The sequence below is a fragment of the Sorangium sp. So ce834 genome, from assembly GCF_051521425.1.
Classification (GTDB): Bacteria; Myxococcota_A; Polyangia; order Polyangiales; family Polyangiaceae; genus Sorangium; species Sorangium cellulosum_D.
The window spans coordinates 11450343-11508013 of sequence record NZ_CP150351.1 but is presented as its reverse complement, the minus strand read 5'-3'; the positions used below and the strand labels follow the sequence as shown (position 1 = coordinate 11508013).

38 protein-coding genes and 1 pseudogene (2 of these 39 cut by a window edge) are annotated in these 57671 nt (G+C 72.3%); 21 read left to right on the top strand and 18 right to left on the bottom strand.

Annotated features, from left to right (window positions below; translation table 11 throughout):
• On the top strand, window positions 1–4240 hold the 3' portion of the coding sequence (locus tag WMF20_RS42270) for a CHAT domain-containing protein (RefSeq protein ID WP_437607344.1). 230 nt of this gene lie to the left of the window's left edge; only the last 4240 of its 4470 coding nucleotides appear in the window; its start codon lies off the left edge, out of view; the stop codon is at window positions 4238–4240.
• 94 nt (window positions 4241–4334) lie between these two features.
• On the top strand, window positions 4335–6104 hold the full coding sequence (locus tag WMF20_RS42265) for a transposase (protein WP_437607342.1): 1770 nt from the start codon (window positions 4335–4337) through the stop codon (window positions 6102–6104).
• 7 nt (window positions 6105–6111) lie between these two features.
• Here the strand turns inward: WMF20_RS42265 and WMF20_RS42260 are convergent, their stop codons facing one another.
• From WMF20_RS42260 to WMF20_RS42250, 3 genes are all read right to left on the bottom strand, one after another.
• Window positions 6112–6450 (bottom strand): WD40 repeat domain-containing protein, encoded by a 339-nt coding sequence (locus WMF20_RS42260; RefSeq protein WP_437607340.1) that lies wholly within the window; start codon window positions 6448–6450, stop codon window positions 6112–6114.
• A 323-nt stretch (window positions 6451–6773) separates the two neighbouring features.
• Window positions 6774–10025 (bottom strand): protein kinase domain-containing protein, encoded by a 3252-nt coding sequence (locus WMF20_RS42255; RefSeq protein WP_437607338.1) that lies wholly within the window; start codon window positions 10023–10025, stop codon window positions 6774–6776.
• Complete coding sequence (locus WMF20_RS42250) at window positions 9997–10653, bottom strand: hypothetical protein (RefSeq protein WP_437607337.1); 657 nt, start codon at window positions 10651–10653, stop codon at window positions 9997–9999. The genes WMF20_RS42255 and WMF20_RS42250 overlap by 29 nt, the downstream gene beginning before the upstream one ends.
• Before the next feature lie 331 nt (window positions 10654–10984).
• On the opposite strand from WMF20_RS42250, the gene WMF20_RS42245 reads away from it, so the two are divergent.
• Complete coding sequence (locus WMF20_RS42245) at window positions 10985–12637, top strand: sigma 54-interacting transcriptional regulator (RefSeq protein WP_437607335.1); 1653 nt, start codon at window positions 10985–10987, stop codon at window positions 12635–12637.
• A 195-nt stretch (window positions 12638–12832) separates the two neighbouring features.
• On the opposite strand, the gene WMF20_RS42240 is transcribed toward WMF20_RS42245, so the two are convergent.
• From WMF20_RS42240 to WMF20_RS42230, 3 genes are all read right to left on the bottom strand, one after another.
• A complete protein-coding gene (locus WMF20_RS42240) occupies window positions 12833–13480 on the bottom strand; it encodes a hypothetical protein (RefSeq protein ID WP_437607333.1) in 648 nt (215 codons plus the stop codon).
• Between the two features lie 453 nt (window positions 13481–13933).
• Window positions 13934–14254: a hypothetical protein gene (locus tag WMF20_RS42235; RefSeq protein WP_437607332.1), complete on the bottom strand. Its 321-nt coding sequence runs from the start codon at window positions 14252–14254 to the stop codon at window positions 13934–13936.
• Window positions 14255–15313: 1059 nt separating this feature from the next.
• Window positions 15314–15994 (bottom strand): hypothetical protein, encoded by a 681-nt coding sequence (locus WMF20_RS42230; protein WP_437607330.1) that lies wholly within the window; start codon window positions 15992–15994, stop codon window positions 15314–15316.
• A gap of 228 nt (window positions 15995–16222) precedes the next feature.
• Between WMF20_RS42230 and WMF20_RS42225 the strand changes: the two genes are divergently transcribed.
• A complete protein-coding gene (locus tag WMF20_RS42225; protein ID WP_437607328.1) occupies window positions 16223–16645 on the top strand; it encodes a DUF488 domain-containing protein in 423 nt (140 codons plus the stop codon).
• Between the two features lie 2 nt (window positions 16646–16647).
• Here the strand turns inward: WMF20_RS42225 and WMF20_RS42220 are convergent, their stop codons facing one another.
• Window positions 16648–17493 carry a hypothetical protein gene (locus tag WMF20_RS42220; protein ID WP_437607327.1) on the bottom strand — a complete coding sequence of 282 codons (846 nt, stop codon included), beginning with the start codon at window positions 17491–17493 and terminating at the stop codon, window positions 16648–16650.
• A gap of 273 nt (window positions 17494–17766) precedes the next feature.
• Between WMF20_RS42220 and WMF20_RS42215 the strand changes: the two genes are divergently transcribed.
• Window positions 17767–18621, top strand: coding sequence for a hypothetical protein (locus WMF20_RS42215; RefSeq protein WP_437607325.1), 855 nt, complete (start codon window positions 17767–17769; stop codon window positions 18619–18621).
• 33 nt (window positions 18622–18654) lie between these two features.
• Here the strand turns inward: WMF20_RS42215 and WMF20_RS42210 are convergent.
• Window positions 18655–19587, bottom strand: a pseudogene (locus WMF20_RS42210) (IS1 family transposase); the annotation flags it as partial.
• A gap of 497 nt (window positions 19588–20084) precedes the next feature.
• Here WMF20_RS42210 and WMF20_RS42205 point away from each other — a divergent pair.
• Window positions 20085–20393, top strand: coding sequence for a helix-turn-helix domain-containing protein (locus WMF20_RS42205; RefSeq protein WP_437607324.1), 309 nt, complete (start codon window positions 20085–20087; stop codon window positions 20391–20393).
• A gap of 9 nt (window positions 20394–20402) precedes the next feature.
• On the opposite strand, the gene WMF20_RS42200 is transcribed toward WMF20_RS42205, so the two are convergent.
• On the bottom strand, window positions 20403–20660 hold the full coding sequence (locus WMF20_RS42200; RefSeq protein ID WP_437617217.1) for a helix-turn-helix domain-containing protein: 258 nt from the start codon (window positions 20658–20660) through the stop codon (window positions 20403–20405).
• A 107-nt stretch (window positions 20661–20767) separates the two neighbouring features.
• Between WMF20_RS42200 and WMF20_RS42195 the strand changes: the two genes are divergently transcribed.
• The gene (locus WMF20_RS42195) at window positions 20768–21271 is read left to right on the top strand and encodes a hypothetical protein (protein WP_437607322.1); all 504 of its coding nucleotides are present in this window, start codon (window positions 20768–20770) and stop codon (window positions 21269–21271) included.
• Between the two features lie 15 nt (window positions 21272–21286).
• On the opposite strand, the gene WMF20_RS42190 is transcribed toward WMF20_RS42195, so the two are convergent.
• From WMF20_RS42190 to WMF20_RS42180, 3 genes are all read right to left on the bottom strand, one after another.
• On the bottom strand, window positions 21287–21895 hold the full coding sequence (locus WMF20_RS42190; RefSeq protein ID WP_437607321.1) for a JAB domain-containing protein: 609 nt from the start codon (window positions 21893–21895) through the stop codon (window positions 21287–21289).
• An 893-nt stretch (window positions 21896–22788) separates the two neighbouring features.
• Window positions 22789–23505 (bottom strand): hypothetical protein, encoded by a 717-nt coding sequence (locus WMF20_RS42185; protein ID WP_437607320.1) that lies wholly within the window; start codon window positions 23503–23505, stop codon window positions 22789–22791.
• 1001 nt (window positions 23506–24506) lie between these two features.
• On the bottom strand, window positions 24507–25463 hold the full coding sequence (locus WMF20_RS42180) for a hypothetical protein (RefSeq protein WP_437607319.1): 957 nt from the start codon (window positions 25461–25463) through the stop codon (window positions 24507–24509).
• Between the two features lie 625 nt (window positions 25464–26088).
• On the opposite strand from WMF20_RS42180, the gene WMF20_RS42175 reads away from it, so the two are divergent.
• Complete coding sequence (locus tag WMF20_RS42175) at window positions 26089–26622, top strand: hypothetical protein (RefSeq protein ID WP_437607318.1); 534 nt, start codon at window positions 26089–26091, stop codon at window positions 26620–26622.
• Window positions 26623–26643: 21 nt separating this feature from the next.
• Here the strand turns inward: WMF20_RS42175 and WMF20_RS42170 are convergent, their stop codons facing one another.
• The gene (locus WMF20_RS42170; protein WP_437607317.1) at window positions 26644–29289 is read right to left on the bottom strand and encodes an SUMF1/EgtB/PvdO family nonheme iron enzyme; all 2646 of its coding nucleotides are present in this window, start codon (window positions 29287–29289) and stop codon (window positions 26644–26646) included.
• Window positions 29290–29342: 53 nt separating this feature from the next.
• On the opposite strand from WMF20_RS42170, the gene WMF20_RS42165 reads away from it, so the two are divergent.
• On the top strand, window positions 29343–30275 hold the full coding sequence (locus WMF20_RS42165) for an FHA domain-containing protein (protein WP_437607316.1): 933 nt from the start codon (window positions 29343–29345) through the stop codon (window positions 30273–30275).
• 245 nt (window positions 30276–30520) lie between these two features.
• Here WMF20_RS42165 and WMF20_RS42160 read toward each other — a convergent pair whose 3' ends face one another.
• The 3 genes from WMF20_RS42160 to WMF20_RS42150 form a co-directional block, all read right to left on the bottom strand.
• The gene (locus WMF20_RS42160) at window positions 30521–30850 is read right to left on the bottom strand and encodes a sensor histidine kinase (protein WP_437607315.1); all 330 of its coding nucleotides are present in this window, start codon (window positions 30848–30850) and stop codon (window positions 30521–30523) included.
• Window positions 30847–30969, bottom strand: coding sequence for a hypothetical protein (locus WMF20_RS42155; RefSeq protein ID WP_437607314.1), 123 nt, complete (start codon window positions 30967–30969; stop codon window positions 30847–30849). The genes WMF20_RS42160 and WMF20_RS42155 overlap by 4 nt, the downstream gene beginning before the upstream one ends.
• Before the next feature lie 183 nt (window positions 30970–31152).
• On the bottom strand, window positions 31153–33573 hold the full coding sequence (locus WMF20_RS42150; protein WP_437607313.1) for a hypothetical protein: 2421 nt from the start codon (window positions 33571–33573) through the stop codon (window positions 31153–31155).
• A gap of 501 nt (window positions 33574–34074) precedes the next feature.
• On the opposite strand from WMF20_RS42150, the gene WMF20_RS42145 reads away from it, so the two are divergent.
• From WMF20_RS42145 to WMF20_RS42115, 7 genes are all read left to right on the top strand, one after another.
• Complete coding sequence (locus WMF20_RS42145; protein ID WP_437607312.1) at window positions 34075–35850, top strand: S53 family peptidase; 1776 nt, start codon at window positions 34075–34077, stop codon at window positions 35848–35850.
• 87 nt (window positions 35851–35937) lie between these two features.
• A complete protein-coding gene (locus tag WMF20_RS42140; RefSeq protein WP_437607311.1) occupies window positions 35938–39549 on the top strand; it encodes a poly-gamma-glutamate biosynthesis protein PgsC/CapC in 3612 nt (1203 codons plus the stop codon).
• On the top strand, window positions 39546–42272 hold the full coding sequence (locus WMF20_RS42135; protein ID WP_437607310.1) for a hypothetical protein: 2727 nt from the start codon (window positions 39546–39548) through the stop codon (window positions 42270–42272). The genes WMF20_RS42140 and WMF20_RS42135 overlap by 4 nt, the downstream gene beginning before the upstream one ends.
• 80 nt (window positions 42273–42352) lie before the next feature.
• Window positions 42353–42487, top strand: a complete 135-nt coding sequence (locus WMF20_RS42130; protein ID WP_437607309.1) for a hypothetical protein — start codon at window positions 42353–42355, stop codon at window positions 42485–42487.
• Between the two features lie 99 nt (window positions 42488–42586).
• Entirely contained in the window at window positions 42587–42877 is a 291-nt protein-coding gene (locus tag WMF20_RS42125; RefSeq protein ID WP_437607308.1) for a hypothetical protein, read from the top strand.
• Between the two features lie 46 nt (window positions 42878–42923).
• Window positions 42924–44027 (top strand): PEGA domain-containing protein, encoded by a 1104-nt coding sequence (locus tag WMF20_RS42120; protein ID WP_437607307.1) that lies wholly within the window; start codon window positions 42924–42926, stop codon window positions 44025–44027.
• A 92-nt stretch (window positions 44028–44119) separates the two neighbouring features.
• Window positions 44120–44980: a formylglycine-generating enzyme family protein gene (locus tag WMF20_RS42115; protein ID WP_437607306.1), complete on the top strand. Its 861-nt coding sequence runs from the start codon at window positions 44120–44122 to the stop codon at window positions 44978–44980.
• Between the two features lie 123 nt (window positions 44981–45103).
• On the opposite strand, the gene WMF20_RS42110 is transcribed toward WMF20_RS42115, so the two are convergent.
• Window positions 45104–45760 carry an HNH endonuclease gene (locus WMF20_RS42110; RefSeq protein ID WP_437607305.1) on the bottom strand — a complete coding sequence of 219 codons (657 nt, stop codon included), beginning with the start codon at window positions 45758–45760 and terminating at the stop codon, window positions 45104–45106.
• Window positions 45757–46998 (bottom strand): AAA family ATPase, encoded by a 1242-nt coding sequence (locus WMF20_RS42105; RefSeq protein WP_437607304.1) that lies wholly within the window; start codon window positions 46996–46998, stop codon window positions 45757–45759. The genes WMF20_RS42110 and WMF20_RS42105 overlap by 4 nt, the downstream gene beginning before the upstream one ends.
• Before the next feature lie 564 nt (window positions 46999–47562).
• On the opposite strand from WMF20_RS42105, the gene WMF20_RS42100 reads away from it, so the two are divergent.
• From WMF20_RS42100 to WMF20_RS42080, 5 genes are all read left to right on the top strand, one after another.
• On the top strand, window positions 47563–48480 hold the full coding sequence (locus WMF20_RS42100) for a hypothetical protein (RefSeq protein ID WP_437607303.1): 918 nt from the start codon (window positions 47563–47565) through the stop codon (window positions 48478–48480).
• A gap of 173 nt (window positions 48481–48653) precedes the next feature.
• Window positions 48654–54308, top strand: coding sequence for a hypothetical protein (locus tag WMF20_RS42095; RefSeq protein ID WP_437607302.1), 5655 nt, complete (start codon window positions 48654–48656; stop codon window positions 54306–54308).
• Window positions 54309–54571: 263 nt separating this feature from the next.
• A complete protein-coding gene (locus WMF20_RS42090) occupies window positions 54572–55570 on the top strand; it encodes a hypothetical protein (RefSeq protein ID WP_437607301.1) in 999 nt (332 codons plus the stop codon).
• Window positions 55560–56744, top strand: a complete 1185-nt coding sequence (locus WMF20_RS42085) for an alpha/beta hydrolase family esterase (protein ID WP_437607300.1) — start codon at window positions 55560–55562, stop codon at window positions 56742–56744. Before WMF20_RS42090 ends, WMF20_RS42085 begins: the two co-directional genes overlap by 11 nt.
• Window positions 56745–57071: 327 nt before the next feature.
• Window positions 57072–57671: the start of a GDSL-type esterase/lipase family protein gene (locus WMF20_RS42080; protein ID WP_437607299.1), read on the top strand. The gene runs 612 nt beyond the window's last position; 600 of the gene's 1212 nt are visible here — the first part of the coding sequence; the start codon lies at window positions 57072–57074; its stop codon lies off the right edge, out of view.

Sequence of the window (57671 nt, the reverse complement as noted above, 5' to 3'; positions counted from 1 at the left end):
CGTGAAGCTCCGCTGGCAGATCCCCGAGGCGCTGCATCGCGTCGGCGCGACGGACGAGGACGACGGTCCAGCCCTGCTCACCGTGCGCTCCTCGGCAGCCGAGCTCTACGTCTTGCCCTGGGAGCTCACGACCGTGCCCGCGAGCGGAGAGCACCTGGCCGACCTGGGCCAGCTACAGGTGCGCTACGAGTGGCCCGGGCTGCCGCCGCTGCCGCTGTCTCTGGACGCCGGGCGCGGCGAGGCAGCGCCGGCGCGGCTGCTCTTCGCCTGGTCGACCGCCGGGGGCTGGGTGCCGGCGGCCGAGCACCGCGCGGCGCTAGAGGCCGCTATCGCCCGGTCGCGCCGGCCCAGGGTGCGGCTCGAGGTCGTGCCGGACGTGGGCGAGCGCGCCCTCGAGGACGCGCTCGCCGCGGACACGCCCACCGTGCTCCACCTCCTCTGCCACGGCACGCTGCACGACGCCGGCGGAGGCAGGAGCGGCGCGCTCGACTGGAATGACGACAGCGACTCCGGCGTCGCGCGCGGCGCGATCGACGGCTACCGGCTCGCCCGGCTGCTCGAGCCTCGCCGCGATCGCCTGCGGCTCGTCGTCCTCTGCGCCTGCCACAGCGGCGGCGGCGATCCGAACGGGCTGTTCCTCGGCAGCGTCGCGCAGGCGCTCCACCGGATGGGCATCCCGGCGGTGGTCGGGTCGCGCTACCCGCTCAGCACCGATGGCTCGCTCCGCCTGACGCGGGTGCTGTATGACGCCCTCCTCGCCGAGGGCCTCTCGCTGGAGCGCGCGCTGCTCCGTGTGCGCGCGGCGCTCCACAGCCCGAACGGCCGGGCGACGCCGGGCGACGCCGGCGACGCGCTGGGGCCCCGCTCCGAGGACGCGTACGCCCTGCAGCTCTACGCCCGGAGCACGGAGCAGGTGCGCGCCGAGGACGGCTCGCCCGCGTGGCGGCCGGTCGTGGCGAGCTACCCCTTCAGCCGCGCGGCGGTGGAGGATTCCGCGCCGGACAGGCCGCGCGGCGAGGCGCCGTTCTTCGTCCCGTTCCCGCGCAACCCGGGTTTCGTGGGCCGGAACGCCGAGCTCGCGCAGCTCCACCGGCTGCTTCAGGAGGGCGACGCCCGGAGCGCGCGGCCGGTGATGCTCACCGGCATGGGCGGCGCGGGCAAGACGCAGCTCGCCGTCGAGTACGCCCACGCCTTTCGCGAGCGCTACCCGGGCGGGATCTACTGGATCAACGCGGCGGGCGGCGACATCCGCGCGGAGATCGCGAAGCTCGCGGTCGCGATGGGGCAGAGCGCCGGCGAGGGCGCCGCGTCGGAGCAGCAGATGCGGCTCGTCGCGGCCTTCCAGGCGGCTCTGGGGAGCCGGCCGCGGGCGCTCGTGGTGTTCGACAATGTCGAGGAGCCGCGCGACCTGGACAGCGACGCGAAGGCGGGCTTCGTGCCCAGCAACCTCGGTTGCGCGGTGATGTTCACGACGCGGCGGCGCGACGACAGCTACCGCGTCGTCGAGGTCGGCGTGCTGCCCGAGGAGGCGGCGGTGGAGCTCCTGCTGAGCGCGAGGCGGCGCGCACCGGCGCCCGAGGCCGGCGGTCCTGAAGAGCGGGCGACCGCGCGCGTGATCTGCCAGGCGCTCGGCCGCCTGCCGCTGGCGCTGGCGCTGGCCGCCGCGTACCTCGGCAAGTACGACGACATCGCGCCGGCGGATTACCTCGAGCGGATCCGGACCGAAGGCGCGCTGCTCACGGTCGACGACGCGGAGGTGGAGGCCAGGCACCTCGCCACGCGCCACACGGCCGGGGTGGGGGCGACGCTGGCGCTCCAGTGGGACGCGCTCTCCGAGCCGGAGGCGCGGGCGACGCTCCAGACGGCCGCGCTGCTCGGCGAGGCAGCGGCGATCCCGCGAGCGCGGCTGTCGCTGCTGACGGGTCTCTCGGAGCGGGCGCAGCGGGGCAGGCCCGCGCCGCTCACGAGGGCGCTCAAGGCGCTGCATCACCTGTCGCTCATCGAGGAGCTCACGGCCGGCACCTTCCGCGTGCACCCGCTGGTGCGGGAGTTCGCGGCGGCGCGGACCGAGGGGCGGGAGGCGTTCGCCGCGGCGTGCGCCGAGCGGATGGAGGCGACGCTCGGTGACATGGCGCGGCTCCCCGAGCAGGCGGCGGCGCGGGGCATCGACGCGGTGCTGGACGACCTGCGGGTCGGCGCGGCACTGGGCGGGCCCGCGTCGGGGCGGCTCGCGGCGTGGATGCGGCCGCTCGATCGGGAGGCGCATTGCCTCCGCGGCTGGGTTCCCGACCAGAATCCCGGCTTTTTCCTGCAGCAGCTGCGCAACCGGTGCTTTGAGCTGGGGCTCGAGGAGGCGCGGAGGCGCGCGGAGACGGAGCTCGAAAAGCAGGGTTTCCCGTTCCTGCGTGAGCGGTTCCGCACGAGCCGCGAGTCGCCGGCGCTCGTGCGCACGCTGGAGGGGCACACCGACATCGCGAGCGCCGTCGCGGTGACGCCCGACGGGCGACTCGCCGTCTCCGCCTCGCGCGACAGGACGTTGAAGGTCTGGGATCTCGGGTCCGGACAGGCGCTCCGCACCCTCGAAGGTCACGCCGCGTGGGTTGTCCGTGTGGCGGTGACGCCCGACGGCCGGCGCGTCGTCTCGGCGTCCGAGGACGGCATCCTGAAGGTATGGGATCTCTCGACCGGGCAGATCCTCCACACCCTCGCAGGCAGCCCCCACTTCAGGACGGGCGTGGGGCTGGCGGTGACGCCTGATGGGCGACTCGCCATCTCCGGCGGGAGCGACAGACGCCTGCAGATGTGGGATCTCTCGACCGGGCAGGTGGCCCGCACGATCGAGGTCTCGCACCCCTGGATTCACGGGCTCTCGGCGACGCCCGATGGGCGCTTCGCCATCGTGGCAGCAGGGTTCCTGTACGTCTACGAGCTGGCGACAGGGCACCTCGTGCGGACGCTCGAGGCGCACGGGGCGACCTGCGTGGCGGTGACGCCCGACGGGCGATTCGCCATCTCCGGCGCGAGCGACGGCGTCGTCCGGGGGTGGGACCTGTCGACCGGGCAGGTGACGCACCTGCTCGAAGGCCACACCGGGCCGGTGATAGCGGTCGCGGTGACGCCCGACGGGCGATTCGCCCTCTCTGCATCCAAGGATGGCACCGTGCGGCGGTGGGACCTGCGTTCAGGACAGGCGGCTCGCACGTACCTGGGGCACAGCGGGCATGTGCACGGCATGGCGGTGACGCCCGACGGGCGGTTCGCCCTCTCCGCGTCGGCCGACATCACGCTCAAGGTGTGGGATCTCGCAAGCGAGGAGGTCGCCGCCGCGCCCGCAGGCCACAGCGGGGGGGCGCGCGGCGTGGCGGTGACGCCCGACGGGCGGTTCGCCCTCTCCGCCGCGCCGTTGAGCGACGCTGCGCGGTGGCGCGACGACGGGCTCAAGGTATGGGATCTCGCGACCGGGCAGGTCGCGCGAACGCTCACGCACAGGCGTCTCGGGTCCTTCTACTGCGTGACGGTGGCGCCCGATGGGCGATTCGCCCTGTCGGGCTCGGTCGACTATACCCTCGCGGTGTGGGACCTGTCGACCGGGAAGCCCTTATGCGTGATGAAGGGCCATGAGGGGCTGGTCGCCGACGTGGCGGTGACGCCTGATGGGCGATTGGCCCTCTCCGCCTCGCACGACAAGACGGTCAAGGTGTGGGACCTGTCGACCGGACAGGCCGTGCGAACGATGACGGGCCACGGCAGCAACGTGCACGGCGTGGCGGTGACGCCCGACGGGCGACTGGCCCTCTCTGCCTCGATCGACGGGAACGTCCTCGTGTGGGACCTGTCGATCGGACAGGCCGTGCGGGCGCTCCGTGGCCACACCGACTATGTGCACAAGGTGGCGGTGACGCCCGACGGGCGGTTCGCCCTCTCTGCCTCGGCCGACAAGACCGTTCGACAGTGGGACCTGTCGACCGGCGCGTGCGTCCACACGTTCGTGGGACATACCGACATCGTGATGGGGGTGGCGATATCGCCGGATGGCTGCTTCGCCGCCTCGACGTCGCTCGATTGCTCCCTGCGCGTCTGGGATCTGGCCGCGCGGCGGCTCGTGGCGGTCCTGGAGACGCATGCGCCGCTCTTCGGCTGCGCGATCACGCCGGACGGGCGGACGCTCGTCGCGGTGGACGGACTCGGCGGCGTGCACTTCGTGGACCGGGTCGATCTTCGGCCGAGCGCGCCGGGGTGAGCGGGCGTGGCGGCGCGATCCTCGGGCGAGCGGCTTGCATACCCGCGTCGATGTCCCGATCCTGCGTAGAGAACGAAGGCCCGACGAGCTGCCCATGGACCTACACCTCTTCCTCGCCCATGCCGATGACCACGCGCCCGTCCTCGGCGAAGGGTTGCCGCGGAGCGCCGCCGAGGAGGCCTCGGCGGCCGCCGTCGCGCCGCCCAGGAACAAGCACAAGCACCTCGCGCGCCCCGAGGGGCTGTCGGACTCGCTGCCCGATCAGCGGTGGGGCATCGTCGCGCCGAAGGGCCCGGCCGGGGATCGGCTGCTCCGGTGCGTCGCGCCGCTCCGGAAGAGGCGCGAGGAGGAGCAGGGCGCCGAGGCCGTCGTCTACCGCGTCGATCCCGGCATGGACCTCGGCGCCGTGACCTCGTGGCTCCAGGGCGAGTACTGGGACGCCGTCGGCCGCCGCGTCGAGGATCTCCCCGGCTTCGTGCTCGTGCTCGGTGGCCCCGAGCTCGTCTCGTGGGATCTGCAGCAGCAGCTCGGCGCCGACGCCTGCGTCGGGCGGCTCGCCTTCGAGGACGACGGCGGCTACGAGGCCTATGTCGACAAGGTGCTCCGCTGGGAGCGAGCGCCGCCCATCGAGGGCGCTCGCGCGCTGTTCCACGCGGTGCGCGACGGCTCGCGGGCGACCTCCCTCGGGTACGACCACCTGATGCGGCCCAGCATCGAGACCGCCCGGCGGCACGCGCGGCGCGGCCTGTTCCCCGCGGCCGAGATCGTCGAGATCGGCGGCGACGAGCCGCCGGGGGTGGGCGGCGACCTCATGGCGCACGCCGCGGCGGCGCTCCGCGAGGCCGAGCGGAGCCACGCCGGCGTCCTGTTCTCGCTGAGCCACGGCGCCGGCGCGCCGCGTGCGGGCTGGCGCTCGCTCGTGGACCAGCACGCCCGCCAGGGGGCAATGGTGCTCGGCGCCTCCGGCGAGCTCCTCACGGCGAGCGACGTCGCGGGCCGCCCCTTCCTGCCCGGCGGCGCCTGGCTCTTCTTCGCCTGCTTCGGCGCCGGCACGCCCGCACAGAGCGCGTATTATCCGTGGCTCGATCGGCTCCACAAGCTCGGGTGGTCGAGCTCCGCCGAGCGTGTCCTCACCGCGCTGCCCAAGGGGGGCGAGCCGCCCTTCGCCGCCGCGCTGCCCCAGGCCGCGCTCGCGAACCCCGACGGTCCGCTCGGCGTCATCGGGCACGTGGACCTCGCGTGGACGTGGAGCTTCCTCGATCACGGCCCGGGCGGCGTCCACGCCGAGGGCGGCGGCGCCAGCGCGCGCCCCGAGCGCTTCCAGGGCGTGCTGCGGGCGCTCGCGAACGGCCATCGGCTCGGCGTGGCGCACCACCAGCTCGCCCGCTTCTTCCGGACGGTCAGCACCGAGCTCTCCACGCTCTACGACGAGGGCGCGCGGCTCGGGCTCGCGGTCGACACCGACGCCGAGGACGAGCCCCGGCGGGCCCGGCGGGCGGGCCTGTGGATGCAGCGGCAGGATCTCTGCGCCTACGTGCTGCTCGGCGACCCGGCGGCGCGGCTGCCGATCGCCAGGCGCCCGCCCGGGATCGCGCCGAGCCGGGACGACGCGAGCAAGGTGCGGATCGCCGATGTGGTCGGCTTCCTGCCGGATCTGGCCCCGGGCGAGCCGCCCGCCGTTGCGCGCGATCCTGCGCGCAGGGCGGAGGCGGTGCTCGAGGTGCTGCGGCGCGACGAGGACGCGCGCGCGATCGCCGCGCGCCACGGGGTGACCGAGGCGGAGCTGCGGCGGTGGGTCGACGTGTTCGTGGAGGCCGGGCGCGCCGCGGTGGCGAAGCTCGACGGATCGACGACGGACCGCTGAGAGAAGCTCAGCGACGCTCCCCGGCGGAGCGGAGCGGCGGCTCCCGGCCCTGGGAGCGCTCGCACGCGTCGTGGCGCTGCTGGGCCTCCGCGTCCGTCTCGCCGAGGTACGTCGTGCGCAGCTCTGGAGAGAGGCAGTCGGAGGTCGCCCCGCGGAGGAGCTCCTGGAGGACGGGGGCGGAGATCCCCCGCCAGACGCGCACGGTGCCGTCGTGCGACGCGGTGACGATGCGCTGGCCATCCGGGCTCCACGCCGCCGAGGTGATGCGGTCCCTGTGTCCATCGAGCACGACGGGCTCGCCGGCGCCGCTCGCGCTCCACACCCGCGCGGTGCCATCGTCCGACACGGTGATGATGCGCTGACAGCGCGGCCGGTCTCGCGCTGAGCGACGACCGTGCCCGCGGCAGATCCGGAGCGCGATGCGCCGAGGCCGACGGCGCCGACCAGCGCAAGGCCGCCGGCGCGTCAGCAGCTCGCTGACGCGCCAGCGGCCCCGGATGACGCGTCAGCAGCTCGCTGTCGCGCCGGCGGCCGCCTGTCGCGTCAGCGCCGCCTGTCGCGCCGGTGCCTGCCTCGCGACGCGCGCCGCGCCCGTGCAGCCGAGGGCTCACGGCGAGGCGCCATGGCCCGCGGGTTGCGAATCAGCCGGCGATGTGGCGTGGACGCACCTCAGCCGGCTCCGTGCTCGACCACGTCGCGGATCGCTTCCTCGACCGACAGCACGTCCATCCGCTGCGACCAGCGCTCCCGCGGGATCCCGGCCGCGAGCCGGTCCACGCTGTCGCGCAGGGCGCGGCGGGCTTCCGGGTACGCCCGCCCGAGGAGCCCCAGCGCCTGGAGGCCGATCCCCGGCACCGGGCACCGGAGCGCCCGCTCCACGAGCGCGCTCACCTCGCCGTCGCGCGGCGCCGCCCCGCAGCCGAGCGACAGGCACCGCGCGAGCAGCGCTCCCCACGGCCGATCCAGCTCCTTCCACGCGCGCGCCGACCGCTCCGAGAGCTCCACGGCGGCGCGGGTCGACCCCGCCCAGAGCGCCACGGCGGCCTCGTTCAGGCACACGAGCGCCTCCACCTCGTCGACGCCCAGCCTGCCCACGGCCTCGACCAGCTCCAGGTCCGGCGCGCTCGCCTCGCCCCTCCGGTAGCGCGCCGCGCGGACCAGCCACTCGGCGCGCGCCTCCCACGCCGGGTGCCGGCAGCGGGACGCGAGGTCGCGCGCCGCCGCCGCCCGCCCCTCCGCCTCGCGGTGGCGGAACGCCTCGAGCAGCGCGGCGGCGGAGTTCAGCGTGGCGACGATGCGGCCCGTCAGCCACGGATCCCGCGCCGCCGCCTCGGCGTGGATCGCCGCCGCCTCGTCGAACCTGCCCTGCAGGTAGCGCAGGCGCGCCGTGCCCTCGGCGAGGCAGAGCAGCGACAGCGGCTCGCCCGTCCGCGAGGCCCACGCCTCGATGTCGTCGAGCACCTCCTCCAGCAGCGACGGCGCCGAGCGCACCGCCGCCGCGATGATCCGCACCCGCTGCCGCCAGCGCTCCAGCGCGGCCGGCTCGAGCTCCGGGATGCCGTCCGCGAGCTCGAACGCCCGGAGCGCGCTCGCGCCCCGCATCGCGATGCCGGCCCGCACGAGCGCGTCGAGGCTCGCGACGGCGGCGCGCGGCGCGCGGGCGCGCGTCAGCTCGTACAGCGCCCGATCCAGCGCGTGCGGCGTCCCTTCCGCGAACGCCACCTCCACCCACGCCTCGAGCAGCCCGATCTCCTCGTCGAGGAGCGGCTGCGGGCCGTGCTGGCGCGCGGCGCGCAGCCCCTCGGCGAGCGCCCCGGCCGCGGCCCCGAGCTGCCCCTCGGCGGCGCGGCGCCGCGCGAGCGCCGCCGCCTCGCGCGCGGCGCGCCGCCCCTCGTCCGCCGCGATCAGGTGGAAGAGCCGCCCCTCCTGCGCGGGCGCGAGCGCCTCCGCGATCGCGCGGTGGGCGAGCGCGCGGCGCGCCGGCGCCCACGGGACGTCGAGCTGCCCGCGCAGCGCCACGCGCCCGCCGGGCAGGCGCCGCGCCGCGCCGCGCGACAGGAGCGCCTCGCACTCGCCTTCGACGCGCCAGAGCGGCTGCCCCATGACCCGCGCGAGCTGCGCGAGCGTGAGGTGGTGACCCGCGAGCGCGAGCCACCCCGAGAGCGGCTCCAGGTGAGGCTCCCCGAGGTGCGCCGCGGGCGCGGCGCCCGGCAGATCCGCGTCCAGCCGGTCGAGCGCGTCGCGATCGATCGCGAGCGCGCCGCCGTCCCAGCGGGCCAGGCCGAGCCGCGTCCAGAGCGTCACCTCCGCGTCGATGCGCGCCGGCAGCCCCTCGGTCCGATCCCAGAGCGCGCGCGCCCCGTCCTCGCGCAGGTGCAGCAGCCGGTCCGGGCCCGCGAAGAGCGGCAGGAGCGCCGCTGGATCGAGCGGATCGAGGCGCACGACGTCCCCGGGCGGCGCGCTGGCGGGCGCCGCCGGGAGCGCCCGGACGACGGTCCCCGGGCCCGCGCGGCAGCGGCCGAGGATCTCGGCGGACCAGGGGTCGATCGAGGGCGCGTCGTCCGCGAGCACGACGGCGCCGGCGCCGAGCGCGGCGCGGAGCTGGCCCTCGACCCAGGCGATCATCTCCGCGAGGTGGAGCCCCGCCTGGTCCTCGCGCGTGCTCACGAGCGGCTGCAGGCTGGCGAGCGGCGCGCGCGCCGGCCTCACCCACAGCACCGTCCCCCCTTCCCGCTCGAGCGCCGCGGCCGCGTCGGCGAGGCAGCGCGAGCGCCCCGAGCCGGCCGCGCCCACCACGTCGACCGAGCGCCCTGCGCGCGCTGCCGCGATCACGGCCGCCACGGGCCCGTCGCCGCCGAGCCGCGGCAGCGACGGCGCGGCGCGACTGGCCGCGGGCTCTCCCCGGAGCGCCGAGAGCACCTCGGCCGCCGAGCGGAAGCGATCCTCGCTGCGCGTCGCGAGCAGCCGATCGATCACCTCCGCCACGACGTCGGGCAGCTCGGGGGCGAGCTCGCGTACGGGCGGCGCCGGCGTCGCGAGGCGGGCGCGCAGCAGGCCCTGGACGTCCTCCGCCTCGTGCGGCGCCTGCCCGACGATCGCCTCGTGGAGCATCACGCCGACGGCGTAGAGGTCGGTGCGCGCATCGACGGCGCGGCCGAGGATCTGCTCGGGCGCGAGGTAGAGCGGCGTGCCGAGGATCTGGCCGGCCCGGGTCAGCCGGTCGCCACCGGGGTCGCCCCAGTGCGAGACCCCGAAGTCGAGCACCGTCGGGCGCGCGCCCTCGCCCACGAGGATGTTGTCGGGCTTGAGGTCGCGGTGCACGATCCCGGCGGCGTGCACGCGCGCCAGCACCTCCAGGAGGGCGAGCGTCGCGCCGGCGATCGCCTCCCACGCGAACCGCGGCGCGGCGCCCTCCCCCTGCGCCGCGCAGCCGGGGAAGGGACGCCCCTCCACGCGCTCCATCACCAGGAAGGGCCGGCCGTCCTCGATGCCGTCGTCGAACAGCCGGACCACGCCGGGCACACGGAGCATGCGCAGCGTCGTGATCTCGCGCCGGACGCGCGCGAGGCCGGCGCCGCTCGCGCCGCGCATCCATTTCAGCGCCACGCGGGATCGGACCACGATGTCCTCGGCGGCCCAGACCTCGCCGTGCGCGCCCTCGCCGAGCCGCTCGACGAGCTGGTAGCGGTCCGCGATCAGCCGCCCTGGTTGCGCCTCCCCGCCGGCCGCCTCCGCCACCTGCTGCGGCTCCGAGGCGCGCGCCGTCCGCAGCTCGCCGAGGGATCGCCCGCCGGTCGTCTCGTCGACCGTCAAGGTGGCCCGCGCGGACGCTCCCTCGTCGACCGGCGGCGGCCCGGGGCCGCCGCCCTCGCGAGGCCCCGCGTCGCGCGGCTCAGGGCGCGGCCGGCGCGCGGTCCCCACGATAGTTGGTGCAGCCCGTGATCACGAGGGCGCTGCCAGGCCCCCACGCGCGGTTGGCGACCTCGATGAACTGCGGGAGCGACGCCGCCTTCTCGCTCCCCGGGGCGATCCCGAGGAGCGCGTTTCTTCCGGCGGGGCTGAAGTCCGCGGGCAGCACCCAGTACTCGACGCTGGACTGATCCAGCACGCCGCGGTGCGAGTAGGCGAGCCCGCGGGCCGCCCCCTGGAGCACGTCGATCGCCTTCCCGCCGCCCGGATCGAGCTGGAAGTCGTCGTCCATGCCGCCGAAGAACCTCGGCTTCGGCAGCATCGACTCCGGCGGGATCTTGGTCCACTCCACGCCACCGCGGACCTCGCCGTGGCGAACCACGTCCGCCTGCGCCCACACGTAGAGCGAGCCGGGCCGCCAGAGCGCGGGCACCTTCGCCTTCCAGTCGGCGAGCGACCACGACACCATGGATGCCGGAGGCGGCTTGATGTCGAACGCGTTCTGCGGATCGCGGTAGAGCAGCCAGCGCTGCTGCTGTCCTCCCTGGCTCGACACCGTGTAAGCGAAGCCGAGCGACTCGCCGGTCCCCCTGGCCACCACCGCCACCGCACCCGACTCCAGATGTCCCGTCGTGATCATCTCTCTCTCCTCTTCGTGTACCGCATCAGGGCGCTCGAGGGCGCATGAACCGACTTCGCCGCCTCGCGCGGCCACGCCGCGCCGATCTCGGCAGGCTGCGCGCTGCGCCGGTCGCCCTCTCCGCAGCCCCATCGCAAGCAATGCACGCGCCATCGGGAGCCATGGGCTGGCCGTCTTGCGCCGCGCTCGCTGCGCGGCCTACCATCGATGGTGTATGGCGCCTGGAAGCTCGCGACGCGATCGGCAGGCGCCGTCCGCCTTCAACAGAAGCACCGCGAGCACGACGCTGGTGGGGGGAGACACCTCGCGCAGCCCGACGGGCGCCGAGGCGGTGGCGCTCACAGTCCTCTACCACCCGTGCCTCGAGCGGGTCGGCGATCGCGCCGTGCTGTCTCGCTTCGTCGCGGGCGGCGAGATCCTCCTGTCGCGTGACACGCCCGACTTCGCGCCGCCGGGCGAGGCGCGGGGTGCGCCGCTCGGCGACGAGCACCTGAGCCGGCGGCCGCTGCGCCTCTCGTCGGATCCGGACGGCGGGCTCACGCTGGACCTCAGCGACAGCGGTACGGCCGTCAGCGTCCAGGGCGAGCGCGCGAGCGGCGCGCTCGCCATCTCCACGGCCGAGCTCCAGCGGGGGGTCGTCCTCGAGCTCGGCCGGCGCGTCGTGCTGCTGCTCCACGAGGTGGCGTCGCTGGCGGACGTCCTCGGCTCTTCGCCAGGCACGGGCGCGGGCGAGCCGCGGGAGATCACTGGCGAGAGCGACAGCATCCGGCGGATGCTCTGGGAGATCCGCAGCGTGGCGGATCTGGAGCTGCCCGTGCTGCTGCGGGGCGAGACAGGCAGCGGCAAGGAGCTCGTGGCGAGGGCGCTGCACCGCTCGAGCCGGCGGAGCAACGGGCCGTTCGTGGCGGTCAACCTCGGCGCGATCTCCCCCTCGCTCGCCGTCGCCGAGCTGTTCGGCGCGGAGCGGGGGGCCTACACGGGCTCGGTCCGGCGCCAGCCGGGCTACTTCGAGCAGGCGCGCGGCGGCACGCTTTTCCTCGACGAGATCGGCGAGGCGCCGATCGAGCTCCAGGTCGCGCTGCTGCGGGCGCTCGAGACCGGCGAGGTGCAGCCCGTCGGCGCGCAGGAGATCCGGAAGACCGACGTGCGCGTCATCGCCGCGACCGACGCGGACCTCGAGGCGAAGGTGTCGGCCGGCGCCTTCCGCGCGCCGCTGCTCAACCGTCTGAGCGCCTATGAGATCTGGACCCCGCCGCTGCGCGCGCGCCGCGACGATTTCGGGCGGCTCTTCGCGCGTTTCCTCCGCGAGGAGCTCGCGGAGCTCGGTGAGGAGCACCGGCTCGCGCCGTCGCCGGGAGGCGGCAGGTCGTGGCTGCCCTCGTCCGTGGTGGCCCGCCTGGCCGCGTACGATTGGCCCGGCAACGTGCGCCAGCTCCGCAATGTCGTGCGCCAGCTCGTGGTCGGCAACCGCGGCCGCGATCGTGCCGAGGTCACGCCCGCGGTCGAGCGGCTCCTCTCGCGTCCGGCGCCGCCGGGCGCCCACGCCCCGCCGACCGCGGGCTCGAGCGTGCGCCCGCCGCCGCTGACCGGCGCGGCCCCGCCGCCGGCGGAGGCGGCTGCGCCGGTGGTCGAGGCGGCTGCGCCGGTGGAGGCGCCCCCGCCCGCGCGGCGCGCCGCCACGACGGCGCCCGCTCGAGCGAGCCGCCGCCGCCCCGCCGAGGTGACCGAGCAAGAGCTCGGCGAGGCGCTGCGCGCGAGCCGCTTCGATCTCGCCGCCGCCGCCGAGCGGCTCGGCGTGTCGAGGGCGTCGATGTACTTGCTGATCGAGCGCCATCCCCGGTTCCGGACCGCGGGCGACGTCACGCCGGAGGAGATCGTGCGCTGCCACGGCGAGTGCCGTGGAGACGTCGCCCGCATGGCCGAGCGGCTCGAGGTCTCGGAGCGGGCGTTGCTCCGGCGCGTGCGCGAGCTCGGCCTGGGCTGAACGGTTGCGCCACAGGGATCTGCGTCCGATGAAGCTCGCGGAGAGCCGACGGCTACTCGAGCCGATCGACGGCGTGGGCCCATCGAAGCCTTCAAGCGTCGCCGCGCTCGCCTCACCGGCGCGCGCATCCTGACATGGGCCGCCCGCTGGCGAGCCGCCGAGGGCTCGCCAGCGCTGGACCACAGCGTCGAGGGTTCAGCGAGGCGCCTTGACGGGCTCGCGGGACTCGACGTGGAGCTTGCGGGTTGCGGCGGAGCTGCTCTTGTGGGTGCGCGCGGTGGCGGAGATGCGGTAGGTCTTTCCGGCCTGCATCTCGGAGGAGAAGGAGACGCCCGGGCCGGCGCAGAAGCCGCCGTCGAAGAAGGGCGTCCAGACGCCGAGCGACTCCTTGCTGGTCTTGTAGACCCAGCTCGAGCCGACCTTCTCGAAGAGGTCCGCGGCGACATAGGTGCTCTCGCACTTGGCGACGTGATCGGGGTCGGCGAGGGCGGGCAGGCTGTCGGCCCAGTCGACGGTGGTGCGGCCCGGGAAGACGGAGCCGCTCGGGTTCTGGGCGTAGAGCGAGGAGTAGCTCTGCACGTCGAGCACGACGCCCTTGTAGCAATTGGTGGTGTTGTAGCTCTGGGGCGAGGTGTAGTTGATGCCGCCGACGAAGGAGGCGGTGGCGGCGGCGCCGGCGCACTCGACGCCCATGGCCTGCTCGGCGTCTGCGACGTCCTCATCCACCACGTCGTCGACGAGCGCGTCGTCGTCGGCGGCGTCGACCGCGCAACCCGCGAGCGCGATGGCGACCACGCCGAAGCAGACGAAACCGAGCCCGTTGACGATGCGATAGGTATTCATGACGATCTCCTGACTCCTGCGGCGGACCGCACGGGGCCGGTCGGACCGAAGGTGCTCGGCCCGTGGCCTCCGCGCAGCGCGCCGCGAATGCGTTGCTGTTCGTCCGGCGGCGCCTCTCGCGCGCCGGACGCCGACCTATAGAGCAACGGATATGCCAGTGCGTGGAGATGGGGGATCGGCCGGAATGGGGCCTGTCCGGCGCGCCGGGCGAGGCGCGTTTTCGTGCGGTGAGGCTCTGATAAGTATTCGAAATTCCACGTGCTTTTGAGCCTCGTTGCCGGCCTGCGCCGGTCGGGGCGCCGCGGCGCGTCCCCCGGAGGCTCCGCCCTCTACGTGGAGGCTGCAGCCATCATGGGTCCGGCGGCCACCCGCCTCGCCCCGGGCTCGACCTCCCCGTCGTGAGGAGCGCCGCACGCCCGGCCGCCGCCTGCGCGGCGAGCTCGCCGGAGCTCGTCAGAGCGCCGGCGCGCCGGTGGGCCCCGCGCGGCGCTCCGGTTCGAACGCCGCAAGCGCCAAGTTGCCGGGGAGCAGGCGCTCGCGCCGCGGGTCGTCCACGCGGCGTTGCCGGCGGCGGAGCGGCTCGCGGCGGCGATCTGGCACAAGCGCCGCCGGAGCGCGCTCGATGCGCGAGGGGGCCGCGCGCAGGCCGCGATGGATGAGCTCGGGCTGCCGCTCTTCCCGTACCAGCGCGAGGGGGTGCTCCACCTCTTCCGCAACGGGCGGGCGCTGCTCGCCGACCGGGAACGGGGTCCTCGTCGCGCGAGACCAGCTCACGTCTCCCGGCGACGCTCGAGTCTCCCGCCGAGACCGGGCTCGGTCGCGAGGGAGGGTCTCCCCGGTAGTGAGGGAGGTACCTCAGTCGCGCTGAAAGTCCCCCAGTTTTTGGCGGCCGAAATTCCCTCACTTTTCGCATCGAGCACAAAACTAGGATCTACACCGATGCCAGCCCTCGTCCGGGGCCCATCGACGACTTGTCGGACATTTGCATACATTTTGCTTGCCGCCGACCTCGACGTGGCGTTCCCGACTCCGCGAGTTGGCGTCGTTCGGGTTGGCGGTCGGGACGTTCCGAACCCCGAGATTCCGCTGAAGCTGTAGCTCCGAACGAGCTGCGGCTACCGTTCGTTGCCTGATCGAGGCGAAGGTGCTGTCCCACTGCGAGAGCAGGGGCACCGGCGGTGGACCGAGGTGAAGGTCGAGCAGGTGGTGGAAGATCTCAGCGTCGGAACCAAGCCGGAGGGGACGGCTCCGAACGAGCGTGCAGAGCAGCGGCAGCTCGGCTACCCTGTGCACAGCGTCGATGGCTTCGGAGCTTCACTTTCATGCCGCTGCGAGAGCGTACTCGCCAGGTGACGTCATCCCTGCGTTTCAGGGGCAATCATCGTATTCTGCGAGGGTTGCCGCGTCGAACAAAGCCTGGGTCGATCAATTCCTCGACGGTCGGCCCCTCGCCACTGGGAAGCCTCTCCGATCGACGAGCGTGTACTGCTGCGCCGACATCGGGTGCTGCGCGAGGTACGCCGCTTCGGAGGCGCACCTCGCTCCGGCCTATCGCATATACGAGGTCGAACCCTGTGGCCGGACCCATACCGCTCCAATGGTGCTTGTGGGCCGTATTCTCCGCCGCGGTCAACCTGATGCCGTATGCGAAGCCATCGCGGACGAATACTGGGCGCCCACGCGACCGTGGCGGTTCCTGGAGGTACTGGCGGACTCGCTTCGAGTCATCCGGGAAGTGCCGAGACCAGATCTGATCGCCGTGCTTGCTGGCGGCTCGTGCTTCGACAACGATCATCAGCTCGTAACCGCGCTCGGTTGGTAGCCGAGCGTCGCTCAGAGAGTGACGGTCCGACGGTTCTGCACTCGTCCGATGCCCCAGATATAGCAGGTGACGTCGTCCGGGAGCGGCTTGGCCGGGAAGACCGTTTCCAGGTGCACCTTCAGGCGCTTGGGCCATTCGTCCACGCCACCGACGCTTAGGTGAGGCGCCTCTTTCCAGAGCTTCCGGTGGCCTCCGGTCGATGCGCCGAGGTCAACCGTTATCGGCGTGGCAGCCACACTCGGCAAAATGTTAGCAGCGAACGAGGTCGCCGTACGGCCCTTTCCGAGAACCGCGTTGAAGATCTGCTTGTCGAGATGCTTCTTCAGCCCTGCAACGAGCAGCAGGCGAGCGACCTGCCTGTTCGCGACATGAACAAGTTCCAGGCGAAGAATGTCATCGATAAGCTCCTGCTTAATGTCCCTCTTGCCGTTCACCCACTTTGTTTCAAGGGCGAGACTGAATGATTTGTCAGGCCGCCGGATCGCGAAGTCAATTTGCGGAGGGCGACGGATCTTAGGAAGAACGGGATGCTGCTCCTCGGGCAGCAGCTCATGAGCGCTGTGTGCGATTAGGAAGCCACCGATGGGCTGCGCGAGCGACGCCTCTGACAGAACTCGATCGCGACGGCAGAGTGACTCAAACTCCACCCACGAGACGACCGCACGTGCGAGTTTCTTGGTGTCGATGGCCATAGGGAGTCCGCTAGGATAGCTGAGGTGGTCGTGCTCAGGATCGGAAACTGCACCCGTGCGGCTTCCAATCCCGACATTCGCACATAATGCCTCATTCACCTACGCGAACCTACATTTGTAGGCGCTTCGCCTACACGCCGGCCGAACCCATCGGGGACCAGGCGCTAGGATCGCCGACCTGCACTGGAGGGGCTTCCCCTGTCGCACAGGCTGGACTACATGCGGCCCGTGGCTGCGACGATCTACACGATCGGCTATGCGGGCCGACTCCTCCCCGACTTTCTCGATGCGCTGAAGGAAGCTGGGGTCGATCGAGTCGTCGACGTGCGGGCCCTGCCCCTATCCCGCCGGAAGGGTTTCTCGAAGACCTCCCTGGGGCAGGCATTGACCGCAGCAGGGATCGAGTACATCCACCTCCGGTCGGCAGGAAACCCGTACCGAGACCAGAAGAACGAGATCGAGCGTTGCCTAGCGCTCTACGCAGGACACCTCGACGAGAACCCCCACGTGGTTGATGAGGTCGAGACAGCGATCACTGGGCATCGTGCCGCCCTTCTCTGCTTCGAAGCCGAGGCATGCGAGTGCCATCGTTCAGTCTTGGTAGCCCGACTTCTACAAAAAAAGCCGTCGAGCAGAGTCATGCATCTCTGATTTCAGAACCCTGGAAATTTCAAGGTCCCGGTCTCAGGGGGTCGCTTGCTCTTCTGGACGTCACGGGCGGGATAGTACAGGCCGACGATCATAAAGCTATTAGAGTGGGCCTTGGTGTTTCCGAGAAAGAAATAAGGATCTCGTTTTCCGGGATCCATCTGGTCCTCGACCTTCTTGATCACGTCCCGTTCGGCCTGCGCCGCCCCTCGCTGGGCGTACTGTTTTCGACTCAATTGGTAGAGTTCCCAATCAAGTATCGAGAGATCATGTTCTGTTGTGCAGCCCGGGTCGTCACATCGGAAGCAGGCTCGATACTGGACGGGCATGAACTGCAAGTCCTTCGTCTCTGTCTCGGCGTCGACAAAAAGGTCCCTCTGTGCAAGGGCTTGAGCTCGATGCTGCTCCCATTCTACCCGATCGGAGTCAGGACGCCTCTTGCAGTAAACTCGTAGGATCTCTTTCGGCTTCACCATTCCAAGCGACGTGTGGTCCTTCTTCTCTGCTGCCTGCAACGCCTCCACAGACGAGAAGACGTTACCATCGCGCAGAACCCACTGGTTCCTTTCCTTCCAGCCGTCATCTGGGTCGAGGTGACCGACCACTTTGATCGTGTCCTGTCGGATGCGGAAGCTTTCTGGACGGAAATCGCTGGAGTTCCGCTCAATCTCAGCTTCGATCCAATCGTATTTCTTGAAGGGCTCGGTCATGTACCGGAGAGGGATCGGGTAGATCCGAACGAGCCTCCCGGTCTCACCATCGACGGCACCCGTGCAGACAGTCTCGTAGTACGTTCTTGAAAACTCGGGGTACGTTTTCCCCCAGATGAGCAGCTTCTTTTTCGTCCACATGGCCGTCCCCTCCTGAATGATACAGGAACGGCAGTTCCTAGCAAATCTAGTAAAGCACGCCGAACGAGCTCAGCAGTAGGATACAGTATGGACAGATCGATGCGGTCGTCCGATTTTAACATATGGGGCCAATACTGCTCCGTCCACACTGATTTCGGCTACGGTACCAAGAGGCCGATCGCTGTCGCTGAACGGTTGGCGCTTCACGCTGAAGCCGCCCGGGAGTATGACTTCCGCATATAAGCGATGAAAGGCTTACAAGAAATCGTCGGGATGGATGAATTTGTTGCGCGCTTCGAGCGAGTGCTCAACGAAGTGGATCTCCTTGGTGCAAGATGGCGGGGAACGAGATTCGACACATACCTTCAAATTATGAAGGAGGCGGCGTCCCTTACGTATCCAAGGCCCTTCCCGTGGGAAGACGAACCTGAGAAGAAGAGGCTTTTCTTCGAGGCTTCGTCACAGATACAGCAACTCGTGGATGCTGCCGACATTTGGCGCGACATAGATCCAAAAGTCGCTAAGGAAAAGGTCATCGCGATAATGAGCGGCCAGCCCATGCCGCCGTCAGGGGTCGCTGAAGATAGGCCAAGAAACACTCTATTAGAGTTCGCCACGGCCACTGCGCTCAAAAGAAAAGGATTTATCGTCGATATGACTTCGCAGGACGAAGACATAATTGCGACGTATCCAGGGCTGAAAGAATTTGTCGTTGAGTGCAAACGTCCGACCCATGCTGGGGCTCTGGAGAGAAATTTGCGAAAGTTGCGTCACCAGTTGCAGGAGCGAGGAAAGCAAGGAGCTCGATACGGCCTGGCTGTGCTTGGAATCGATCGGGTTCTCGAACTGCCTGGGAAGACGCCAAATGCAGCGGATTTTCAGCGATTCGATTCTATACTTGATATGACACTAAGAGAGCAGATTCAAAATGTTCGCCGTGTTGATCGCGGCAAGCTTTTTCCTCATGCTGCTCTTGGAGGAGTGCTTGTTACTACTTCAGTATTCTTGAACGATAGGGGAGGATTGTTCACGGTGTCGCTGATGGGGTTGTTCTGCACCGGACCAGAAGACCATCATACTTCGATGACTATCAAGTACGAGATTGCAAAGACGATAGAAATGACATGAGCCTACTCAGGATCGGCACGAGCGTACATATCACACAAGCCTGAGCCAGCCGCGTCCGCCCGGCAGCTCCCGGGCCGGCCCCTCCGGCTGACGGACTACGAGCGGCTTCGCCGAGGGCTTCCCGCCCTCGGGCTCGTTCAAGATCGCCACCATGAATTCCTCCAGATCCCACACATGATCTGTGATCCCCGCCTGCATCGCTGGCGTCACACGAAGCGTTTTCACCACGTGGCAGAAGTTATAGTGCGCGTAATTCAAACTGACTGCCGCTCGATGGTTTTCGATCTTTTTACTGAAGGCCAAGGCCAGCCGCCGCATGCGGCCTATATGGTGACGCATCGTCCCGTTGTTCCTCTCAACGTAGGAAGTCGATGCTTGCTCCAGATTTGGCGCTCCGTAAATCGCCTTCTTTTCAATGAACGGATTCCGCGGCGGCTCATATCTATAGTCATCATCTTTTCTGGCCGACTTTCTGTAATTTTTAATCGTCTGAGCGTAGTCTGCACTTGCGCCGAAGAATTCCCCGACCGCCGAGATGTAGGGCGTAAATCCGTCGCTGGTCATCAGCTTCGGCATCGCGACAAGGCGGGAGCGGAGGTCGCGCATGAAGATGCGCGTGTTCTCTTCATCTCGTTTGCCCACATGCCAACTGATCACGAGCCGAGACGTTGTGTCCATGGCAACAAATGTGTATGCCTCGCCCACGCTTGGAGGGTCGGCCTCAGTTACCCGTGCCTGCTTTTTCTGCACATAGGACCAGATCTCATCAAACTGAACTAGTGAGATGCTGAGGTCGCGGACCACTCGATCATGAAGCCGTTGCGCACCTTCTCCTAAACGGAGGGCAAGTGACCGGATCGTTTTCGGCGATGCACCGGTCATCCTTTCAACGGCACGTTCGCTATTACCGTCGACCAAGCCGGCGAGAACACGCAGTCGCTTCTCGAAGGGGAGCACGTTCGGCATCGGAATATGCTCCACTATAGGGGTTGGTTTTTATTTGATCCAGGTGCCCCCTGGCGAGCCGGGACGAAAAATGTCCGCTCTTCCAGCGGGCCATCCTTGAGCACCGTCCGGAGTGCCAGGAGGACGAGGCTCCCTGGCTTGAATTTCAGTATGAATGAAACGCGCACGTCCACGGCCGTCCTCCACGACGCCCCCGAGGGGCGGCTGGGACGCTCGCCGAGATCGGCCTTTGCCCGTGGCCGTGCGGGTGTAGTACCGCGCGTCCCGGTCAGGGGATGGGCGAGAGCGATCTCGTCGAGCGTCGCTGAGGACCCGGTGCCAAGGTGACGCGAGGGTCAGCCGTTACCGCGGCTGACCCTTTTGCGTTTGGGCATGCACTAGGTCTAGGTCTGGTCGTTGGGTTCGACCCAACAGGCGATGCCCTTATATAGTCCGCTTGCGGGACGCAAGTGATTTTTGAGGTACCCTCGCCGGGTCAACGGGCAGGATTTGTTATCGTGACTACAAAAGAGGTCGGAGAGTACGAGCAGTACCTACACTTGGTAGGCGAGAATGTAAGGAAGGCGCGGTGGAAGGCCGGTCTCACGCAGGAGCAGGCAGCAAGCGGCGTCGTCGCCTTCCGCATCCTCACCGAGATCGAGCGAGGCGCCGCGAATCCGACCCTCCAGACTCTGTTTCTACTGGCTCGGAAGCTCGGCGTGTCGGTGAAGGATCTCGTCGAGACAGGGGGCGAGCAGCCGTTGGAGAAGCCGCTCAGGGAACTCGACGTGGCGTCCCCGAAGCGCGGCAGGAAGCCCAAGCAGTAGCTGCGGAGGTCATCCAGCCACGGATCTCTTCCGCGGTCGCCCCCGCCTCCTTTGAGGAGCCTCCGGCGTCGGAGCCTCGGGCTCCTCGAAAAACTCGGCCACCCGCACCCCGACGACGTTGGCGATCCGCACCAATGTACGCAAGGTTACGTTTTGAACTCCGGCCTCTATCCGCTGGTAATTCGTGGTGGTCGTCCCAAGTGCCTCGGCTACCGCGGCCTGCGTCTTGCCGGATCGGGCACGGACTTCCCCGATTTTCCGCCCCACGGTCTCGATGACGTGCTCGGGGTCCGCCGGTTCCACCGGACGGGTCTCGACCCTGTTGCCTTTCTGATAAAACCCTCATATGTGATTTTAATTCTACGGAGGCACACATGCTGAGGGTTCACGTTCTGGCAGCGGTCGTTCTGGCCGGCTCGGTGGTGGGCTGCACCGACAAAGCCGAGCCTGAGTACGCCCGCTGCATGGATTTAGAGAAGCGGGGAGAGCTTGTCCTGGCAGCGCGAGCGTGCGAGGCAGCGATTAGACAAGATCCGCACTCCAAATCCGGCGTGGCAGCAGCAGGCAGATTAAAGAGCATGCAGCCTGCGTTGGACGCGCAACGAGCAGCAGAACGCAGGGCCTATGATGATAGTCACCCGTCTGACGACGGTGCCCGAGCGGCCAAAGCGGCTGCCCTCAAGAGCAAGGTTCGTGTCAAATCATGGGGGGCAGAGCCCGACGCCGAATGCAGCGGCAAGGGGCTGCCGCCTTTTCGTAAGAGCTACGAGGGAGGTACCTTCGAGGAGGACGAGCTGGTCGCAGAAGCAGACGGATGCACTCATCTGTTCCAGCGCCGAGGCAACATGAACGACTCCGTTTTCTGCTGTCCTCGATGAGTAACCCGGGAAGGCCTATCTTCTGAAAACGGAGGCGTACTTCCCGCTCGGGCAGACGATCACGTGATCTTTCAACTCGATGCCGATGAGGTGCGCCCGGTGCTCGATCTCGTTCGTCAGCTCGACGTCATCGTCCGAGGGCGTGGGATCGCCGGACGGGTGGTTGTGAACCATGACAAAATTGACGGCGCCCAGCTCCAGAGCGACCCGAAGAACATCAGCAGGACGTACCCACGTCCCGTGGAGACCCCCACGAGAGACGAGGCTAACCCCACGCACACCGTTTCTGGCGTCTAGAGCTCCGATCCACAGTTCTTCATGTACCTGCATCGTGAACCGCGGAGCAAAGAACGTGGCAATGTCCTTGGGGGTGTTCAGCCGTTTCCGGCGCTGTCCCATGATCATTTGAAGACGGCGACCCAACTCGAAGGCCGCAGCCAACCGAGTCGCGTCCGGCAGGGCCATCTCTGCACGCTCGGCCAGTACATGGGGACTGAGCCGCGCAACGCCCAGCAGTCCGTGTGCTGCAACGAGCTGCGTACCGATCCCTGGAGCCCCCAGGACCATCTCCACAAGCTGCACCTCGGTTGCGGCCGTGATGTCGACGCTCGTGATGTCGGTCATGGCGCCCCCCAGATTGCCCCACAATGTGGGCAACGATCGGCGGCGGCGAGACGACCGAGGAGCTGCTCCACGGTCGTCCCGGCAGCTTTGGCGGCGCGCAGGGCAAGCCCGTGGGTCGATCCTCGATTCGTTGCGTAAACAAAGTTCGTGATGGTCGTCTTGGGGACGCCCATCACCTCGGCGAGGCAGTCCCAAGAGCCAAACAGCCCCTTCAGGTTTCTGAGGGCGGCTCGGAGGCGCATGGCCTCGGCATCGGTGAGGGCGGTGGAACGTGGACGGCGGGGCTTGGACGGGGCTTCGTCTTGGCCCACGTCCTCGGGACGTACTAGGGTGAGCATGTCGTACCTCGTGCGAGCGGGGTGCGGCCACGCTGCCCGGGGTGCTGGAACACCCGCGGGCAGCACTTACTTCAGGCCGAAACCTAGCCCTTCCGCACGAGGCCGGGGCCAAACTCCCCCAGTTTTCTTCAAATTCCCTCACCACCGTCTCCCCCTTCGTTCGCGACCATCCCCGGTCGCGAGGGAGGGTCTCCCCCTTCGTTCGCGACCATCCCCGGTCGCGAGGGAGGGTCTCCCCCTTCGTTCGCGACCATCCCCGGTCGCGAGGGAGGGTCTCCCCCTTCGTTCGCGACCATCCCCGGTCGCGAGGGAGGGTCTCCCCCTTCGTTCGCGACCACCCCCGGTCGCGAGGGAGGGTCTCCCCCTTCGTTCGCGACCACCCCCGGTCGCGCGGCGGCGCCGGCCCCTCCCGCCGAGATCTGCGTCCGTCTCGGAGGGGCTCCGAGGATGATCCTGGACCGACGCAAGCTCAGCGATCACCGGAGATCGCTGCCCTCGAGGACGAGGCGCCGGCCGCTCGCTGGTCCCCTCGGATCGTCGCGACGGCAGGCCGGCTCACTCGACGTCGCGCAGCGGCCCGTGCTGGTCCGGGAAGTTGCGGGTGCTGAGCGCCTGGATGCCGGCCGTGTGGTCTCCGTTGAACGGCGTCACCGTGGCAGGGCAGCCCGCCGCCCGGGCGTCCTCCGGCGAGTTGAACCACAGCCCGACATGGAAGGTGTGAACCGGGGCGGTCGCCGGGTTCTTCGCGGCGTCCGGGAACGGCGGCTCGTCGTGCACGACCGGCGCATCCGTGGAGCCCGGCGCCACGATGAAGGTCTCGATGTTGAAGCGACCGACGAACACCCCGCTGCCACGACCGCGGCCGTCCGTCTCGATGTCGCCCTGGTACCAGGAGAGCCCGAAGGGCGCGTTGGGCACCTGGGTGACGAAGAAGTCGAATTCGGTGTTGGCCGGCAGCCCGCGGACATTCACCGTCATCACCTCGACCGGGCCCAGGGAGACGATCGTCACGTCCGCGCTGGCGCGCGCGAGACAGCCGGCGGCCTGCGCCGCCGCCGAGCGCACCATGGTGAAGGCGGTCGCGCCGGCGATCCCGCCCCGAAATGTCATATCCTCGATGTCGATGGGCGGCTCGCCCATGCTGCGGGCGGGCGTGCCGCCGCCGTCGCAGGACGCGAGGCCCAGGCCCGCGACAAGGAGCGGAATCAGCGCGGGGAGCCTCGCCGCCGTCCTGAAGACCCATCGGCTGCGCGTGAGATCGTGAGCGTTCATCGAACACCTCAACATGGTTGCTGTGGATGGTCCCCGGCCATCGGGCGTGCAGCGTTCGGCGACGACTCCCTGCGACCGGCGATCTGTCGGCCAGGTGCTCCCCGGAGGTGCACCGCGCGTACCGTTCGGGCGCGAGATCGAGCGCGCACCCGAGGAACGATTGTAGTCCTCACTCCACACCACGCAATCTGTTCTCTCACCGGAAAGCGCGTTGGTGGCGTTCAGGACCATAGTCTTCAAGTCCCGAACACAAGAGGCGCGCGATGCGCTCGGGGCGCCGGAGGACGGGGGCGGTCAAGCGGGCCCGCTCACCCGTCCAATCGAAGCTCGAAGCATGATGAGCTCGCCCGCGACAGCAGCGATGGGCAGGCGCGCAGGCGCCATCCCGGGCGCGGAGCTCCGGCCCACCGCGGACGAACCCGGGGACTGGATGTCGTGGCCGGCGGCCGGCACGTCAGTTCTTGACGGACACGCCGAGGAGGCCGATGCATCTCTCATCGAGGGGTGCGCCTCGCCGAAGCGCACGTCCAGCGGGGCGACCCGACCCAGGTTGGGCGACCCTCAACCCGCGAGCGCGATGGCGACCACGCCGAAGCAGACGAAACCGAGCCCGTTGACGATGCGATAGGCACTCATGACGATCTCCTGACTACTGCGGCGGACCGCACGGGGCCGGTCGGGCCGAAGATGCTCGGTCCGCGGCCTCCGCGCAGCGCGCCGCGAATGCGTTGCTGTTCGTCCGGCGGCGCCCCTCGCGCGCCGGACGCCGACCTGTAGAGCGGCCGCCCGCCTCGTCCCGGGCTCGACCTCCCCATCGTGAGGAGCGCCGCACACCCGGCCGCCGCCTGCGCGGCTCGCTCGCCGGCGCTCTGACGGGTAGTGGTCAACTCTGCCCAGAGAGAGTCCACATGAAGGCGGGAAGGCGGGAAGATCATGAAGGTTTTCTTCCCGCCTTCCCGCCTTCATGTTCAAATTTGACCACTACCCGCCGGCGCAGGCTGTCACTCCTCGCACCCGATCCGCTCGTCGTCCAGCGCGACGTCGTCGATCCACGCCGTGAACCCCGGCGGCGCGCTCTGATAGTTGTTCCACCCGATCCGGACCTCGCTGAAAGCGTCCGGGATCTGCGAGCCCTCGTAGTTGCCCGGCCCGTTCGCGATGCTGATCTGGTCGAGGCGCGCGCCGTCCAGGTAGAAGTCGTAGCTCTGCGTCGGCCCGTCGATATGCCACTCGACGCAATGCCAACGATCCTCATAGTACCAGTCGTACGTGCTCGCCTTGCCGAACTCCGCCCCGGAGGGCTGCACGTTGTAGATGTACTGGATGTGCGACCCATTGCCGTCGTTGTCCCAGCCGTCCTTGTCCTCCTTCACGGTATCCACGACGCGGACCTCTTGGGGGCCCGTGGTGGGGCCGACGCCCTGAAGCGCGACGAGCGTCGAATGGACGAACGCGTCAGGCACCGGGAGCTGGACCCTGTAGCGGATCCGGCCCCAGTGCCCGCTCCCGAGCTGCGAGGCGTCGTGGTAGATGCGCCGCTCCCCGTTCGGAACGGGGCCCATCTTCAACGAGCGGTTGCCGCTGGCCGCTTGATCGTCGGCGACCGCGATCGCATCGCCGTGCTTGGTCCAGCCCTGAGGGATCCCGCCCGCGTCGGTGCCCTCGAAGTCCTCGCAGAGGATGTATTTGCCGGACGCGCAGCCCTGCTGGGCGGGGGCCTCGCCGCCCGCGCCGCCCTGCTCAACGCCGCTCGACGAGCTGCTCGCGGAGCCGCCGCCGGTGTTGCCTCCGCCGGTGCTGCCGCCGCCGGTGTTGCCTCCGCCGGTGCTGCCGCCGCCGGTGTTGCCTCCGCCGGTGCTGCTGCTGCTGCTGCTGGAGCTGGCTCCGCCCCCGCTTCCGCCGTCTCCATCGGAGCTCGAGCCCGAAGGTGATGAACTGCAGCCTCCATGGATGGTCACGAAGACAAGCGCAAGGCCCCAAGCGTGAACGCGATGCATGCCTGAACTCCAAGTATCTAAGATGGAACCAATCTGCTTCCGTTCTTGGTAACTTTTGTGATGAGGTGATGTCAAGTGTATATGCCGGTGATCCGGCGCGGGGAGCCCGCCGGAAAGGGCCCTGTCCGGCGAGGCGTGCGAGGCGCGCTCCCGTGGGGGAGGGATGCACTCACTTGTCATGACTCCAGGTGGTTTGAGCCTTGCCGGCGGCGCGTCGCGCCCCCGGGGGGCCGGCGCCGGCGCACGCCAGCCCGTGGGACGCTGCGACGCGTCCCTGGAGGCCCCGCCCCCTACGTGGAGGCGGCAGCCCTCGTGGCCCCGGAGGCCGCCTGCCTCGCGCCGGGCTCGACTTGCTTCGGGCTCGCCCTTCCGATCGCGAGGACCGCCGCACACGCCGCACGGGGTGGATGGGCTCGTACGCGATCGCCACGTCGCGCGCGACGTGGGAGAGGCGGTGGGGAGAACGTCGGCCCTGTCACTCCCGCCGTGAAATAGCCGTGAAATAGCGCCCATTCACCGGTACGGTTATCCCTTGGCCGAAGAACACCCGCCGGGCCCTAACCCGAGGCCAGGCATGATGGAGGCGATGATGAATCAGCAGAACCAGCACTCCGAGCCCGGAACGGCTGAAGCTCTCCAGAAATCCGTCGAGCGGCCGCCGGGGATCGTGATGCAGCTCGATCCGGGGATGAAATATATCGTGCGGGCCTCCGTGGCGGGCACCTGGACGCTGCTCGGCGAGATCACCTCGCTCAACGTCGGCGGCATCACCAAGGAGTATTTCGTGCTGAGCGCCGCGCTCCCCGCCGGCGCCACGTCGATCAAGATCTCCGCGAAGGCCGCGACGAGCGCGCCCGCGAGCCCCACCTTCCAGATCAACGCGGTGCAGTTCGGCTCGGCCGCGTCGCCGGCCGCCAGCAGCACGCTGTTCGTGAACACCACGAGCCACATCGGGCTCGTCTGGGGATTCACGAACAGCGGAGGCGTCTGGAGCGGGAGCGCCACGTGGTATCACGGCAGCGCGGGGTTCATCCAGATCCCCGCGGGCGGCGTGGTCACGCTGAACAACAACACGGCGGACCAGCAGCTCACGTTTCGGGCCATCGATACGGCGCCGTAGCGCCGGGCCGAGCGCGCCCCCTTACCGGGCGTACGACCGGGCCACGCGCACCCCCACCGTGAGCCGGCGGGTGCCCGGCGGCGCGCCGAACCGCACCGCGGATCGCGCGAGGTCGATCGGGCTGCTCCAGGCCCCGCCCCGGACAGCCCGGTAGTCCGCGGCGCTCCCGGCGGGAGGCTCCTCGATGCGCAGCCGCCCCCCGTCGACGGGCGGCCCCGTCCGCCACCATCCGTTCAGGCACCAGTCCCGCGTGTTGCCGGCGAGCCCGCGCGCCCCGTACGGGCTCTCGTCGTCAGGGTAGCTGTCGACGGAGGCGCGGCGCGGCTTCTGCTCGTAACTCTCGATCACGCAGGCGAAGGACGCGTCGAGGAAATCGCCCCACGGGCAGGCCCGGCCGTCGACGCCGCGCGCTGCCTTCTCGCGCTCCAGCTCGTTCGGCAATCTCCAGGGGCTGCCTGTGCGCGCCGAGAGCCAGCTCGCGTACGCCGAGGCCGCGTGCCAATCGATGAGCGCGACCGGCATGTCGGCCGCCGACGGGTAGCCGAGCTCGTCCTCGCCCAGCAGAAAGCGCCCGCCCTCGGTGCGCCGGAAATGCAGGCGGGCGTCGGCGTTCTCGTGGATCCCCGCCTGCCCCCGCGGGCACGCCGCGAACGCCTCGTCCTCGCGCCCCGACGCGACCAGGTCGTTCAGGAAGGCGAGGTACTCGGCGTTGGTCACCGGAAAGCGGCGGAGGATGAAGGCATCCACCCAGATCCGCGCCGCCGGCAGGCTGTCCGACGCGTCCGGGTCCCCGCCGAGCCAGCACCAGCCCGCGGGCACATACACGTCGTCGGGGCCGAGCTCGCCCTCCGCGGGCAGGTGGATCGGCGTCGGCTCGCGCTCGCCCGGCGCGCACCCGTCCCAGTGCGCGCCGCGCTCGATCAGCACGGGATAGCGCACCTCGGCCCGCCCCGGCGCCCGGATCCGCAGCCGGTAGCTCCCGCGCTGGAGCGGCACGCCACGGAGCGGCGTCCGGCCGAGCTCCTTCACCGCCTCGGGCACGAGCCGGCGCTGCCGCAGCGCGTTGCGCTCCAGGAGCACCGCGGCGCCGGGCGGCTCGGTCACGATCGTGAGCGCCCCCTCGCCCCTCAGCAGCGACGCGTGCCGGCCCCGGTCGTGCGCGCGCAGCTGCGCCTCGAAGCGCACCGCGTCCTCGTCGCGGCGCGCCCGCTCGGCCTCGATCAGCCGATCGCGGTAGTGATCGGAGAGCATCGCGTGCGCCTCCGGCAGATCCGGGTCCACCGTCAGCGCGCCCCGCAGCGTCTCCCGCCACTCCGTCTCGCGCAGCACCGCGGCGACCTCGAGCCGTGCCGCGTCGTCCTCCAGCGCCCAGCCGGGCTGCTTCCGCGCCGCCGGATCGAACGACCGCGCCTCCGCGAGGAGCGACTGCGCCTCGCTCCGCAGCCGCGCGGCTTCGGCCCGGAGCCCGGCGATCTCCGGCTCCATCGCCCGCGCCTCCGCCACCACCGCGAGGGCCTGCTCGCGCCGCCGCTCGCCGTCGAGCCAAGCGAGCACCTCGCGCGCGAGGGACTCGGCGTCCGGGTAGCGCTCCTCGATCGGGCGCCGCATCGCGCGCTCGCAGATCGCCGCGAGCTCCAGGGGCACCGGCTTGCCCCGCGCCGCCTCCACGACCGGCGTCGGCGGCTCGCTCAGGACCTGCCCCAGCACGCTGAGCACGGTGCCCTCGTAGGGCGGGCGTCCGGCGAGCGCGTGATAGAGGATCGCGCCGAGCGCGTAGACGTCGCTCGCGGGCCCGTGCCGCTTGTGGTCTCCGCGCGCCTGCTCCGGGGGCATATACGCCGGCGTACCGAGCACGTCGCCGTCGAGCGTGAGCTCGGGCGCCGGGCGCGATGCGGGCGCCGGGCTCGAGGGGGCGGACGACGGCGGTTGCGCCTCGAGAGGATCGAGCGACGGCGGGGGCGCGGCGCGGGCGATGCGCCGGCCGATGCCCCAGTCCATCACGAGCACCTCGCCGAGCTCGCCGACCATCACGTTGGCGGGCTTGAGATCGCGGTGCACCACGCCCTGGCGGTGCGCGTAAGCGACCGCTTGGCAGGCGCGCGCGAAGGCATCGATCATGCGCCGGAACGTCCAGCCTGCGCCCGCCTCGCGGTGCCCGCTCGGTGTTGGCGCCGCGTGCGCCTCGTCGATGATCTCGCGGAGTGTCCGCCCGCGGACCTCGGGCATGGTGTACCAGAGCCGGCCGTCGTCGAGCCGGCCGCCGTCGTGCACCGCGACGATGCCCGGGTGCTGCAGCCCGGCGGTCAGCTTCGCTTCCTCGAGGAAGCGCGCCCGCACGCGCTCGGCGTCGCCTACGTCCCTGCGCAGGATCTTCATCGCGACCACGCGGTCGAGGACGAGATCGTGGACGCGGCGGACGTCACCGAAGCCGCCGCTGCCGATGACGCCGAGGTCGCGGTAGCGCGGCGGCATCACGACGCCGCTGCCGGCCGCCTCCGCCGCGTCCTGCGCCAGGGTCTCATCCGCGACGGCCGTCGGGGTGCGCGCGACGCGCGAGGCGGCTCGGACGTTCTGCATGGTCTTCGTCCGATGGAGGTCCTCGGGCTCCTCTCCAGCCCCCTCGCCGCCGATCATGGGCGCCTGATGCTCGCTGTCCTGCTGGTCCACAGGGTCTCCGACGGCATGCGTGGATTCGTGCCGCTGGTACTATAGGGCACGCCATGGGACGGCTGAAGCACCACGCGCTCGGGGAGGTCCTGCTGCTGCGCTCGCGGTGCCTGATCGGGCGCTCCTCGACGTGCGATGTGCGGCTCAATGACGCCCGCATCTCGGGCGAGCATGCCTCGGTGCGCTGGACCGCGGCGGGCTGGGAGCTGCGCGACCTGGCGAGCAAGAACGGCGTCTTCATCCGCAATCAGCGGGTCCCGGCGGGCGAGCGCGTCCTCATCGCGGAGGGCGACGCGTTCGCGCTGGGGGATCCGAGCGCGCGCGCGTTCGTCTTCACGCTGGTGGAGGCGGCGCCGCCCGTGGCGAGCGCCCTGCATGTCTCGAGCGGCTCGGTGCGCACGTCGAGCGCCGGGTTGCTCGTGCTGCCCGAGGACGACCACCCTCGGGTGAGCTTGATCGAGGGCCGCAACGGCCGTTGGATGCTGGAAGCCGAGGGGGACGTGCGCGCCGTCGAGGACAGAGAAATCGTGGTCGTGGACGGCGAGGCCTGGAGCCTCGATCTTCCGGCGGCCACCGGCCCCACGCTCGACGGCGAGGCCGGGCGGCAGGCTGGTGGCTCCCTGCTCGATTGCATTGCGCTCCGGTTTCATGTGAGCCGGGACGAGGAGCGCGTCGAGATCACGATCCTCCACCGCGCGGGCGAGGTCCGCCTGCCCGCGCGCAGCCACCACTATCTCCTGCTGACGCTGGCGCGCGCCCGGCTCGAGGACGCCGGCGCGCCGCCGGCGCGGCAGGGGTGGCGCGATCGCGACGAGCTCTGCCGCATGCTCGCCATGGACGAGTACCGTCTCAACGTCGATGTGTGCCGCGCGCGCAAGCAGTTCCTGGCGGCGGGCGTCCAGGGCGCGGCAAACCTCCTCGAGCGGCGACCCGGCACCGGGCGGATCCGGCTCGGCGTCGGACGAGTCGAGATCGAGCGGGCGTAGGGTGAGTCGGATTGCGCCGGAAGCTCCCGCGATCATGGCGCGCACCGCGACCCGCGGGTCGCCGGGCGGCACGACCTGTGGCTGGATACGGTGCCGATCGGCTATCGCGTTTGGTGCTGGTAGGCTGTTCCCGAAGGGGGAATTTGCGGCGGCAATCCGGCGCCATCCATGCGTTCCGTCGGGTTTTCGGCGGGCGTGAGCGACCGCGCTCCCCGAAGCCGGTATGCTGGGGTGACCGGCTCCGGTTATGTATAGTGGCTCCCTGCGCTCTCGGTCGAGAGCGGCAGCTCGACGCAGAAGGTCGAGCCCCGGCCGACCTCGCTCGATACGCGGATTCGCCCGCCGTGCGCCTCGACGATGGTGCGCGCGATATAGAGGCCGAGCCCGAGCCCTCCATCATGCCGCGACGAGACGCCGCGGCGAAATCGCTCGAAGAGATTCGCTTGCACCTCAGCCGGGATCCCGATCCCATGGTCCGTCACCGAGAGCCGTGCGACCCGACCTTCCCCGGTGATGGCGATCTCGATCGGCGAGTGTTCCCCGAACTTGATGGCATTGGTGAGGAGGTTGGTCAAAGGCTCTTCTGCTCCGCCCTGACGCGGATGATGTCGGCGACGACCGTCAGGAGGGCCGAGAGATAGATCGGTTTGGGGTAGAGCTCGACCTTGCCCGCCTCGACCTTGGCCAGGTCCAAAACGTCGTGCGCAGCCTGCAGAACCAGGCGACCAGGGGCGTCCCGAGGGCGAGCCGCCGGTCGACCTCGGGAACCGGGTCGCTCCGGGGATCGATGCGCCCAGCCAGCGATGTCAGCACGCCGTGGCGGCCGGGGACCCGCATCCGGGGCCGCCCCTGCGCGCTCGTCCCCCGCTCCTCGGCGCTACTTCGGGCTCGCCCTCCCGATCGCGATCACGTTCTGCTGCGCCGCCGGCTTGCCGCTCTCCTGCACGGCCGCGCCGACGCGCGGGTGCGCCCTGAGGAGCGTCACCGTCAGCGTGATGCCCCAGCCGTCGTTCGTCTTCAGCTCCGCCTGCCCGTGGCTGTCCTCCACGGCCAGGATGAGCCGGCCGAGCGGCTCGAGCCCGGCCGGCGCCGCGCCGGGCGCGGTCAGCACGCGCTGGAGCGCCGACTCCGGCAGCCCCAGGCCGAAGCCGACGTCCAGGATCGACAGCTGCACGCCCTGCGGCGCCTCGCGCACCGACACCACCGGGCCGTGCCCAGGGAGCCCGCGGCTCGCGACGTCGACCAGGAACGCCTCGAGCGCCTGCGCGAGCTCGCCCCGGTGCCCGAGCGCGTGCGTCGCGCCGCGGATCGGCTCGAGCCGCACCGCGCGGCCGGTCGCGCGGCCGGCGCTCGCGACCGCGTCGACCACGACGTCGGCGAGCTGGAAGGCGCAGAGCGGATCCGTCGCGTCGCGCGCCGCGAGCGGCCGCACGTTCCCGGACACGGGGGCCGGCTGCTTCACCGGGATCAGCGCGGCGACGTAGCCCGCGATCCACGAGGAGCCGTCGGACTCGCGGCGCAGCGGGCGCACCGAGAGCACCGCGGGCTCGGGCGCGCTGACGCTGAGCTCGATGCCCTCGTCGCTCGCCATCACGCTGGAGAGCGACACCTCCGCGCTGCCCGCCGACGTGGCGCCGAGGACGTCGCCCAGCGTGAGCGAGCCGGGCGGGAGCGCCGCGCTCGCGCTCTCCGGGGGCAGCGTGACGTCGCGCGCGCGCAGCCACCTCGCGAACTCCGGCGCGAGGAAGCGGACGTCGCCGAAGGCGTCGGCGTACAGGAGCCCGACCGGCGCGCTCCGCAGCATCGACCCGAAGAGCTGGAGATCGTCGAGCGCGACGCGCGCGCCCTCGACCAGATCGTCCGCCGGCGCGTGGCCGGCCCGCCCCTCGCCCGCGCCGCCCTCCGCGATCGCGGTGCGCGCGAGGCGCTTCCGGCGCAGGAGGAGCGCGAGCTCGCGGCCGACGTGCTCGGCCCGCTCCGGCTCGCGCGAGTACGTCGACTCCGCGACCGGGCCGCAGAAGAACGCGTACCCCTCGATCTCGCCGAACGCGATGAGCGGGACCACGACCGCCGGCATGTCCTGCTTCGTCAGGAAGCGGCGCGCCAGGCGGATCGCCGGCACGCCCTGCTCGCTGCTGTACGGCGGGCGGCGCACGTCGTGGCGGCGCTCCGCGACGAGGCTCTCGCCGCCCGGCCGATCGTTCCAGAACTTGAGGTGCCAGCTGCCCGGCGGCAGCTCCGCGACGAGCACGAGATCCGCCGGGTGCGCCTGCTCCGCGAGGCGCGCGACGCGCGGCCAGAACTCCTCGTCCGGCAGCGTGTGGACCCCCTGCATGCGGAACAGCGCGGCGCGCTGGATGAGCTCCGCGGCGCGATCGACCGAGCGCTGGACGGCGAGCCCGCGCAGGATCATCACGCCCGCGAACGCGACCGCGAGGCCGAACAGGGTGCTCGGCAGCGGCAGCAGGCTCGCCTCGGCCCGCGCGGCGAGCGCGCCCTGGCCCGCGGCGAGCGCGAACACGGCGAGGAACAGCGCGGCCGTCGCGACCAGGCTGCCGTGGCGGCGGCGCGCGAGCCCCACGAGCCCGCCCGCCGCCAGCACGAACAGCGCCGGCACCCAGGCCGGGGCCGAGGCGCGCCGGCCGCCGTCGAGCAGGCCGCCGAGCACCGCGGCGACGCCCTTCGCCGGCGGCAGCGCCGACGTCGCGACCGCCTGCGGTGGGACGCCCCCCGCGCCGACCGCGACGACCGCGACGCGGCCCTCGAGCGCGGCCACCGGGACCTGGCCGTCCGCGAGATCGCGGAGGCTGACCGCGGGGACGCTCTGCGGCGCCTTCTTGATCACCCACGGCGCCGCGGTGACGCCGAGCGCGCCGAGCTCGGCCGCGCGCTCCTCGGCGCCCGGCGAGAAGAAGCCGACGACCTCGCCCGCGCTCACGCGGAGGAGCCCCGGAGGCAGCCGGACCACGGGCGCGGCCCCCGCGCCGCGCCCCGCGGCGTCGCCGCCGCAGAACGCGTCCGCCGGGGGGACCAGCAGCGCGCCGCGCGCGCGCCCGCGCTCGAGCAGCCCGGGGAGCGAGCGCGCGCAGAGCCCGTCGCGCAGCGCCTCGGGCGAGGCCGTGACCAGCAGCACCTGCGCGGAGGGCGTGGCGTCGGCGAGCGCCGAGGCGGCGAGGCCGCGCGCCACGTAGTCGAACCGCTCGAGCGGCGCCACGGCGGCGATCAGCGCGCCGGCGGCGATCGAGAGCACATCGGGCCTGAGCCACGCGAAGCGCGCCGCCTCCGACTGCGAGGTCATCGGACGCGGGATGCGAAAGGGCTTGGGGATCCGCGGACGGTAGGTCTTCGCCATACTCGCTGAAGAACGCAGCGCGAAAGGGGGCGACGGACGCCCGGGCAGCCCGAGCGTCGCATCGTGGTCGCATCGATACAATTGTCTACCGAGGTCCGCTGCGCCAAATGCATCTGCGGCTCGAGAAGCAGGCCGCCCCCTAGGGCGCGCCGGGGCGCCCCGCGCGCGGCGCGCTCCGGCCGATGCGCGGCGCGGCGCTCCGACCGCGCCGCCGCGCCGCGGCGCAGCGGCGGATCTGTTCGAGACAAGGTGCGATGTGGTGCTCCGCACCCCCCGCCGAGGCGCGTTGTGTTGCGGGCGGCGCCCGTGTGATGCGACGTCGGCGCGCGCTGTCGATTGGGCTGGATCGACCTGTCGGAAGGGGCTTGAATCGCTCTGGGTATGCGCAGCACTTCACCCTCTCTCCGGGCCGCTCCTGTCCTCGGGTTGTTCGTTCTTGCAAGCAGCGTGGCCTTCTCGGCCTCGAGCTGTGGCTGCGAGTCGGACGTGCAGCTCGTCAATTCATCGGGCGGCGGCGGCGCGGGCGGCGCCGGCGGCGCGGGCGGCGCGGCCGGCGCCGCCGGCAGCGGCGGGGTCGAGGCCGGGAGCGGCGGCGGGGGCGCTGCGGAGGGCGGCGGCGGGGCCGGCGGCGAGGGCGGGGTCGCGCTGCCGGACGAGCTGCCCGACTTCACCGAGGAAGAGCTCGAGCCGACCGAGGCCACGGACGGCATCCCGGCCCCGCTGCCGGGCGTGTACACGGACAAGGGCACGGCCGGCGGCGACGAGATCGTCCGCGCGCTGATGGGCTTCCCGATCCGCAACGCGGGGCTCCTCGACAAGGCGATCGAGGAGATCTACGACCCAGCGAGCCCGCGGTTCCGCCAGTACTTCACCCCGGAGGCGCTCATCGCGGCGCACGCGCCGCGGGAGCTCGACGTGCACCTCGTGAAGCTCTGGCTCGAGGAGCAGGGGCTCACGGTGAACTTCACGGCCACGAACCGGCTGCTGATCCAGTTCACCGGCACGGTGGCGCAGTTCAACGAGGCCTTCAAGACCGAGCTCCGGGTCTTCGAGCGCGAGAACCCGCAGGCGGGCAATCCCCCGTTCGACGTCTACGGCACCCTCGGCGAGCTCACCGTGCCGACGTGGGTGTCCGATCGCACGACCGGCATCATCACGGCGGATCTCGCGGCGAGCACCAGGACGCTGCCGGCCGAGGGCGGCAGCATCCAGCCGGATCCGCCGGACGGCATCGACAGGGGGATGACCCTCGCGCAGATCGCGGCCGCGTACGATCTCGACGACCTCTACGAGCTCGGCTTCCGGGGCCAGGGGGTGAAGCTCGGGGTCACGGTCGGCGCCACCTTCAAGTTCAGGGATCTCCAGTCGTTCTGGCGGGCGCTCGGCGTGCAGCGGGCGAACCCGCAGGTCGTCGTGACCATGGAGCCGATCGCGACGCGCTACCTGGAGTCGACGCTCGACGTCCAGTGGTCGGGGGGCCTCGCGCCGGAGGCGGAGCTCGTGGTGTACCAGGGGCCCGACGCGCGCAACACGTCGATGGTCTACACGTTCAACGAGGCGATCGCGCGCGGCGAGGTGTCGGTCATCACCGACTCGTTCGCCCACCGCGAGGACTCCGAGCCGCCGGCCGTGCGGCTCCAGTACCACAACGCGGCGCGCATGGCGGCGGCGCTCGGGATCACGGTCGTCGCGGCGACCGGCGACTCGGCGCAGACCGACACGCCCTCGGCGAGCCCGTACGTGACCGGGGTCGGCGGGACGTCGCTCTGGCTGACCAGGAACGGCGAGGTCGAGAGCGAGGTCGCCTGGCCCCACTCCGGCTCCGGCCCGACGCTCTCGTTCCCGATCCCCTCGTGGCAGGTCGGGGTCGTGGAGGGCTCCGGCGGCAAGCGCGCGGTCGCTGACGTCGCCATGCACGCCGCGCTCTCGCCGGCCCCGTACTGGGTCTACTACCTCGGCGAGTGGCAGCGCTACGGCGGGACGTCGTTCTCCGCGCCGACGTTCGCGGGGCTCATCGCCGTGGTGAACAGCTACCGCCAGGCGCAGGGGCTGCCGCGCGTCGGGTTCCTCAACTCGATCCTCTACACGACCCCCGAAGTGCAGGCGACGTTCCGCGATATCGTGAGCGGCGAGACGGAGTTCTTTGCCGCGGGGCCCGGCTGGGACTACCCGACGGGCTGGGGCGCGCCGAGCGCGATCGGCCTCGCCACCACGCTCCCGTAGCGGCGCTCCCCGCCCGACCGGGCGGCGCCGCGCGAGGGCCCGACCCGCCCGCCGCCGCCCCGCCGCCGCCGTTCCGCCGCCCGCCGCATGCTCGACAACCTGCCGCTCTTCCCCCCGAACGGGCTCGATCGGAGCCTCCACACCGCGGTCCTGATCGGGCTCGTCTTCGGGACGTTCTTCACCGAGACGCTCGGCTGGACGTACGCGGGGCTCGTCGTGCCCGGCTACCTCGCGACGGTGTTCTTCGCGGCGCCGGTCACCGCGGTGTTCATCATCGCGGAGTCGATCGTGACGTACCTGTTCGTCGCGCTGATCGGCCGCTGGATCACCCGGACGGGCGCGTGGTCGACGGCGTTCGGGCGCGAGCGGTTCTACCTGTTCATCGTCGGCGCGGTGATCGTGCGGCTCTTCGTCGAGGGCTTCGTCGTGCCCGAGGTCTCGGCGCGCTACGACTTCGTGCACTCGCGGGAGCTCTACAGCATCGGGCTCGTGCTCGTGCCGCTCATCGCGAACGCCTTCTGGAACAGCGGCCTCGTGCGCGCGGCGCCGCGGCTCGCCGTCGTCACGGCGCTGACGACGCTCGTGCTCGGCGTGCTGCTCCGGACGACGAACCTCTCGGTCTCGCGCTTCCAGGTCCTCAACGAGAGCCTGTCGCTCGAGTTCCTCGAGCTGCCGAAGGCCCACATCATCCTGGTCATCGGCGCGCTGCTCGGCGCCCGCAACAACGTCCGCTACGGGTGGGACTACAACGGCATCCTCGTGCCCGGCCTGCTCGCCGTCGCCTGGTACGAGCCGACGAAGCTGCTCACGACGACGATCGAGGCGCTCGCCGTCTACTACCTCTCGCGCTGGATCACCTCGGTCCGCCCCTTCTCCCGGATGCTGCTCGTGGGGCCGAGGCGCATGATCTTCGTGTACGTGCTCGGCTTCATCGTGAAGATGGCGATCGGCTTCGCCATGGTGCGGTTCGCGCCGGGGCTGCAGATGATCGACTACTTCGGGTTCGGCTACCTGCTGCCGAGCCTGCTCGCCGTGAAGATGTGGAACAAGGAGCACGTCGGCATCGTGATCATGCCGACGATCCAGGTGTCGCTCACGGCGTTCCTGGTCGGCAACGGGGTCGGCTACGCGCTCGTCGCGCTCGGCTGGGGCAGCGCGCCGCCGCCGCCCGCGGCCGAGGCGCGGCCGCCGCCGCGCGTCGAGAGCGCCGCGCTGTCGCTCGTGCTGGCCGACACGACGCCGCGCCCCGGCCCGCGCCCGAGGGCGGCCGCGATCGCCGCCGACATCGAGTCGCGGCGGGTCGCGCACCGGCTCGCGCGCAGCGTGCTGCGCGACGGCCGGCCGGCGGACGAGATCCTCGGCGTGGCGGAGCGCGCGCGGCTCTTCGTCGGGCGCGCGGGCGACGGCGAGCGGCCGTGGTACGTCCTCGGCGCCCGGTTCGACGATCCGGAGGACGCGTCGAGCGCGCCGCGGGCGGCGATCCGGAGGCGCGCCGGCCGGGGCCCGGGGGCGCCGGAGTGGCTGGTGCTGGCGGCGCCCGCGGAGGTCGGCTCGGCGCTGCCGGCGGTGGCGCTCCGGGTCGCGGAGCTGCTCGACGCCTCAGGGGTCGTGCTGCTGTCGCGCCACGGCGCGATCCGGCGGCACGACGAGGCGTTCGCGGCCTCGATGATCGAGGCGCTGGAGAGCCCCCAGGTGCTGCTCGTCGAGCCGGGCGGCGGCGACGGGCCGGAGCTCAGCGTGGTGGGCACGCCGGCGGGGCTGCCGGTGGTGTCGATCGGCGACGGGCTCGGCGCCGAGACGGCGATGACGTTCCGCCCGGCGGCCGAGCAGCCCACGCTCCTCGCCGACGCGCCGCGCCTGCGGGTGCCGCGCCACGTCGCCGAGGCGGTCGGCGCGCGCATGCTCGGCGCGCCGGAGGTCGTGCGCTGGAGCGGGACGCTCGAGGAGGAGCTCTCGAAGCGGATGGTGTCCCTGACGGAGGTCCAGCCGGGCCGGTTCCGCCCGCCGTCGATCGAGGAGCTGCGGCTGTTCGACAGCGTCGTTGTGCCGCGGCTGATCGCGGCGGCGACGCGCCCCGGCGGCGCTGCCGGCGCGCCGCCGCCGACCGCGTGGGAGCGGGCGATCCTCGGGCACCTCGGCTTCCGCGAGGTGCGCATCGGCGGGACCGACGCCGCGCCCGCGGCGTGGGGCATCGCCGAGCCCGGGCCGGAGGAGGGCGGCCCGGCGCGCCGCGGGAACCCGGCGTGGCTCGTGCTCGCGAAGGCGCCCGCGCCGGCGCCGCCGGCCGCGCGCGGGGGGGACCCCGCCGGCCCTGCGCCGTCGATCGGCGGCATCCTGCCGGTGTCGCCCTCGCCGCAGGCGGTGAGGACGCCGCTCACGGGCGCGATGCTGGTCGAGGTGCCCGCGCCGCGCTGGCAGATCGGGGCGTTCGGCGCGGGGCTCGCGCTCGCCGAGGCGCTCTCGGCGCAGTCGCTGCTGCTCGCGGGGGCGGTGCCCACGGCGGAGCCGAGCGGGGCCGCCGACGTGCGGCGCGCCGAGGGGCTGCGCAGCTTCTTCCAGCGGGCGCACGAGGTCTGGGTCGGGGACGGCGGCAACGCGCTGTCGGTCCAGGCGATCGAGGCGGACCGGAGCTACGAGCGCGACGCGGTGATCTCGTTCGGGTACGAGGTCGTGCGGCCGGAGCACGTGCCCACGTTCGCGGGGCCGCTCCTGGAGACGCTGCGCGATCTGGAGCTGCGCGTGGGGCTCTTCGACGGCACGCGCGAGCAGGTGCCGTTCAGCGGCGCGACGGACATGGCGATGGCCTACGCGAAGCGGTTCGCCGAGGGGCGGTTCGCGATCGTGTACCTGGGCAGCGCGATCCGTCGCTTCTTCGAGCTCCGGCGCTTCGCGGCGCCGGGGCAGGGGGAGACGCGCCTCGAGGCGCGGCTCACGCGGCTCGGCGTGGCGCCCGTGCCGCTCGACGTGGCCGCGCGCGCGCAGGCGCTCGCGACGTGCGCGGGGAGCGCGGGCGCGGGCGCGAGCGGGGACGAAGCGTGCCCGACCCGGGGCGTGACCGAGGGGTGCGATCTCTCCGCGGCGATGGAGAACTTCCGTCGCTACGCGACCGAGCGAAATCCGTATTACCTGAGGGCGCATTTCTCGGCGCTGGCGGCTGGGCCGGGGGGCGGGTCCGGGCCAGCCGGGCACGCCGCGCAAGGGAATGCGCCGGCGCTGGCGCCGCAGGGCGCGGCGGCGCGGGGCGTGGCGGCGGCGGCGGCGCGGGGCGTGGCGGCGGTGGCGGGGCGGGGCGTTGCGGCGGCGCGGCCCGGGGCGGCGGCGGCGCGGGCCGGAGCGGCGGCGCCGCCGCGGGTCGAGGCGCGGTGCCATGTGGAGCTCGGGCGCGACGTGATCACGGGGCGCCCGTGGGTCATCGCGGCCCGGCCGGGCGAGGCGCAGCTCCTGCCGATCGACGGCGCGCTCGTCGCGGTCCCGGGCGCCGCCGTGCCTGGCGGCGTGCGGCTGCGGCGCGCGGTCACCATCGGCACGAGCGCGCTCCGGATCGAGGCGGGCTCGCCGGGCGGTGCGGCTCCGGGAGCGCCCGGGACCGGGTCGTCGACGCCGGCGTCCGGATCGTCGACGCCGGCGTCCGGGTCGTCGGCGCCGGCGTCCGGTTCGGCGACGCCCGGCGCGGCCCCGCAGCAGGAGGCGACCCCGTGAGCGCCCCGGCGAAGCTCCGCGAACCGGCGAGCCACACCGCGCCCGCGCCGCCGCGCCCCGCGCGGCCGCCGCTCCGGGCGCGCTCGGCGACCGGGGGCTTCCGCGCGCACGTGGGCGCGCCGCGCAAGGCGCTGAACCCGCGCTGGCTCATCGCGATGGCGCTGCTCGGGGTGACGGCGTTCGCGCTCTCGATGCTGCCGGGCGCGCCGCCGCTGGGCACCTCGCTGCCGGCCGAGGACGAGATCCTCGCCTACCACATCGAGCCGGAGCGCGACCTCGCGATCAAGATCCCGGCCGAGATCGACGCGGTCGAGGTGACGACCTGGGCGGCCGTGAAGGCCGATATCTGCGACTCGGCGAGGCGCTATCCCTACGGGTTCGTCGCGGCGTTCGTGAACGAGCGGGGCAAGGAGGTCGCGCGGCACGTGTACGACCTGGAGAGCCGGGTCAGCTGCGATCCCGACCGCCCGCTCGGCGAGGGCGAGTACGCGGCGCGGCTCGCGAGCGGCGCGGGCGCGGTGACGGATCCGCGCTCGACGCTGCTCATCACGCACGACGTGCTCCCGCAGGGCGGGCAGGTGCGGCTCCGGGCGAAGCCCGCCGTGGACACAGACGGCAGGCCGCTCGACCTCACGATCCTGTCGCGGCTGGAGGGGCGCTACCAGCGCAGCGAGGCGTCGCGCGCGGTCTACGAGCAGAGCCTCGACGCCGAGGAGCGGCGGCAGATGGGGCGCCGGGGGTCGGCGCTCGGCTTCGCCGACCTGCCCGAGCCGTCGCGGAAGGAGCTGCTCCGGGGCTGGGCGCGGCGGCTCGAGGCCGGGGGCCGCGAGGGCATCGATTACGAGATGTCGCGGCTGCTCTTGCGGCGGTTCCGGATGCCGTTCCCGCGCGCCGAGGGCCGCGGCGCGTCCGAGTTCGTGGTCGGCGAGCGCCACGCGGCGGCGCTGAATTTCCGCGGCCCGCTGTCGCTCGACATCGAGGGCCCACCGGGCCGCACCGTGCGCGTCGCGGACGGCGCGAGCGCGCCCGCGAGCGTCGAGCTCGGCCCGCTCGGGCGGGCGACGGTGCGGCTGTCGCGGGAGGACATCCGGACGGTGGTGATCGACGGGGTCGGCCCGGATTTCGGCGTGCGGTTCGGCGCGCCGGAGGCGCAGGCGATGCAGCAGATCGGCGAGATCGTGCACCCGGCGATGCCTCCGCCCGCGGTCGCGGCGGCTCCTCTCGCGGCGGCGGAGGCTCCTTCTGCGGCCGCGCCGGAGCCGGCGACGGAGGCCCCCGGCGCGGCGCAGGCCGCGCCGCTGCGGCTCCAGACGCCCCCGGACGTGCGCCTTGTGCGCTACCTGGAGCTGGATCCGGGCGATCCGGTCATCGCGCGGATGGCGCCCGGGCAGGAGCTCCTCGGGCTCTTGATCCGGACCGAGATCGAGGCGAGCGGCGGCGCCAACCAGGGGGACGCGACGGTGGTGGCGCGGTGGGGACCGGGGCCGACCGAGCGCGCGGAGCTCAAGGTGACGCTCCCGCGCTCGCGCTTCGAGTGGTGGAACGACGGGTTCGACGCGTCCGAGCCGCGGCTCGCGATCCTCCGGCCGCCGGAGGGGGTCGAGCGCATCGAGATCACGGGGGACGCGAGGACGCACGTGCGGCTGCGCGCGATCGAGCCTGGCGTGAACGAGACGCTGTACCGGCTGCCTTACCGGGTCACGCTGGCCGAGGACGAGACGTGGCGCTACGCGCCGTTCGACGTGAGCACGTGGACCGACGTCCGCGCGGTGAACCTCGACGAGCTGGAGCGGAAGGAGCGCTTCTCGGATCTGCGCGAGCAGGTGCGGATCGAGCGGTCTGGGGAGGGCGCGAAGTCGGACGCGGATCGCCCGGAGCGGATCCTGCTCCCGGAGCATGCGCCGGTGCGTCGGCGGCTGTTGATGCCGGCGTGGCAGTCGGCGGGGGAGCCGTCGCCGGGCGACGCGTGGACGCCGCTGCTCGTGGCGAAGGATGTGCGCGTGGACGGGGCGGGGGCGCGGGCGGGCCGGCTGTCGGTCATCTACCGGGCGGCGCGCGCGTCGCTGGGCAAGGAGGTCGCGGTGCGCGTGGACGGCGAGGTGGCGCTGAGGGAGCCGATCGTGGCGCTGTCGGGCGCGCTGCGCGTGGCGGCGCCTGCGGGCACGCGGCGGGTCGAGATCGAGGGGCTCGGCGACGCTGGGGTGGCGTACACGGACGCGCCGCCGGCGACCGGCGGGGCGATCGTGCGCCGGCGCGACGTGTTCGAGCTGACGCGGGTGCGGCCGATGACGTACCGGTTCAAGCAGGGGGCGGGCGAGACGCTGCACCTCGTGCTGTTCGTGGTGACGCCCGGGGAGAACGCGGATTACCGCATCCGCTACCGGATCGAGGGGGCGAAGCCTGGGTCGCGGGAGGCGGCGTTCTTCCGGCGGGTGACGATCCCGGACGGCGTGCTGGCGGGTCGGGGCGGGGATCTGACGCGGGCGACGCTGTGGGAGGCGGCGACGGAGGAGCGCGGCAAGGACGGGGTGGGGCGCGGGGTGATCCGGCTGGGGGACGATCTCGCGCCGGGGGAGCGGGTGGTGCGGCTGTCGCTGCTCGGGCCGCAGGCGGGGGACGCGGGTGAGCCGGCGAAGGCGGTGTGGGTCGGGGCGGTGCTGGTCGGGCAGCGGGCGCCGGGGCGGGACAACGGGCCGCGGCTCTGGGTGGAGGACGATCCGTGATGGGGGCGCGGGTGGAGCGGGGGCCTGCGGGCGCGGGGGTGGCCGGCGTGAGCGCAGGGCGGGAGAGGCTGGGCAGCAGGTTGCGCGCCATCCGGGCGCGGATCGAGCGCTCGGGGGAGCCGTTGCTCGACGAGGCTGGCATCCGCCAGGAACTCGCCGAGCGCCGGGGTGGCGTCGCGGCGCTGGAGCTGGAAGACGATGCGCACCTTCGTTGATGCGGGGGTCTTGATCGTCGCGGTGCGAGGTACGGGCAATTATGCAGAGCGCGCTCTCTTGGTCCTCGACGATCAAGGCGATAGCCTGTCGCCAGTGCGTTGTTGAAGCTGGAGGTGCTGCCGAAGCCGCTCTACTTCCGTCGCGCGGAAGAGGTCGAATTCTACGAAACCTTCTTCTCTGAGGTCTGCGACTGGGCACCGCTTTCGGCCGAGCTTTCGGCGCATGCGTTCGCTCCGGCCTCGCAGCTTGGCCAGGCTGGGATGGACGCATTGCACGTCGCGGCGGCGCTCACGCTCGGCGCGGAAGGGATGGTCACAACGAGCTCTTCGCGCCGAGCGACGCCTCGCTGGATCCCTGCCAGGTTGGTCGTCCGTCAGGTTTTGTTGTAGGGTCTCCCCGCGCGGCCCCGGGGTCGCCGCAGCGGAACGAGCACACATGGCGGAAACGACAACGCGCCCGCTCGGGAAAGGCCACCTCGAGGCGCCGAGGTTCCAGATCGCCGACACCCGCCGTGGCGCGGGGCTCGCGCCGGGCAGGAGGGCTGTCGTCGGGCTCGCGTCGGCCGCGGCGGTCGCGCTCTGCGGCGCGGCGGCGCGCGCGCAGGAGCCGGCGCGCGACCCGGTGGCCGCCGAGGCGCTCTTCAAGGCCGCGCGCGCGCTGGTCGACAAGGGCGATTACGCGGCGGGGTGCCCGAAGTTCGAGGCGAGCCTCGCGCTCAACCCCTCGGCGAGCACCATGATCAACATCGCGCGATGCCACGAGCACGACGGCAAGCTCGCGACCGCGTGGCACGATTACAATCGAGCCCTGGTCCTGAACCGCGAGACGGCGGGGGAGCAGCGGCGGCGGAGCCTCGAGCAGATCGCGCAGAAGGAGATCGCGGCCCTCGAGCCGCGCGTGCCGAAGCTCCGCATCGTGGTCGAGGGCGCGCCCGCGGGCGTCGAGGTGCAGCGCGACGGCACGGCGCTCCCGGCGGCCGCGCTGGGCGAGCCGCTGCCGATCGATCCAGGCCCGCACGAGATCCGCGCGAGCGCCCCCGGGCACGAGACGGAGACCCGCGCGATCACGATCGCGGAGGGCCAGACGGAGACGGTCGAGCTCACGCTGCGGCCGGCGGCCGCCGCCGGGGCCGGGGCCGCGGCGGCGCCGGCGAAGGCGGAAGAGGCGCCGGGCGGCGGCGGCGTCCCGGCGTGGGCGTGGGTGTCGGGGGCGGCCGGCATCGCGCTCGTGGGCGCGTCGGTCGGGTTTTTGATCGACGATCTGTCGGCGATCGGCGCATTGCGCGACAACTGCCGCGAGGTCCCGGGCGGGACGTACTGCAACCCAGGCTATGACTTCGCGGCCGACAATGCGCGCAAGAACCGCGATGTCGGCCTGTTCGTCGGCCTCGGCGGCGCGGGGCTCGTCGCCCTGGGGGTGGCGGTGTACGGGATCGTCCGGGCGGGCGGCGAGAGGGAGCCGGCGCGGGCGCAGGGCGCCGTCGCGCTGCCGTGGATCGCGCCGTCCAGCGCGGGCGCCAGCATCTCCGGGAGCTTCTGATGCGCCCAGGGGAGAGCGTGCGAATGCATGGGTCGAGGGCTCTCGTCGGAATCGCGATCTCGATGGTCGCCGGGGGCGCGTGCATCCCTGACGTGGAGCCCGACGTCTTTGTTTTGCCGCGCTGCGACCAGGTCGCGCCCACCTGCGGACCGGAGGCCAAGGAGAGCTGCTGTGCGGAGGGCGAGGTGATGGGCGGCCAGTTCAACCGCCTGAACGACGCGACCTATCCGGCCACGGTGGCCGATTTCCACCTCGATCGCTTCGAGGTGACGGTGGGGCGGTTCCGGCAGTTCGTCGAGGGGTATCCGGCGACGAAGCCGAAGGCGGGCGCGGGCGCGCACCTGCTCATCGAGGGCAGCGGCTGGGATCCGGCGTGGGACGCGAGCTTGCCCGCGGGCAAGGACGAGCTGCGGGCCTCGCTGCAATGCGATTCAAACTTCCGGACGTGGACCGACGAGCCCGCCGGCAACGAGGCGGCGCCCATCAATTGTGTGAGCTGGTATCTCGCGTTCGCGTTCTGCGCCTGGGACGAGGGCCGGCTGCCCACGGAGGCGGAGTGGAACTACGCCGCCGTCGGGGGAAACCAGCACCGCGCGTATCCGTGGGGCGACGAGGCCCCGAGCGAGGAGCTGGCCGTGTACGGCTGCGAGACCACGACGACGGTGTGCCCGATCCCGCCCGTCGGCTCCAGGTCCCCGGCGGGCGACGGGACGTGGGGTCAGGCCGACCTTTCGGGGAGCCTGTTCGAGTGGGTCCTCGACTACCACGCCGATCTCGCGCTGACCGGGAGCTGCGTCAACTGCGCGGCCCTGAGCGACGGAGGCTTCGGGAGGGGCTCCCGCGGAGGGGCGTTCTCTCACGGCGAGGAGACGCTCAGCCCGACGTACCGCATCGGCGAGCTGCCGGAGAGGACGTTGTCCTTTTACGGTATGCGCTGCGCGCGGGACGAGTAGCCAGCTGGCGGCGTCCCGGCGCAGCCGCGCTCCTCGATACGTCTCTCCGGCGTGCCGTATCGCGCTGTGCAGTGCGCATCTGAGCGGCGGAGGGCCGTCGCGTCGGACGTCTCGACGGATGCTTCAGAGATCGTGACGCTCGAGGTACACCTGGAACATAAGTGAGAAGGAAAAGTCGGGCTGGCAGAAGCTCCGCAGCAACGCCTTCTCGTCGTCGTTCATGTCCTTCCGGCCATCGGCGATCTGGGCATCCTTGATGCGGACCAGCACTTCGTTGAACAGCTGGAGTTGCTTCAGTCGCTTGTGATCCAGATCCTTCCGGTCGAGCCTGTACTTCTTGATCGTCGCAAGTCCTTGTGCCGAGCCTTCTCGAGCTCGAATGAGCTCTTTCTCGAACATCAGGTGGGCGGAAGGCTGAGTGTCAGGGGCGCAAGGGTCCAGGCAGTCGGTCACGGGGACGGCCCTGTGGGGCTGCTTTTGGTGATTGCATTCCCAGCAGGCGAGGTAGAGATTTGTCCACATGAACGCGCGCGTCGGATCTTCGGCGACATCTATATAGTGATCAACCTCGCGCCGCGTCTGCTTCGTGCTCTGCTCGCAGTAGAAGCACTTGTGATGGCTCATCGCCTCCAGGGTGGAGACGATGTCGGGGTGTGCATACTGCTTGGAGCTGGGCCGCTTCTGTGGATCTTTTGCGCGCTGCTCCAGGAACGCGGTGCGCCAGCGATCTTCATTTCTAGCGAGCACATCAGGCGCCGGCAGCCGCTTGATCGGGATCATTTCCCCTCTCCGCGTAGCGACTGCAAACGCTCTTCAATGTCGATGTACGAGAAGTACTCGGGGTTCTTGTCCTTGAGCTGCTTCTCGATCTCCTTTCGCCGGACGGAGTCCCCCGCCTCGAAGGCGGCCTTCCGTTCCTCGAGCAGGCGCGAGATCTCCTCGCCGAACGGCTGTGTGCCATCGAATGCGGGGGAAAGCAGGATCTCCTCCACCGGCTTGTTCGCGTACAGATCTGTGGCGTCGTCGACCACGCAGGTCTTCCGCTCCCGATCGTAGCGGCAGACGAACACCCGCGCGCCCGGGACCGAGCCGACGATGAAAGGCGAGTGCGTCGTGGCGATGATCTGAAGATTCGGGAAGATGCTGAGCACGTCGCGCAGAAAGCGCTTCTGCCAGCGAGGATGCAGGTGGTTCTCGGCCTCGTCGATGAGCAGCAGCCCAGGGGTGTTGCAAAGCTCGGAGGCGTCCGTCTCGCGCAAGACGTGCACGGCGTACATCTTGCCCAGCAATCCGATCATGTGCTGGATGAGGTATGCGTTGCCGCTGCTCAGGTTGGAGAGCGGCACGAGCTGGCCGCTCTGCCGCACCATCGGCATGAACGCGCGCCGGTCCACGTGGCTGAGCTCGCCGTCGAGCACGCTGAGCTCGACGATGCGGCGTATGGTCTCGTAGAGGACCTCACCGTCCCGGCGATCGTGGGGATCGTCGCTGCCCCGGAGGTAATCGAAGGCGCAGACGAGCTCGGTCACCGCGGCGTTGCGTTGAATGCCTTTCAGCGCATCGCGCAAGAAGCTCTTCGGCGCAGGTCGCGCGAGTTGGCTGATCGTGTAAGCATCTGCAGGAAGCGAAGAGCGCCAGAAATCCACCACCCAGCTGGGACACTGCTGGCCTCCTTCGACTTCGACAGGAAGACGATATATCTTCGAATTGTGTGGGAGAAAGTCGAACGCCCCTTGTGAATACTGTTTTTGTCTCGAGAGCAGCCTTTCTCGTTGTCCGTCGATGAACAGGGTTGCTTCTATCTGGAATGGCGTTCCGTTCCGCCAGATTGCGCGCTCGAGGCCTCCGTAGTATTCGCCGAACAGTCCCCGAATCGCATCGAGCAGGATCGTTTTCCCGGTCCCGTTTTCGCCGGTGATGATCGCTACCGGTACCGGATCGTCGTGCGCTGACAGGAACTCCAGGCGCGCCTCGTCGAACGGACCGATGTTCTGGATGGACAGATCGAGCAGTCGCATGGGAGACCCATGCGCACCCTAGCACCCCTGCCGGTACATCGGACAGGGCCAGCAGGCAGCCCGGCCGCCCCATCCTCCGTGGCTGAGATCGCCGGACGGACGCGCCTGTGGCAGTTGAGGATCAGGGGCATCGGCGAACCGACCGCTGCCAGCATGGGGGGGCGGTCGAACCGGCCGCCGGTGCGTGGTATCGATGCCGGAAGGGCGGTCGAACCGCTCCCTGATGCCTGGATCGATGCCGGAAGGGCGGTCGGACCGCTCGCGGGCGCGTGGTATCGATGCCGGAAGGGCGGTCGGACCGCTCGCGGGCGCGTGGTATCGATGCCGGAAGGGCGGTCGGACCGCTCGCGGGCGCGTGGTATCGATGCCGGCAAGGCGGTCGAACCGCTCCCCGACGCCTGGATCGATGTCGGAAGGGCGGTCGGGCCGGTCCGCGGAGGCCGTTCGCGGTCCAGGAGGGCGGTCGGACCGGCCGAGAGTGCCCCTGCGCCTCGCGGCAGACCGCTGCCGCAGCCGGCCGCCGAAATGGTGATGCATCCTCGTGCATGCCCGGAATCCACGGGCATGCGACCCAAGTATCCCATTCAGCCTCCCGAGATCCTGTCCTGCCCCACGGCGCCGGCACAGCCCCCGCCGCTCGCCCCGGCCCAGGGCAATCCCATCCCCGCGCCGGCCACGGCGCCTCCGCCGTCCCCGGACACCGCCGCCCCGGACCTCCCCACGGCGCGCTCCGACCCGCGCGGGCCGTTCCGCGCCGCGCAGGTCCGGCCGGGCGACCCGTACGAGCTGTCCCACGGCCACCCCGTCTTCTGCCTGCCCAGCGGCGGGCGCGCCTCGAGCGCCCACCTGCTCGGCGGCGCGGTCGTCGCCTGGGATCCCGCCGTCCGCGAGGCCGGCATCGGCACCGGCTACAGCCCTGCACCCGAGCTGCTCCGCACGCCGCACGTGGCCGTGGGCAACGTGCCCGATACCCCGGGGTGGGCGCCGGGCGCGCCGGCGCTGGCCATCGCATACGCCGACCTCGGCGAGGACGAGGCGCGCCTCACGCAGAAGATTCACGACCTCCTGGCCGCCGGGACCCGCTGGGTCTGGGTCGTCCGCCTCGAAGCACCGCGCCACGTCGAGGTGCACGCGCCCGGCGCGCCGCCGCGGCGCGCGCTCCCGGGAGAGCTGCTGCTCGCGCCCGGCGTGCTGCAGAACCCGCTCGAGGTCGAGGCGCTCTACGATCGGGCCGCGGCGCAGCAGGCCGCCCTCGCCAACCTGCTGCAGCGCGAGGGCCACGCGAGCCTCTCGTCGCTCCGCGAAAGATGCCTCCGCGAGGGCCGCAAGGACGGGCTCCAGCAGTCCGTACGGGACGTGTGCGAGGTGCTCGGCATCGCGCTGTCGTCCGACGACGAGGCGTCGCTCCTCGAGCTCGACGCGGCGGCGCTCGCGGCGCTGCTGGAGCGCCTGAAGCGCGAGCGGCGCTGGCCCCTGCCGTAGGCCCCCCCGAGCGCTGCCCCGGCGGTCGCCGCGGCCGCTGCGGCCCGCCCCGCCACCGCGAGGGCCGCCGCGCGCTCGCCGATCGCGCGCTTGCGCTCGACGCCGGAAATCGGTTAGCCCGATACCTCACGGCGCACGGGGCGCACGGTGGGCATGGTGCAAGGGTAATCGCCGTGGATCTCGACGCCTTGGCCGCGTCCGCTGCCCGCCGCGCGCTGCTCGGCGCGGCGCTCGCCCTCGCCCTCGGCGCGGCCCCCGGCGCCCCGGGCGCGCGCGAGGCCGCGGCCGCAGAGGCGCTCGCCTGGGTGCCGCCGGACAGCGCGCGGGTCGTCTCGTGGAGCAACGGTCCGCAGCAGGGCGCGCCGGCTCCGGAGGGGACGCCCACCGCGCCCATCGCCGCCGATCCGACCGGGCCGATCGCGCTCACGGCGGGGCAGCTGCTCCTCGTGCCCGTGGAGCCCGGCGACCGGCTGGAGGTGCGCGGCGAGGTCGCGGGCGTCGGCCTCGGCTCGGGCGTCGGGGACATGCCCGACGCGATCACGTGGATGCCGCTGCCCCCTCGCAAGGAGGGCGCGCGCGACGTCGCGGTGCCGGCCTGGTCGAGCGCGCGCTTCGTCGCCGTGCGCGCGGCCGTCCCGCGCGGCGCGGAGAGCGCGCGGGTCGCGGTGCGGGTCGCCGCGCGGGAGAGCGCGCCGCTCGCCTGGTACCGCCTCGACGAGGATGTCGCCGCGTGGCTGGGCGGTCGCGCGCCCGCGCCGGCCACCGCGCCGGGCGAGGCCGCCGCGCTGCTCCGGTGGGTCGACGCCGCGCGCGCCGCGCTGTCCGCGCCGGGCGCCGCAGGCGCGAAGGCCGCGCCGCGGGCCGCGGGGGCACCTGCCGCGCCGGGCGCCGCAGGCGCGCCGGCCGCGCCGCGGGCCGCGGGGGCACCTGCCGCGCCGGGCGCCGCTGGCGCGCCGGTCACCCCGGCCCCCGCGCCCCTCGCGCCCGACGCCGCCGCATGGCTCACCGCGCGCTACCTCGAGGAATCGCTGCTCCTCCGGCCGCTCGTCGAGCCGTACTTCGTCGCGCGGGAGGTCGAGCTGCGCGGAGGCCGCGAAGGCCCCGATCTCCCGGCCCTCGAGCGCGCCACGCCCTGGCGCTCGCTCGGGGCCGGCGGGCGGCTCGGGCTCCACGCGCCCGGCGCGGACGTGCTGCGCATCGCCCTCCGGCCGCGCGCGTACGGCGCGACGCGCGTCGTGGTCCGCGCCGGCGGCGCCGTCGTGCGCGAGCTCGCGTGGCGCACCGGGGCCCGGCTCGCGGACGCCGCGCGCTGGCGAGAGCCGCGGTGGATCCGGGTGCCGCTCCCGGTCGACGCGCGCGCGGCGACCGTCGAGGTCGTCGAGGGGGAGATCGCCGTCGCCGCCAGCGGCTACCGGCAGCGCGCCGGCGTCGCCGAGCTCCTCGCGCCGCAGCGCGACCGCCCCGCGCTGCTCGATCGCGCCGCGCAGCGCGACCCCGCCGGCGATCGCGCGCCGGTCCACGCCGAGGCGCCACGGCTCCTCGCCGCCGCCGATCGGGCCGCCGCGCCGGGCGCCGCGAAGGCCGCGGTCGACCTCGCGGCCCGGCCGGCCGTGCCGCCGCCGCTGCGGGCGCTCCTCCTCGCCGAGGCGGTCCGGTGGGCGCCCTCTCCCGGCGCGGCGTTCGCGCGCGCGGCGCAGGCCTATGCGGCGGCGCAGGCCGTGCCGGCGGCGATCGCCGTTCCCCTGCAGCGCGCCGTCCTCGCGCGGCTCGCCGCGGCGCGCGCGGACGCCGGCGCCGGGGCTGCGCCCTGGTCGCCGGCCGCCGACGCGCGGGCACCCGCCGGCGGCGCGCGGGCACCCACCGGCGCCGCGCCGCCGCGCGATCGCGCTGGCGGCGCGCACCCGGATGACGTCGCGGCCGTGTCCGCGCTCAGCGCAGCCCTCCCGCCGCCGCTCGACGGCCGCCGGCCGGTGGGAGCGCCGCTCGCGGAGCGCTACGCGCTCGGCCACGGCGACATCGGGAGCGCGGCGCCGCTCGCGCGCACCACCTGGGCGCGCGAGGCCCCGTGGGACGCGCTCGACATCCCCGAGGGCGTGATCGCGTGGAGCTCGATCGCGCCGCCGCGCGACGCGCCGCCGCCCGGAGGCGCCGGAGCGCCCCAGCCCGCCGCCGCGGACGCGCTCTGCGACGTTAACGCGGAGTCCGGGCTCCGCTGGACGCTGCTCGACACCCCACGCGCCCGGATCGAGGTCGAGGCGCCTCCGGACGCCCACGCGCGGGTGCTCCTCCGGAGCGCCGCGAGCGAGGTGGTCCCGGAGTCGTCGGTGCTCATCGACGGCACGCCGGCCGCGGTGCACGGCGGCGCCGGGCTCACCTCGGTCGTCGCGGTGGCGCCCGGGGTGCGCGTCTTCGAGCGGCCGGCGGGCGCGCCGCCGGTGCTCGCGCGCATCCCGCGCAGCGGGCGCGCTCCCTGCGCGTCGCTGCGCGAGATCATGCAGTGGGCCTGGGTCGACGGCGCCGTGACCTTCGCGCTCCCCGACCCGGAGCGCGCCACGGTGGCGCGCGTCGTCCTCGCGCCGGCCGCCGTGATGGGCGAGGCGGCGCGATCGCCCGGTGCGCAAGGCGCCACCGCGCGAGCTCCTCAGGCCGCGAGCGCGCCGCCCGCCGCCGCGAGCGCGCCGCCCGCCGCCGCGAGCGCGCCGCCCGCCGTCGCCGGTGCGCTGCCCGCCGCCGCCGGTGCGCTGCCCGCCGCCGCCGGTGCGCCGCCCGCCGCCGCCGGCGCGCCGCCCGCCGCCGCCGGCGCGCCGCCCGCCGCCGCCGGCGACACCCGCGTGCTGCGCGTCAGCGTCGGCGCCGCCGTCCACGAGGCCTGGGTGCGCGCGGGCGCCACGGGCGCGATCGAGATCCCGGTCCCCGCCGGCGCCGGCGAGCTGCGCGTCGAGACCGCCGCGCCCGCGCTCCTGCGCGCCGCCGTGCGCCTGCACCCCGCCGCGCCCGCCGAGCCGCGCGTCGTCACGCCGGCGCGCCCGCCGTCCGGCGCGCCCGTCGACGGCACGCTCGAGCAGATCCGGCTCGCCACGCGCGCCCTCCGCAATGCGCCCGCGGCCTCGCGGGCGCGCGCGGCGCTCCACGCGGAGCGGGCGACGTCGCTCGAGGCCCTCGGCTTCCCGGCGCTCGCCGCGCTCGATCGCGCCGCCCCGGGCGACCCCGGGGACGACGAGCAGCTCCCGGGCGCGCCGGCCGCGGGCGCGCCGCCGTCGACCGTGTTCTCCCTGCCGCCGGGCAGCCCGCCGGCGGTCCCGCTCGGCCTGCCCGCGCGCGTGCCGCCGCTGCCGCTGCCCGGCGACCGCGCGCCCCTCGCTACCGCGCGCGCGGCGCGCATCGCCGGCGATCCGCGGCGCGGCGTCGCGCTGCTCGCCGGGCCCGCGGGCGGCAGCTCGGGCGCGGACGCGCTCCTGCTCGGCCTCCTCGCCGAGCGCGCCGGCGAGGCGCGGATCGCCGCCGACGCCTTCACCCGGATCGGGCTCGCCCACGGCTCCTCCGCCGCGCTCGCCCGCGCCGCGAACCTCGCCACCGACGTGGCCGCCGCCGCCCCGGCGCCCGATCGGCGGCTCACCTTGCGCGCCCTCGCGCTCGCCGAGCTCGCCGTGCAGGCGGCCGCCCGCGAGGCTTCCGCGGGCCAGGGCGCCGCGGCTCCCGGGGACGCCGCGGTCTCCGCGAGCGCCGCGCCCGCGGCCTCCGGGGACGCCGCGCCCGCGCCCTCCGGGAAGGCCGCGCCCGCGCCCTCCGCGAGCGCCGCGCCGCGCCCTGCCGCCGCTCCTCCCGCCGGCCCCGCGCCGTCGCCGCCGCTCCAGCTCCCGCCGGCCGCCCTCGCGCGCCTTTCGCCGGTGACCGGCTGGAACGTGCCGCCGCGCGCCGACGCCACGGCCGGCACGGCCACGCTCGAGATCCGGGCCAGGGCCGAGCGCGATCTGCCGCTCCGCGTGCGGGTGCGGCGCGCGCTCGTCGACGCCCCGGAGGCGTCGCTCCTCATCACCGACGGCGCGCGCGCCGAGTTCCGGCTCGACCGGGCCGCGCCGGGCGCGATCGTGCTCGACGGCGCCTGCCGGTCGCTCGACCGCGAGGAGACGCCCTGCGCGTTCTCGATCGCGCTCGACGGCGCGCCGGTCGCGTGCTCCGCGGCGTCCGCGCCGATGGTCGATCGGTGCGTCGTGGAGGTGCCCAAGGGCAGCCACCGCATCGAGGCGCGGCCGCCGTCGGACCGGAGCGTCCTCGGCTGGATCCGCGCGACCGCGGCCGGCGCGGCGCAGCCGTTCTCGGGCCGCGTCCTCTCGACCTGGAACGACATCGATCCGGACCGCCCCCTGGAGCTCGCGTTCGTCGGCCCGACCGTGGTGCGCATCCGCGCCCGCGCCGCCTACGAGTGCGTCGCCTCGCCCCGCGCGCGCGCCGCGCCCGCGGACGGCGGCGATCCGGCCTGCCACCCCGAGGTCGCCGCGGCCACGCCCGCCGGGCAGCTGCGCTTCTCGGTGGCGCCGCTCGACGGCGCGGCCGGCAGCGCCCCGCCCGGCGCGCTGGAGGAGGGAGCCCTCGCGCTCGACCCCTCCGAGGACCGCGAGGCGCGCCGCCTGGGCGTCACGCGCGCGCCGTTCTTCTGGCTCGGCGGCGAGGTCGAGTCCCGCGTCGCCGTCCTCGCCGACGGCCCGCACGTGCTGCGCGTCGCCTCGCCCGGCGGCCGGGCGCTGCTCCGCGTCGAGCTCGCCGTCGCCCACGGCGCGCCCCGGCCGCGCGTGCCGCCGCCCGCGCCGCCGCCGCCTTCGCCCCTCGCGCCCGCGGAGGAGCCGCTCCGGCCCGCGCCCCCGGTGGGAGAGGACCCGGACGCGGGGCCGCTCTCCGTCGGCGGCTACGCGCGCCTCGTCGACGCCGAGCTCACGGAGGAAGATCTCCGCTTGCCGCTCCGCTTCCTCGAGCTCGGCGTCGACGTGCACCGCGAGCTCATCGAGCGGCGCGCCTGGGTCGCGGCCGCGGGGTTCGGGCGCCTGCGCGACGGTCCGGAGAGCTTCGGCGCGGAGGCGCGCTTCGACCTCGGCTCGCGCGGCTGGATCCCCGGCGCGTCGCTGAGTGGCCGCGTCGTGTTCCAGCCCGGCGCCAGCGACGCCGTGGGCGGCAGGGCGAGCGCGAGCGCGTTCTGGTCGATCCCGCTGGGCGAGCTCACCCTCTCGCCGTGGGCGGGCTTCACGTACCTCGCGGTCGACGAGTCGCTCCGGGGTTTCCCGGGCGCCGACAAGGACATCTTCACCCCGTACGCCGCCGAGCACCGGACGCAGGCCTCGCTCGGCGCGCGCCTCAGGCACCGGCCGTTCGTCGACGCGCTCGTCACGGCGGGCACGTCGCTGCGGCTGAGCCCGGTGCCATCGACCCTCGATCGCGTCGACGCGACGCTCGACCTCGACCTGCTCCCCGGCCGCGGGCTGTTCCCGTGGATCCAGCTCGGCTGGCTCGCGAGCTACCGGCCCGAGAACGAGACGCGCGACGAGGCCTTCCTGCGCGACGCGTTCACCGCGGGGCTCACGTTCTGGAGCTGGCTCTCGCGCGGACACCGCGTCTCGCTGGGCGCGGAGGGGACGTTCCTGTTCGACATCCCGAGCCCTGCAGAGACGTCACCGCGCCTGTCGGCGGTGCTCTTCGCCCGCTACGACTACACCGCCGGCCGCGGCCTGCGCGACTTCCCGCCGCAGTCGACGCCGTTCCGCGACCGGCAGGAGGAGGGGAGCGGGCTCATCGAGCGGCAGCGGCCCGCGGTCGAGCCGTCGTGGGAAGACCCGTAGAGCTTGGGGGAGCGGCCAGCGCCGGCGCTCCGCGGCGCCGCCGAGCGTGGCGCACGCTCCGCGCGCGAAGCCCACTCTTCGGGGAAGCCTACGGAAGCGCGTGCCGCTCGAGGACGCTCCAGGCGACCTCGGGGATCATGAACGAGGTGTAGCTGCCGCAATGCGTGCCGTTGTGGCTCCCGAGGGGCGTCGGGTTTGTCACTCCCCCCTCGATCCTGTGCCGCGCTACTCTCGGCGAGCGACGAGGTTTCTCGTCGAGCCTTATGACGGTCGAGCTGATTCACGCCATCGTTCGCCAGACCACCGTTCTCATCGCCCAGCTGGCGACCTCGGGGGGCTGGCGTGCCCCCCTGGCCCAGCTCGCGGACCAGGTGTTCCAGGACCTCGCGACCGAGCTTGAGCGGCAGGGGGTCAGCCGCAAGGTGAGCGCCGACATGTTCGGTATGGGGCTGCGGAGCTATCAGCGCCGGGTCCGGCGAATCACGGAGAGCTCGGTGGAGCGGGGCCGTTCGCTCTGGGAGGCCGTGCTCGACTACATCCGCCGCCGGGGGATCACGCCGCGGGCCGAGATCCTGAGGGCGTTCGCCGCCGAGGACGATGTCCTGCTCCGCGGGGTGCTCTTCGACCTCTGCGAGAGCCGTTTGATCTTCCAGGCGGGGCAGGGGGCTCAGGTGGTGTATCGAGCGGTCTCCGACGACGAGCTCGGCGCGCTCCGCGCGCTCCGCTCGGGCGAGGGCGTGGACGAGCTCGTCTGGGCGATCATCTATCGAGAGGGCCCGCTCACGCGCGACGAGCTGCTGCAGCGGACGCACATCGAGCGCGCGGAGCTCGAATCCGCCCTGGTGCGCCTCGTGGAATCGGGGCGAGTCGAGCGGACCGGGGAAGGCGCCGGAGCGACGTACAGCGCCGCGAGCCTGTACGTGCTGCTGGGCTCGCCGGTGGGCTGGGAGGCGGCGATCTTCGATCACTACCAGGCGATGGTGAAGACCATCCTGTGTCGATTGCGCGAGGATCGCACCGCGCCAGGCCTCGCCGACCGCGTCGGGGGGAGCACCTATACCCTCGACGTGTGGCCCGGCCATCCGTACGAACAGCGGGCCTACGAGACGCTGGGGCGCCTGCGCGCCCAGCTGGTCGAGCTGCGCGAGCAGGTCGAGGCATTCAACGCGGCGCACGAGACGCCGGACAGGTACACGCAGGTCGTGCTCTACATCGGACAGTGCTTGATCCCGCAGGACACCGGGGGCGGCGATGAGATCTAGGGTGGTCGCGGCGGCGGGCCTCGTCGCGAGCGCGGTTGGCGCGGCGCTCCTGGCCTCGGCCTGCAGGGACCTGGGCCCGCAAACCGGGAGCGAGACCAACTTTCTCAGGAGCTGCGATGCCGGCTGCGGGGACGGCCTCGCCTGCATCTGCGGCGTCTGCACGCGCGCCTGTTCGGCCGAAGGCGAGTGCGCGGCGCTCACCTCCGGCGCCCAGTGTGTGGCCGTGGCGGAGCGGCCCGCCGAGGCGGCGTGCGCCGCGGCCGAGAGCGCCGCGTTCTGCGATCTCACCTGCAGCGACGACGCCGACTGCGAGCCGCTCGGCGCGCCGTTCCGCTGCCAGGGCGGCTTCTGCCGGGCGCCCGGCGAAGGCGACGCGGCGGCCGCCTGCCCGGCGACCACGCTTTCGATCGGCGACAACGAGCGCACGGTGACGGTCGGGGACACGACCCGCAGCTACGTCGTTCGCCTCCCTGCCAGCTACACGGGCGCGAGCTCCATGCCGCTGGTCCTCGACTTCCACACGCTCGGCGGGACCTCGGCGGCGGAGGCCGAGGCCTCGGGGTACCGCGAGCTCGCCGAGAGCGAGGGATTCATCGTCGCGTGGCCCCAGGGCATCGAGGGCGCGTGGAACATCGGTCCGTGTTGCACCTCGTCACGCGACGTCGACGACGTGGGGTTCGCGCGTGCCCTGGTCCAGCAGGTCCAGGCGGAGGCGTGTGTCGACGTCAAGCGCGTCTACGCCGTGGGCGTCGCGAACGGCGGCGGGATGGCCTACCACCTGGCCTGCAACGCGGCGGACGTCTTTGCCGGCGTCGCTCCCAGCGCCTTCGACCTTCTGGCGGAGTTGGAGCAGCCCTGCCAGCCGGCGCGGCCGGTGACCGAGATCTCGTTCCGGGGCACCGCCGACGTGCTGGTCCCCTACGAGGGAGGGGCGCAGCAGGCGCCGAACGGCGCGAACATCACCTTTCTCGGCGCCGTCGGCACCTTCGAACGGTGGGCCGCGCTGAACCAGTGCACGGGCGCACCGAGCGCGGCAGACGAAAGCGGTTGCTCGACCTACTCGACCTGCGCGAGCGGCGTGGAGGTGACGCTGTGCACCGCGCAGGGCGGCGGCACGGCCTGGGGGAGCGCCGAGATCGGGTGGGCCACGCTGAGGCGGCATTCGCTGCCGTGAGCGAGGAACGAACGAGCGCCGGTTGATGGCCGGGAGCGGCGCGCGGCGCTCGTCCTCGGGAGGGGATGGCGCTCGCGACGGCTTGCCGTGTGGGGCGATTCGGTCCGTGCTCTGCCGAGCGTCAGGGTGGGTGAATCAGGGGCGTGGTCGGCATGCCGTCGAACCTGACTGGTGCACACCGTCACGATCGATAGAATGTCGACTGGGAATTCTAGACCTCCAACCTGACGGAGCGGCCGAGCTCGCAGGCGTACTCCTGAATTGCTTATCCATCTTGAGCGGAAACTTGCGAATCGGTCGGTCCAGACATGGAGAATTTTGATGCGTATGAATCGCTTTCTTGGATTTCTCTCCCTCTCGTTCGCGTGCAGCCTGCTCGCCTGTGCGGTGGAGCCGGGGGCTCTGGAGGACAGCGGCTCCCTCGAGTCCGGCGTGACCAGCCCCGACGGCATGATCGACGCGACGCTCACGATCCAGTCGCAGTGGGGCAGCGGGTACTGCGCGAACGTGACGGTCAAAAACCTGAGCAGCACCGCGGCCACCACGTCCTGGGGCATGGTCGTCGAGCTCGGCGGCACCACCGTGGCCAACCTGTGGAACGCGCGCTCCACGCCCTCGGGCGGGCGGCTGAACGTCACCAACGAGGGCTACAACGGCGCGATCGCGAAGGGGCAGACGGCGTCGTGGGGCTTCTGTGCGAACGGCACCGGGCGGCCCACCATCGTGTCGGCCAGCAGCACCGGAGGCACGGGAGGCGCGACCACGTCCTCCGCGAGCAGCAGCTCGAGCTCGTCCTCTAGCTCCTCGGCGAGCAGCGGCGCGGGCGGCTCGGGCGGCGCTGGTGGCTCGGGCGGCGCTGGTGGCTCGGGCGGCGCCACGACAGGAACTGGGGGATCGAGCGCGTATTCGCCGTGCCCGACGAACGGG

Bases quoted from the DNA above. Each gene is read 5' to 3' on its own strand.
- WMF20_RS42265 (WP_437607342.1), top strand. From the start codon at position 4,335: ATGGACCTACACCTCTTCCTCGCCCATGCCGATGACCACGCGCCCGTC.
- WMF20_RS42250 (WP_437607337.1), bottom strand. From the start codon at position 10,653: ATGATCACGACGGGACATCTGGAGTCGGGTGCGGTGGCGGTGGTGGCC.
- WMF20_RS42240 (WP_437607333.1), bottom strand. From the start codon at position 13,480: ATGAATACCTATCGCATCGTCAACGGGCTCGGTTTCGTCTGCTTCGGC.
- WMF20_RS42230 (WP_437607330.1), bottom strand. From the start codon at position 15,994: ATGGCCATCGACACCAAGAAACTCGCACGTGCGGTCGTCTCGTGGGTG.
- WMF20_RS42220 (WP_437607327.1), bottom strand. From the start codon at position 17,493: ATGTGGACGAAAAAGAAGCTGCTCATCTGGGGGAAAACGTACCCCGAG.
- WMF20_RS42215 (WP_437607325.1), top strand. From the start codon at position 17,767: ATGGATGAATTTGTTGCGCGCTTCGAGCGAGTGCTCAACGAAGTGGAT.
- WMF20_RS42195 (WP_437607322.1), top strand. From the start codon at position 20,768: ATGCTGAGGGTTCACGTTCTGGCAGCGGTCGTTCTGGCCGGCTCGGTG.
- WMF20_RS42190 (WP_437607321.1), bottom strand. From the start codon at position 21,895: ATGACCGACATCACGAGCGTCGACATCACGGCCGCAACCGAGGTGCAG.
- WMF20_RS42185 (WP_437607320.1), bottom strand. From the start codon at position 23,505: ATGAACGCTCACGATCTCACGCGCAGCCGATGGGTCTTCAGGACGGCG.
- WMF20_RS42175 (WP_437607318.1), top strand. From the start codon at position 26,089: ATGATGAATCAGCAGAACCAGCACTCCGAGCCCGGAACGGCTGAAGCT.
- WMF20_RS42165 (WP_437607316.1), top strand. From the start codon at position 29,343: ATGGGACGGCTGAAGCACCACGCGCTCGGGGAGGTCCTGCTGCTGCGC.
- WMF20_RS42150 (WP_437607313.1), bottom strand. From the start codon at position 33,573: ATGACCTCGCAGTCGGAGGCGGCGCGCTTCGCGTGGCTCAGGCCCGAT.
- WMF20_RS42140 (WP_437607311.1), top strand. From the start codon at position 35,938: ATGCTCGACAACCTGCCGCTCTTCCCCCCGAACGGGCTCGATCGGAGC.
- WMF20_RS42120 (WP_437607307.1), top strand. From the start codon at position 42,924: ATGGCGGAAACGACAACGCGCCCGCTCGGGAAAGGCCACCTCGAGGCG.
- WMF20_RS42110 (WP_437607305.1), bottom strand. From the start codon at position 45,760: ATGATCCCGATCAAGCGGCTGCCGGCGCCTGATGTGCTCGCTAGAAAT.
- WMF20_RS42105 (WP_437607304.1), bottom strand. From the start codon at position 46,998: ATGCGACTGCTCGATCTGTCCATCCAGAACATCGGTCCGTTCGACGAG.
- WMF20_RS42100 (WP_437607303.1), top strand. From the start codon at position 47,563: ATGCGACCCAAGTATCCCATTCAGCCTCCCGAGATCCTGTCCTGCCCC.
- WMF20_RS42090 (WP_437607301.1), top strand. From the start codon at position 54,572: ATGACGGTCGAGCTGATTCACGCCATCGTTCGCCAGACCACCGTTCTC.
- WMF20_RS42085 (WP_437607300.1), top strand. From the start codon at position 55,560: ATGAGATCTAGGGTGGTCGCGGCGGCGGGCCTCGTCGCGAGCGCGGTT.